Source organism: Duganella sp. Root336D2 (genome assembly GCF_001425005.1).
GTDB lineage: Bacteria > Pseudomonadota > Gammaproteobacteria > Burkholderiales > Burkholderiaceae_D > Rugamonas.
Genome location: NZ_LMDB01000036.1, coordinates 222,523 through 278,940, shown reverse-complemented (window position 1 = coordinate 278,940; position 56,418 = coordinate 222,523). Strand labels below are relative to the sequence as shown.

Here is a 56,418-nt window from a genome sequence, read left to right as displayed (position 1 = left end):
GCCCAGCTTGAATTTGATGCGCATGTCCACCACCGGGATGATGATGCCGCGCAGGTTGATCACGCCTTTGATGAATTCCGGCGCATTGGCGATGCGGGTCACCGCTTCGTAACCGCGGATTTCCTGCACTTTCAGGATATCGATGCCGTATTCTTCGGCGCCCAGCTTGAAAGCCAGGAATTCCTGGACGGCTGTTCCGGCGCTTGCCGCGTCGCTCATGGTTCTTCCTTCACAAAGTTTGATTCGTCAACCAGCTGGCGCGACGAGCGCACCAGCGCCGTCACGTCCAGGATCAGCGACACGCCGCCGTCGCCGAGGATGGTGGCACCGGAAATGCCGGTCACCTTGCGGTAATTCGATTCCAGGTTCTTGACCACGACCTGCTGCTGGCCCACCAGTTCGTCCACGAACAGGCAGGCCTTCTTGCCCTCGGTTTCCACGATCACCAGGATGCCCTGGCATGGATCGGTGAAGCGCGGTGTGATATCGAAAATCTGGTACAGCGGGATCAGCGGCAGGTATTCGCCACGGACCTTGATGACGCGGCCCTTGCCGCTGATTTCCTTGACGTCTTCCGGCGCCGGCTGCAGCGATTCGAGCACGAAGCCAAGCGGCAGGATGTAGACCTCTTCGCCGGTCTGGATCAGCATGCCGTCCAGGATGGCCAGCGTCAGCGGCAGGGAAATCGAGATGGTGGTGCCAAAGCCTTTGGCGGAGCGGATGTCGACGGTGCCGCCCATGGCGGTGATATTGCGTTTGACCACGTCCATGCCGACGCCGCGGCCCGACACATCGGTCACCTGTTCGGCGGTCGAGAAGCCCGGCGCGAAGATCAGCTGCCAGACATCGGCGTCCGTCATATTGTCGGACAGCGGCAAGCCGTTCTGGCGCGCCTTTGCCAAAATCCTGTCGCGGTTCAAGCCGCCGCCGTCGTCCGAGACTTCGATGATGATGCTGCCGCCCTGGTGCGAGGCGGACAGGAACAGGCGCCCCGTTTCCGACTTGCCGGCCGCCTTGCGCACGTCCGGCATTTCAATGCCGTGGTCGATCGAGTTGCGCACCAGGTGGGTCAGCGGGTCGACGATGCGTTCGATCAGGCCCTTGTCCAGTTCCGTGGCGGCGCCGCTGGTGACGAATTCGACCTTCTTGCCAAGCTTGGTGGCCAGGTCGCGCACCATGCGCGGGAAGCGCGAGAACACGAAGTCCATCGGCATCATGCGGATCGACATCACCGATTCCTGCAAGTCGCGCGTGTTGCGGGTCAGCTGGGAAATTCCGCTCAGCAGCTTTTCGTGCAGCACCGGGTCGATGGTGCTGGCGCGCTGTTCGATCATCGCTTGCGTGATCACCAGTTCGCCCACCAGGTTGATCAGCTGGTCGACCTTCTCCACCGAGACGCGGATCGAGGACGATTCGCCGCCGGCCGGCGCGTGGGCCTGTTTTTCCGCTTCCTTGCGGGCAGCCTTCTTTTCCAGCTCTTCGCTCGGCTTGGCTGCTTCCACCGGCGCATCCTGGACGCCGGCCTGGGCACGGATCACTTCCAGCGGCTGGAAGAAGCCGTAACCGCGCGCATCTTCGGCGGCAGCGCCGGCATTGCCGCGGATTTCGTCGAGCGGCTGGAAGAAGCCGTAGCCTTCGCCGTCGGCCGCGGGGGCTGCGGCAGCGGCAGCGGCGCCTGCGCCTGGCAGGGGATCGAAGAAGCCATAACCGAGCTCCGCTTCCTTGCGTTCACGCTCGGCGTTCTCGCGCGCGGCCTGGGTCGGGCTCAGCGCAGGCAGCTCGCTGACCTTCATCTGCTCGGCATCGATCACGAAGGAACAGATGGCCACGATATCGTCCAGCGATTCGTGGGTGGTGACGATCATGGCGTGGCGCTCGGCGTCCAGCGGCACCAGTTCCACGTGGCCCATCAGGCCAAGTTCCGCTGCCAGCGCCTCGACCTCGCGGTGCACCATGGGCGGCAACTCCAGCCGGTAGCGCTTGCCGCCGCTGTGGTCGACCGACTGCGCTTCCGGCGTACTGAAGCCCGACGCCACCGGCGCCATCGCTTCGATGTGCACGTCCTGCGCCAGCTCCTGCAGCATCATGCGCACGTCGCCCACGGCTTCCTGGTCAACCGCGCTGCCCAGGCGGTGCCCGTCCAGCTGCATCTTCAGGATGTCCTTGGCCGCCAGGAAGGCGTCGACATGGGTCGACGTCAAGGCCATCTCGCCCTTGCGGATGCGGTCCAGCAGCGTCTCCAGCACGTGCGTCACTTCGGTCATGTCGGTCACGCCGAACGTCGACGCCCCGCCCTTCACCGAGTGCGCGGTACGGAAAATCGCGTTCAAGTCTTCTTCGCTGGGCGACTCGACGTCCACGCCCAGCAGCAGACGCTCCATTTCAGCCAGCAGTTCTTCCGCTTCATCGAAGAAGACCTGGTAGAACTGGCTAATGTCGATGGTCATGCCACACCCCTTAATTAGCCAATGACCTTCTTCACTACCTCAATCAAGCGTTGCGGGTCGAAAGGCTTGACCAGCCAGCCATTCGCGCCGGCGGCGCGGCCCTTGGCCTTCATCTCGTCGGACGATTCGGTGGTCAGCATCAAGATGGGAACCTTGGCGTACGACGGCTGCTCGCGCAGCAGCTTGATCAGTTGCAGGCCGTCCATGCGCGGCATGTTCTGGTCGGTCAGCACCAGGTCCACGGTTTGCAGCTTGGCCTTTTCCAGGCCATCCTGTCCGTCGACTGCTTCCACCACCTGGTAGCCGGCTGCCTTCAGGCTGAATGCCACCATCTGGCGCAGCGAGGAGGAGTCGTCGACTGCAAGAATTGTTTTAGCCATCTTTTTTTCTCACTTAGTAAAATTTTTGTGTGTATTCAGAACAGTTCGATGTCGCCGCTTTCCAGGTGCTTCTGGCTGACCGCCTTGCGCAGCACGCTGCGCAGTTCAAGGCTCTGGATCGCCAGCGCCATGCTGACCTTGCTCAGCAGGTCCACGATCTCGTCGCTGCCCGATTCCGGCACCACTTCGGCGCCGTGCGCCCCCAGCGTGCCGAGGAATTCCCGCAAGCCGGTGACGCGCTTCAGGGTACGGTCGATCAGCTGGCTGGTCATGTCTTGGAACTGCATGCTGGTAATGGCGGCGTTGACGTAGCCGCTTACCTGTTCGTTCATTTCCTTCAGGCGCGCCTTGTCTTCGGCCGACGGATTGCCGCCTTGCAGCAGCAGCTCGATGGTCGCTTGCTGCGCGCTGACCGCTTCATGGATCGCCATGAAGTTGCGCGTCAGCTTGTCGATCGCTTCCTCCAGCAGCAGGTTGGTCTGCAGCAGGTCGGTCTCGACTTCCGTCAGGTGGCGCCGGCCATGGTCCGACACGCCTGACAGCAGGCGTTTCACATGCGAGCCAAGGATCTTCTTTCTTGTCATAAAGTCTCTATTTCTTCCCTGCCGGCGCAGCCGGTGCCGCTGCCGCCGCGGCTTGCGTAGCTTCCGTATCGAGGCCGACTTGCAATTTGCCGCCGTCACGCAGCACATTCTCCTCGGTCCTCTTGTTCATCACAATGATGCTGATGCGGCGATTGATCGGGTTGAAAGGATCCGCGCGGTCCAGGTGGGCAGCGCTGGCCAGGCCCACCACGCGCAGGATCTTATTGTCGGCCAGGCCGCCATGCAGCAGCGCGCGGCGCGAGGCATTGGCGCGGTCGGCCGACAGTTCCCAGTTACTGTACCCCGTTTCGGTGAAATACGGCGTGGAGTCGGTGTGGCCGGACAGGCCGATCTTGTTCGGCACGTCGTTCAGGGCCGGCGCAATGGCTTCCAGGATTTCGCCGGCATACGGTTGCAAGTCGGCTTTGCCGGCATTGAACATGGGGCGGTTTTGCAAGTCGACGATCTGGATGCGCAAGCCTTCGCTGGTAAAGTCCAGCAGCAATTGCTCTTTGAACTTCTTGAGTTCGGCATTGGTATCGATGGTCATTTCGATCCGGGCACGCAGCGCCTGCAGGCGTGATTTCTCTTCCGCTTCGAGCGCCTTCTTGGCGGCATCGAGGTTATAGGATTTCGACTGCGCCGGATCGTCCGTCATCTTGACCTGGCCGGTACGGCGCGACAGGTCCGAGCCCCCGCCCTGGATCACCGAAGAACTGTCGCCGCTGCCGGAGCCGCCTTGCATGGCGACTTTGAGCGGCGTCTTGAAGTATTCGGAAATACCGTTCAGGTCGCCCTTGGTAGTCGAACCGAGCAGCCACATCAGCAGGAAGAACGCCATCATCGCCGTCACGAAGTCGGCGTAAGCGATCTTCCAGGCGCCGCCGTGGTGGCCGCCCCCGCCCTTCTTGATCTTCTTGACGACAATGGGCCGCAGGCCTTCTTCAGCCATGGCAGGTCCTCGCTTCCATTACTTCGACTTCGATTTCTTGATATGTTCTTCCAGCTCGGAGAAGCTGGGGCGCTCGGTAGAGTACAGTACCTTGCGGCCAAATTCCACAGCCAGTGCCGGGGCATAACCATTCAGGCTGGCCAGCAGCGTGACTTTCACGCACTGGAACATCTTGGTCGACTCTTCCAGCTTCTGCTCCAGCAGGCTGGCCAGCGGGCCGACGAAACCGTAGGCCAGCAAGATGCCGAGGAAGGTACCGACCAGCGCGTGCGCGATCAGCATGCCCAGCTCGGACGGCGGGATGCCCACCGATTCCATGGTGTGCACCACGCCCATCACCGCCGCCACGATACCGAAGGCCGGCAAGCCATCGCCCAGCTTGGCGATGCAGTGGGCCGGCACATGGCCTTCCTGGTGATGGGTGTCGATCTCGTTGTCCATCAGGTTCTCGATCTGGAAAGCATCCATATTCCCCGACACCATCAGGCGCAGGTAATCGGTCATGAACTCGATGATATGGTGATCCTCCAGCACCGCCGGATATTTGCTGAACAGCGGACTGTCTTCCGGCTTGTCGATGTCGCCTTCGATCGACATCAGGCCTTCCTTGCGCACTTTGGACAGCACGTCGAACAGGAGCGACATCAGCTCCATGTACAAATCCTTGGTATAGCGTGAACCTTTGAACAAGGTTGGCAGCGCGGCCAGCGTGGCCTTGATCGACTTGCCGTTATTGCCAACAAAGAAAGCGCCGGCAGCAGCGCCGCCAATCATCAGCAGCTCCAGTGGCTGGAACAGGGCCGCCAAATGGCCGCCGGACAGCGCGAAACCACCAAAAACGGAGCCGAGGACGATGAGGTAACCGACAATGACTAACAAGCGCGCGATCTCCCCGAAAGCTAGTTAAAAGCAATAATATTCCACAGTGGAACTACAATAACGTGAAGACGCCTCTGCGGCAAGGAAAACTGCCTTTAAAACGCTCTTATATAAAGGAGCGGACCACCCTCTGTGGTGCGAATGGTCTTGATGCCGTTTGCAGCAGGAATCTCAAATTCATAACTGGCAAGCAAACTACCGCTCCGCATTTCGCGCTGGGCCTTGTTCCACAAGGCCGGCATGGCAGCCGGCGACAAATAGGCAAACACCAGGTCATATTCTGCAAAATTTAACTGCTCATAGTCGCCGCGTACGAAACGGGCACGGCTGCCGCAGAATGCGGCCCGCAAGCGCGACACCAGCCACGGCACCGGCGCCAGTTCAATTCCAACAACTTCCGACTCGGGCCGCGCGCGCGCCAGGTGCAAGGCGAAGCCACCGAGGCCGCTGCCGATATCGATCATGCGCAGCGCCCTGCCCTGCGGCAGCTCGGCCAGTACGGCGCGCCACACGGCGCGGCTGGAAGGATAGTAGGGAACCTGGGTGCGGTAGGTGGACCAGTACCAGCCCAGCAAGACCAGGAAGACCGCGGCGGCCAGCCATGGCGGCAGATGCAGGGCCAGGCCGGCCAGTAATGCGATGGGGAACAGCAGCAGGATCGGCAGCCACCAGCGCGCCAGGCCGATCTTCCAGCCGATAGCGGCAGCGAGCAAGCCTTGCAGCAGCACGGCTTGCAGCATGGTCAAGCCATGACCGAACGATTCAAGCGCAACTGCCAGCGCGGCGCATGGCAGCACCGCGCCGGCCTGGGCCAGCAGCGCCTGGAAGGCGGGGATTCTAAGCAGCGAGCGCTTCGGCGGCATCCTTGGCCTTGCGGGTCTTGCCGGCACGCGAAGGCATATGGCACAAGCCGCACTTGTAGTCGCGGTTCAAGTCCATGGCGTCGACTACGAACTTACCCTTGCAGCAAGTGCAAGGCTTAAGCTGCAGCATATTGTTGCTGGCGAATTTGACCAGCGTCCAGGCACGGGTCAGCGACAGCAGCGGCTCTTCGCCGGCGGCCGGCGGCATTTGTTCCAGGTAGAGCTGGTATGCCTTCATCACGGCGTGGATGCCGCTGGCGCCTGCGTGCTCGAGCAGGAAATTATGGATGTTCATGAACAGCGACGAGTGGATGTTCGGCTGCCAGGTCAGGAACCAGTCGGTCGAGAAAGGCAGCATGCCTTTCGGCGGCGACATGCCTTTCAGTTCCTTGTACAGCTTGAGCAGGCGTTCGCGCGACAGCGACACTTCAGTTTCCAGCAGCTGCAGGCGGGCGCCCAGGTTGATCAGCTCGATAGCCAGCTGGATTTCCTGCGCCTCGGTCACCACACTCTTCTTGCTCATGGCGTCGCTCCTTAAGCGATTTCTTCAACTGCCTGGCCAGCCATCAGGATGGCGGCGTGGGACTGGGCCAGGGAACGGTCCTTATTGTAGTTGGTCAGCATGCCGAGGATGGCGCTGTCGTCGAAGCGGAAGCGGGCCAGCATCATGTTGCCGCCTGCCAGTTTCAGGATCTGGGCATTGCTCATGCCTTCGATCAGGTCGGCGATGTCGGCCGAAATGCCGAGACGGAAGATCGCGGTGACTTTGTCGGCACGGATCATCTGCTGCGCCAGCATCAGGTAGCTCAGGTTCGCATCGCGGATTTCAGCCATCATGTCGTTTGCAGTCATGTCCATCTCCAGTCAGTTTCAGCTTGCAACGCAATTTTCGTTGCTGTTGAGATACATTCTGCTGGAGACGCGCCAAAGCGCATAGAGGCGGCGCGCTGTATTTTGGGTCGGGAATAGGCGAAGTGACCCCGTAGGATTTTGTCCTACAGAGGGCTGCCCATAGAGGGGCAACGCCAGTAACGGCGCGGTTTTGCGGGGTGCCCGGTCTCGCTAAAAACACAGGAGCCGAGGGTAAAAATAGATATCGCCGAGATGCTTTTTTGCGACATCTGAACTGGTAACGGCGGGGTTTGGAGGAACTTTAGGGTCCTGAGCAAAAAATTTTAAATTTTTTTCACTCATTCCAAACTGCCGAACAGCAAGCCTTTACCGGGCTTCTAAAATCGGTAACGGCAAGGAGTCGGGAAACTTTAGGGTTTTTTGAAAAAATATTTGAAAATTTTTTAGTTCTTTTAAAATCAATAGCTTAGCAATAAAACCGGTAGTTCGGTGCCTGACCCGCAGGGTCGGGCACCGGTCCGCAACGGTCGCAGGTTGGTGTCAGACCCTGCGGGTCTGACACCGGTTTACCGGTTTTGGGCGCGCAAAAGGTTGCTACAATCTCACTTTGTTTAAGTCTCAAGGAAAGCACCTGCATGATTTCCCGTTCCGACTGCCTGGCCCGCGACGCCGCGGACGCCCTGGCCCCGCTGCGCGAGCAGTTCGACCTGCCTGCCGGCGTTATTTACCTCGATGGCAACTCCCTGGGCGCCCGCCCTAAAGCCGCCCTCACCCGCGCCACCGAAGTGATCGCCAGGGAATGGGGCAAGGACCTGATCACCAGCTGGAACAGCGCCGGCTGGTTCGAGATGCCGAAACGCCTGGGCGACAAACTGGCCCCGCTGGTCGGTGCCAGGCAAGGCGAAGTCGTCGTCACCGATACCACCTCGATCAACCTGTTCAAGGCCCTGGCCGCCGCCCTGCACGCGCAGGCGCACACCGGGCGCAAGGTGATCATCACCGAGCGTTCGAACTTCCCCACCGATATCTATATGGCCCAGGGCCTGACCTCGTGGCTCGACCGCGGCTATGAAGTACGGCTGGTCGACAGCCCCGACCAGCTGCCGGCCGCCATCACGGCCGAAACGGCCGTGGTCATGCTGACCCACGTGAACTACCGCACCGGCTACCAGCACGACATGGCAGCCGCCAGCGCCCTCGCCCACCAGCACGGCGCGCTGATCGTGTGGGACCTGTGCCACTCGGTCGGCGCCGTGCCGCTCGACCTGCACGCCGACGGCGCCGACTTCGCCGTCGGCTGCACTTATAAATACCTGAACGGCGGCCCCGGCTCGCCGGCCTTCATCTGGGTCCCGCAGCGCAACCAGGACAAATTCAGCCATCCGCTGTCCGGCTGGTGGGGCCATGCCAATCCCTTCGCCATGGCGCCCGACTTCGCGCCCGCCAAAGGTATCGGCCGCGCGCTGTGCGGCACCCAGCCAGTCACTTCGCTGGCCATGGTGGAATGCGGCCTCGACGTCTTCGCGCAAACGAGCATGGATGCGGTGCGCGCCAAATCGCTGGCCCTGACCGACCTGTTCATCGCCCTGGTCGAGCAGCGCTGCCCGAACCATCCACTGGGCCTGGTCACCCCGCGCGATCACGCACGCCGCGGCTCGCAAGTGAGCTTTACCCACCTTTACGGCTACGCGGTAATGCAAGCCCTGATCGCACGCGGCGTGATCGGCGACTACCGCGAGCCCGAAATCATGCGCTTCGGCTTCACGCCGCTGTACACCAGCTTTGCCGACGTATGGGATGCGGTGGAAATCCTGAAGCAGATCCTGGACGACAAGGCCTACGACATCACTGCCGCCCGCGGCGCTGTAACCTGAGACCCGACATGACCGAAGAAAAGAAAGACGCCGCCTGGCATGGGGCACAAATGGACTTCTCCAAGTCCATGAGCTATGGCGATTACCTGGGCCTGGAAAAAATCCTGAGCGCGCAGCACCCGCTGTCGCCCAACCATAATGAGATGCTGTTCATCGTGCAGCACCAGACCAGCGAATTGTGGATGAAGCTCATGCTGCACGAGCTGCACGCCGTGGTCGGCCATCTGCGCCGCGACGACCTGCCGCCGGCCTTCAAGATGCTGGCCCGCGTGGCGCGCATCATGGACCAGCTGGTGCATGCCTGGGACGTGCTGGCCACCATGACGCCGCCTGAATACACGGCGATCCGCCCTTACCTGGCCTCGTCGTCCGGCTTCCAGTCGCACCAGTACCGCGAAATCGAATTCATCCTCGGCAACAAGAATGCCAATATGCTGGCCGTGCACCAGCAGGCGCCGGCAGCGCATGCCCTGCTCGACGCGGCGCTGCATGCGCCATCGCTGTACGACGAAGCGATCCGCCTGCTGGCACGCAACGGCCTGCACATCGATGCGGCGCGCCTGGACGGCGACTGGACCCTGCCGACCGTGGCCAACGAGTCGGTCAAGGATGCCTGGCTCGAGGTGTACCGCGACACCACGCGCTACTGGGCGCTGTACGAACTGGCGGAAAAGCTGGTGGACCTGGAAACCGCTTTCCGCTTCTGGCGCTTCCGCCATGTCACCACGGTGGAACGTGTGATCGGCTTCAAGACCGGCACCGGCGGCACCGCCGGCGTTTCCTATCTGCGCAAGATGCTGGATGTGGTACTGTTCCCCGAATTATTCGCTTTAAGGACCGCTTTGTGAAACGCTTGTTCGCTGCCTTGCTGGCCGCGGCGTGTGCACTGCCAGCCATGGCACGCGACGACCGCCCCGGTGTTTTCGATTATTACGTGATGTCGCTGTCCTGGTCGCCGGAATACTGTGCCGGCCGTGGCGGCGGCGACCCGGCGCAATGCGCCACCGGCCGCCAGCTTGGCTTCGTGCTGCACGGCCTGTGGCCGCAGTACGAGCGCGGCTACCCGGAAAGCTGCGGCCGCAGCAGGATTTCGAACGGCCTGCGCGACCAGTACGAATCGCTCTACCCTTCGCCAAAGCTCCTGTTCCATGAGTGGAACAAGCATGGCTCCTGCTCCGGCCTGCAGCCGCAGGACTACCTGGCGCTGAGCGCCAGGCTGCGCGACAGCCTGAAGCTCCCGGCCGCCTTCGCGCGCCCGCAGCAGCCGGTGCGCGTCACGCCAGGCCAGTTCGAGGATGCCTTCCACAAGGCCAATCCGTGGCTGGCCAGGGACTCGGTGCTGCCGGTATGCGGCTCCGGCGGCCGCTTCCTGCGCGAGGCGCGCGTCTGCTTCAGCAAGGACGGCAAATCCCGCAGCTGTTCGCAGGAAGCCATCGCCTACTCGCAGAAGAGCTGCGGGCAAGCGGACTTTCTCATGAAGAACGTCAGATGAGCGTCAGCATTCGTGCGCCGCACCGGGTGCGCTTGCGGCGACAATAAGCGCGCTGTACTGCGCGCCTGCTTGCCATACCACGGGGGGAACCGTTACCGCGGGCTCGCGAACATTGAGGAGCCACTGAATGGGAACTCATCTGAAAAAGGGGCTGGCGACGCTGGCCTTGATTGGCGCTTGCGGAGCAGCGCAAGCTGATCCGCTTGTCTTCAACGCCGCACTCAGCGGCGCCGCGGAATCCCCGCCCAACGCTTCGGCAGCCACGGGCGACGTGACCGTGCTGTTCGATATCGACAACCATTACATGACCATTGCAGCCAGCTTTACCGACCTGGAAGGCTTGAGCGGTGCTGCCCACATCCATTGCTGCACCGCCGTTCCGGGCGACGGCAATGCCGGTGTTGCGACCATGCTGCCAACGTTCACCGGCTTCCCGGCCAATGAAACCAGCGGCAGTTACGCTTCCTTCTTCAGCACCTCGCAGGAATCGTTCTGGAACCCGGCCTTCCTGGCCAATAACGGCGGCACCACGGCCGGCGCCGAAGCTGCATTGTTGGCCGGACTCAATGCCGGCGCCGCGTATTTCAACATCCACTCGAGCGTCTACCCGAGCGGTGAAATCCGCGGCTTCCTGGCCGCGCCGATTCCCGAGCCGGCACAGTTCCTCATGCTGCTGGCCGGCCTGCCCTTGCTGTTACTGCGCAAGAGGGAAAATTAACGAGGGATCGGGTTGCGCGACGCGACGTTCAGCATATTCCAGGAACGGATGACCGCAACCACGAAACCCAGTTCCGCGATCTCTTCGCCGGAGAAATGCTCTTGGACACGGGCGAAAGCTGCGTCGTCGGGATCGCGGACTGGAATCGCATTAATCAACTCCGACCATTCCAGCGCAGCGCGTTCGCGCTCGCTGAAGAATGGCGCCTCGCGCCAGCCGGCCACCGCGTTCACGTGGCGCGGATCGACATCCATCTTCAACAGGTCCTGGTAATGCATGTCGATGCAAAAGCCGCAGCCATTGATCTGCGACACGCGCAGCAGCACCAGGTCCACCAGTTTCTTGCCCAGCAGTTCGCGGTTCAGGCCATTCGACAGCGCCAGCAGGTTCTGGAACGATTTCTGGGACAGTTGGAAGTAGTTGTAACGCAGGGTGCTCATGGAAAATCCTTTCGGTCTGATGGTAAAGACCGCACTGTGCGGCCTTCTTATCCATTAGACGGAGCAGCCCGCCGCTTTGTGACTGCCGGGCTAAAGATTTTTTCCCGCCTGGGCGGGAAAGCTGCAAACCCGGTCGCGCCCGGCCCGCTTGGCGGCGTACAGGGCGGCATCGGCCCGCTGCAGCAGGTCGCCCAGCGGCTCGCCCGGCTGGTGCTCGGCCACGCCGGCACTGATCGACAGTTCGATCGCGGCCAGGCTGCCCTCGAAACGCAGGGCGCGCACCTCGCTGCTGAGCCGCTCGGCAAATTGCAGGCAATGCTGGAGGTCGAGCTTGGGCAGGAAGACGGCAAACTCGTCGCCGCCGTTGCGCACGGCGATGTCGATGCGGCGCGTGTGGCTGTTCAACAGATTGCCTATGCGCTGCAACACCAGGTCGCCGGCCAGGTGGCCATGGTTGTCGTTGACCAGCTTGAAACGATCGACATCGAACACCAGCAAACCCACGCGCTCGGCCGCGTCGCGCTCATGCTGCTGCAGCAGGCGGGCGGCGGCATCTTCCATATAGTGGCGCGTGTACAGGCCGGTCACCGCGTCGCGCACCGCCAGCTGGTAGTATTTGGAACGGTCTTTTTCCAGTTCGCTATTGTCCAGCTGGGCGCGCCGCAAGTCCTCATAGGCCGACAGCAGCTTCTGGTGCGCCTGCTCCAGTTCCTGCTGCTGGCGCGCCTCGGTCGTGACGTCTTCATAGATCGTGACAAAGCCCACCACCCGGCCCTGCTCGTCGCTCATGGGCCGGCCCGTCACTTGCAGCACCGTGCCGTTGGCGCGCGTGCGGCGGAAACGGTGCGGCACGAACTGGCGCGCCAGCTCGATGCGCTCGCGCACCTGGGTGTCCGCATCGCCTGGCCCGAATTCGCCGCGCAGCGCATTGAAACGGAACAGGTCTTCCAGCAGCACGCCCGGCTGCATCAGGCTGTTCGGAAAATCCAGGCATTGGCAAAAGCTGTCGTTCCAGAACCTGAATTGCAGGTCGCGGTCGATGATGGACAGGCCGACCGGCAGGTATTGTATGGCGCGCAGCAAGTCCGCCACCCCAACCTGCATGCCACGCTCGCGAATTTCGCTCAACATGTCGGGATCCTCCGCGGCCTTCCTGCCTGCAAACGTCAGTTGATAATATGCGCCAGCTTGTCCGGGTTGCGCACCACGTAGATGCCGGTGATGCGCTGGCCGTCGGTGGCAAAGCCTTGCGCCGACTCCAGCTTGCCGTCCACGAAACGCAGCAGGCCTGGCTCGCCGTTGACCAGGGCGGCACGGTATTCGATGGCGCCCAGCTTGTGCATGCCGGCGTACAGCGCCGCAATCTTGTCCGGATCGGTAATGACGATGCCGAAGGATTTGACCTTGCCGCCGCCGTCGCCAACCAGCTCCAGGTCTTGCGCCAGCAAAGCGCGCACCGCTTCCTTGTCGCCGCTGGCCGAGGCCGCCACGAAACGCTGCAGCAGCTGGCGGTGGGTGTCGGCCGGGATGTCGAAGCGCGACTGGCCCTGCTGTACACGTTCGCCGGCCCGGCTCACCATCTGGCGGCAGGCCGCCTCGGATTTGCCAAGCTGCTCGGCCACCTCGTGATAGTCATAGTCGAACACCTGGCGCAGCAGGAAGGCGGCGCGCTCCTCCGGGCCAAGGCGCTGCAGCAGCCACATATAGGCCAGCGACAGGTCGCTGGCCCGTTCAGCCTGGGCTTCCGGCGTTTCCTCATCGATGGCAACCAGCGGTTCCGGCAGCCACAGTCCCTCGTAGGCTGCGCGCTCGGCGATGGCCGTGCGCAGGCGGTCGATGGCAAGCCGCGTGACCGCCGTCACCAGCCAGGCCTCGGCCGACTGCACCGCGCTGGTATCGGCGCCCTGCCAGCGGATCCAGGCATCCTGCACCACGTCCTCGGCATCGGCGCGCACGCCCAGCATGCGATAGGCGATGGCAAACAACCGCGCCCGGTGCGCGGCAAATACGGTTGGATTATTCATGACGCAGGACTATACCCGACCTTGTGCACTTTCAGCAGGACCTCGCGCAGTTCGCGCACGCGCGGCGGTTTGCTCAGCACCTCGTCGACGCTGGCGGGTTTGGCATCCACGTCGCCTTCGGGGATCAGGCGCTGGCCCCAGCCGGTAACCAGGATCACCGGCGTACTGGGCGACAGCTCCTTGATGCAGCCGGCCACCTTGCGGCCATCGACGTGCGGCATGCCCAGGTCACTGAACACCGCGTCGAACGGCAGGCTCGATTCCATCGAAGCGCGGAATTGCTCGATGCCGGCGGCACCGCCATTGGCCGCCACCACGCTGTGGCCATCGCGCTGCAGGATGGTGGTCATGGAGGCCAGTACGGCCGGATCGTCGTCGATCACCAGCAGGCGCATGGGCTCGGCCACCGGCACCGCAGTGGCCGGGGCTTCCAGCGGCGGGATGGCGGGATGCGCCAGCGGCAGCGGGAAGGCCAGCGACACCGTGGTGCCCTGCCCGATCGTCGACTCCACCTGCACCACGGCGCTGTGGCGTTCGGCCATCGAATTGACGGTGGCCAGCCCCAGGCCGCTGCCGCGCTCGCCCTTGGTGGTGAAGAACGGATCCAGGCAATGGCGGCGCGTCGATTCGTCCATGCCGACGCCGCTGTCGGCCACGTCGACGATGGCATGTTCGCCGGTGCTGCGGGTGCGCAGGACCAGCGCGCCGCCTTCGGGCATGGCATCGACGGCATTGAACACCAGGTTGGTCAGCGCCTCGCGGATTTCCGGCTCGGAGCCCATCACGGCCGGCAAGCCCGGCGCCAGTTCCAGCTTCATCGAGATCACCACGCCGCGCTGCTGCGGCATATCGCTCCAGCGCGCCCGCGTCAGGTCGGCCACCTGCTGCGCCAGCACATTCAGGCTGACGCTGGCGAGTTCCATCTGCGGCTCGCGGCGGCGGTACAGTTCGCGCATGCGCGCCACCGTTGCGGCCACGTCGTCGATGGCGCGGGCGATCACCTGCAGGTGGTTGCGGCCGCTGGCGCTCAAGCCTTCCTCGGTTTCCAGCAAGGTCTCGGTGTACAGGGCCACCGGCGAGATGGCGTTGTTGATGTCGTGCGCAATGCCGCTGGCCATCTGGCCCAGGGCGCGCAGGCGCTCTTCGCGCGTGACCGACTGCTGCGTCGCATGCAGGGTATGGTAAGCCTGCTGCAGCGCGCCGTACAACTGGGCCTGGCGCGCCGCCAGGGCCGCATGTTCGCTCAGCTGGCGCAGGAATTCGCATTCGCCGCTGGAGAAGGCATTCGGGATGTTGCGCGCCACGGCCAGCACGCCGAACACCACGCTCTCCGCTTGCAGCGGCGCCAGCACCAGCGAATTCAGGCCGCCGCGCGCCAGCCGGTGCGGGAACGGGAACTCGCTGCCGCCGATGTCCGGCTCGTACACCAGTTGCCCCTTGACGCAGCGTGCCAGGCCGTTGTTGTCGATCGACACCTGGGCGCCCTCCTTCAGCGCCGCATCGCCCGGCAGCAAGGCATTGCCGAGGCCGACGCAGCTCGCTTCCAGCACGCCTTCCTGCAGCAGGAAGACGCAGGCAAAATCCACCGGCAACTGGTCTTCCAGGCTGCGCACCAGCACCTGCAGGATGCTGCGCAAGTCCTGCCGCTCGCCGATCGAGCGCGTCATCTGGTGCAGCAGGCTGAGCCGCCCGAGCTGCGCCTGCACTTTCAGCTCGGCGCCATGGCGCACCTCCATCTCGTCATGCAGGGCGGAATTGGCGCTGACCAGTTCATCGCGCGATACCGTGGTCGCACGCAGGCGTTCGGTCATGGCATCGAAGGCACGCGCCAAATCGCCCACCTCGTCGACCGCCTTCATATTCATGCGGAAATCCAGCTTGCCCGACCCCACCAGCTCGGCGCCCCGGCGCAGCCGTTCCAGCGGGTGCGCCACGCTGCGGATGGTCAGGGCCAGTGCGCCCAGCACCGTCATCGCCAGCAGCAGGCCAAGCGCCGCCGCCACGCCCGTGGCATTCTGCTGCGCGCTCAGCACGCCCTCGCGGCTGCGGCGCGCCAGCTCTTCCGCATCGCGGATCATGTCCTGGGTGCGCGACATCAGCTGGCCGAACAGGCGCGCTTCCAGCAGGTGCAGCACTTCGGCCCGTTCCGGCGTCGCGTGCAGCTCCTGCCGCACCAGCAGCAACTCGGAAAAATGGCGCGCCAGCAGTGGCAGGCTTTCCTGCAGCTCGTGCAGCAGCCGCGCTTCATCGGCTTCCCTGAACAAGTCGTCGCGCAGCAGCAAGCCTTGCAGCGATTCTTTGCGCAACTGCCATTGCACGTACGAGCGCCGCTCCTGGGTTTGCGCATACTCCAGCGACAGGTAGCGCAGCGCCACCACCCCGCTGACGATTGCCCCGGCCCGTTCGTTGCGCTGCAATTCCTGCCTGACCTGGCGCGTGGCGCCCAGCATCAGGATCACGGCCAGCGCCACGCCGCCCAGGCACAGCCACTGGGCCCACTTCAGTCGAGTGATGATTTTCATGGCGGCTTAGTGGATGACGGTAACGGCAGTCGGCCGCACCTCGCCCAATCCTTCCAGGTACACATTGTCGAGGAAATTCGGCACTTCCCGTGAATTGGCCAGGCGGTTGCGGATGGCCCAGCGGGCCCGGTCTTCGAAGGCCAGCAACAGCGACTGGTCCAGTTCCAGGCCGAAGTGGTATGTGGGCCAGGCGGCCAGCACTTCGTCGCGACTCAGCTTGGCGGTGGCCGGCAGCAGCGGCTGCGCCTCCCCCGGCGACTTTTCGCACCAGGCCGAGCCCAGTTCGATGGCGTGCAGCAGGCGCGGGATGACGCCTGCCCGTTCGCCGGTAAAGCGCTGCAGCGAGACCAGGTTGTAGATGCTTTCATACGCCTGTTCGCCGGAAAAGCTGACCGCCGTATCGCCCAGCTGCTTGCGCATGGCGCCCAGGAAGGGCTCCCAGCCCGCCACCGCGTCGACGTCGCCGCGCTGTAGCGCCTGGCCCAGCTCTTCCGGCTTGTAATTGACCATGGTGACTTCGCTGCCGTCCATGCGCTGCCAGTTCAGGAACACGTCCAGCGTGAACTGGCCCGAGGTACCCTGCGTGACGCCGATGCGCTTGCCTTTCAGGCTGGCCGGCGTCAGCACGCCATGGTCGCGGCGGCCGATGATGCCGTGGTCCTTGCCGGTGCGGAAAAAGGTCGCCAGTACCTTGACCGGCACCCCGTCCATGGCGGCAAACACGATCGGGATATCGGCCACGGTGCCGACATCGGCCTTGCCGTCGAGCACCGCCTGCATCGACGCCTTGCCGCTCGAGAAAGGCAGCACCTTGACCTGCAGGCCCTGCTCGGCGAAGTAGCCGCGCCGCTCCGCCGCCACCACCGCGCAGGTGCCGACGTAGGCGGTGTTGGCGGCGATCACCAGCGACTGCGCCGGCAGTGCCGGCCGCCGCTGCTGCTGCCACAGCCAGGCCACGCCCAGCGCCAGCACGATGAACAACACGGCAAGGACCTGCATGGTTCGGCTACGCATGTTGCACCTGTTGGGTAGTTTCCGGCGCCAGCGGCAGTTCCACCCAGAAGGTGCTGCCCTGGCCCGGCTGGCTCTCGACGCCGATGGCGCCTTGCATTGCCTCGACCACGCGCCGGGTGAGGGCAAGGCCAAGGCCGCTGCCCTCCTCTTCTTCGTCGCGCCCGAGGCGGTGGAATGGCTGGAAGATGTGCTGGACCTGGTCCGGTTCCAGCCCCGGCCCGGTGTCGCTGACGGAAATGCGCAGGCGGCTGCCTTCCGCCGCCGCGCAGGCCACGGCGACGCGGCCCTGGTCGTGGTTGTACTTGATGGCGTTGGACAGCAGGTTGATCAGCACCTGCACCAGGCGCGTGCGGTCGGCGCGCAGGCGCCGCTGCGGCACCTCGTCGAAACCGAGGCTGATATCGCGCTTGGCGGCCAGCGGCGTGACCATCATGCGGCATTCCTGCAACACGGTCGGCAAATCGACCGCCTCCATTGCCAGCGGCACCTTGCCCGCTTCGATGCGCGCCAGGTCGAGGATTTCGTTGACCAGCTTGAGCAGGTGCTGGCCGGACTGCACGATATTGCGCGCGAAGCGCTGCTTTTCGAGCTGGGTGGCCGGCAGCTTGTCGGCTGCCAGGATTTGCGCGAAGCCGAGGATGCCGTTGAGCGGCGTGCGCAGCTCATGGCTCATATTCGACAGGAAGCGCGACTTCTCGGAGTTGGCATGTTCGGCCGCGGTGCGCGCCTGCTCCAGCCGGTGGTTGGCTTCCGCCAGCTCCATCACGTTTTGCCGCAGTTGGCGTTCCAGCTCGGCATTGGCCAGGCGCAGGGCACGCGTGGCCTGCGCCCGCGCCAGCACCGGCAGCAGGGATGACGCCTTGAAGGGTTTGACGATGTAATCGAGGGCGCCACCCTGCATGGCGCGCACGGCGGTGGCGATGCTGCCCTCGCCGGTCATGATGATGCAGGCCAGGTCCGGGTCGTGCTGCAGGGCCTCCCTGACCAGGCCGATGCCGTCCATGCCAGGCATGTTCAGGTCGGACAGCATCAGGTCAAAGGACTGGCTGCGCAGCAGCTCCAGCGCTGACTCGGCACTGGAGCAACCTTCGGCATCAAACTGATATTGGCGCAGCACGTCGCACAACGCCACAGTGTGGACGCTCTGGTCGTCAACGATGAGAATACGCTGCTTGCGAACTTCCGTCATGCAATCCTCGCGAAGGCGGGCTTGCTTTGATTATGCCGCTTGACAACTGGCTAAAGTCTCACCAAATCTAACTAGCATTTAAATGCTTGCGGCTTGGACGCCACAGTTTCAGAATGGACGGAGCTATGCGCCCCATCTTCCGCCAACGAAGCACGCCCCTGATGCTGACGAGCTTGTTGGCACTCTGGCTGTTTACCCATCCCTGGCGCGGCATCTGGCACGACGGCATGCTGTATGCAGTACAGGCAATGCGCCGCCTGTATCCAGCCAATTTCCAGGGCGACCTGTTCTTCCTGCACGGCTCGCAGGATGCCTTTACCCTGTTCAGTCCGCTATATGCCGCTGCCATTGCAGAATTTGGCCTGCAGCCGGCCACGTTCACCCTGCAGCTAGGCGGCTACCTGTTATGGATCGGCGCCGCGTCCTTCCTGGCCGTTGCGGTGCTGCGCGGCTTTTATCTCTGGCTCGGCCTGGCGATGCTGTTTGCCTGGCCCGCCGATTACGGGCCGAGCCCGGACGTGTTCCACCTCGCCGAATCCCTGCTGACGCCGCGCCTGTTCGCCGAAGGCCTCGGCATCCTGGCGCTGGGCTGCTTCGTACGGCAGCGCTGGGGCTGGGGCCTGCTGCCGGCTTGCCTGGCCCTGGCCTTGCATCCGCTGATCGCCTGCGCCCCGCTGCTGGCCGGCGCCTTGCTCTTCGCCTGGGGCAGCTGGCGCGCGCTGGCCGCGGCGCTGCTGGCCGGCCTTGCGCTGACGGCGGCCCTGGTTGGCGCCGGCGTTCCCCCGTTCGGGCGCCTGTTGCTCGGCATGGACGCCGAATGGCTGGCCTTGGTCAACAGCCGCGCGCCGATGATGGCCTGGACCGCCTGGCAGGCACAGGACTGGGTCAGCCGGACCGGCCTGGCGTTTTGCCTGGTGCTGACGGCAGGCTGGCTGGCCGAGGGCATGACGGCGCGCCTGTTCCGCTGTGCAGCGGCGCTGGGAGCGCTTGGCTTGCTGGCCAGTTGGGCGGGCACCGGGCTCGCCAGCAACCTGCTGCTGTTGCAAGCCCAGCCGTGGCGCCTGCTGTGGATGACGCACCTGTGCTCCTGGCTGGCCCTGGCCTGGCTGCTGGCCGCCTACTGGCGCCGCGAACGCCTGGTCCGCGTGTTGCTGTTGGCACTGTGCCTGGCTGCCCTCACCCGCGATACGGTGGGCGGCGGCGTCGCCTTGCTGGCAGGGGCAATGCTGTGCTGTTTCGCGCCGCGTCCCCCGCTGCGCTGGCCGGCATGGGGCAACGCGGCCGCGCTGCTTGGCCTGGCTGCCATGATCCTGGCCTGGGGATGGCAGGTGACGTTCCTGGCCTTGAAAACAGCCGCCGTCGAGCCGGCCCCGCAGCCGGGTTGGCTGGTCCTGCTGTGGGCCTCGGCCGCCTTCAAGCTGGGTGCCGGCGCACTGCTTGGGACCGGGCTGCTGTTGCTCATCCGGCGCTGCAGCGGCAGCCGGCGCAAGGCGCCGCAATTGCTGGCCTTTGGCCTGGCCTTCAGCATGCTTTGCCTGTCCGTGCTGTACGCCGCCATTCCGGTGCATCGCCAGCACGAACTGTCGGCCAGCGGCGCCCGCGCGGTCCAGTCGGCTTTCGCGCCGCTGATCGCGCAGGATGCCGTACTGTATTGGCAAAACAATGTCATGGTCAGCTGGTTCCTGCTGCACCGCTCGAACTATGCTTCCAATGCCCAGATCACAGGCCTGGCCTTCAACCGCGGCACCGCCGTGGAAGGCATGCGACGCATGGAGCGTTTAAGGCAGTTGGGAGGAGAAGACGCGGTGGTTGCGCTGGACATCCTGCAGACCAGGCTGGGCGCACTGCAGTTGCCGCCGCCCAGCCGCGCCGGATTGCAGTTTGCCTGCGCCGATCCGGTGCTGGATTATGTCGTACTCGCCACGCCGCTGGGCGTCGCGGCGATCGCCCAGGCCAGCGACAGCGAGTACGGCAAGACCTACTACCTGTATGACTGCGCCCGCTTGCGCGGGCACTAGCTTACTTGGTTACTTGGACAACAGCATGTCGTTCATGCGTTTGACGAAGGAGGCCGGGTCGGCCAATGTGCCGCCTTCGGCCAGCAGGGCCTGGTCGAACAGGATGTGGGCCCAGTCCCTGAACTTGGCGCCGGCCGCGTCTTCGTACTTCAGGCGCGTGACCAGCGGGTGCTGCGGGTTGATTTCCAGGATGGGCCTGGATTCCGGCGCGGCCTGGCCGGCTGCCTTCAGCATGCGCAGCAGGTTACCCGACAGTTCGTGCTCGTCGGCGACCAGGCAGGCTGGCGAATCGGTCAGGCGGAAGGTGACGCGCACTTCCTTGGCCTTGTCGGCCAGCGCTTCCTTCATCTTGCCGACCAGTTCCTGGTACTGGGTCTCGGTCTCGGCGTGCTCTTTCTTCTCCGCCTCGTCTTCCATTGCGCCCAGGTCCAGGCCGCCCTTGGCGACCGAATGCAGTTCCTTGCCCTCGAAATCGTTCAGGAAGGACAGCATCCATTCGTCGACACGGTCGGTCAGCAGCAGCACTTCGACGCCCTTCTTGCGGAAGATCTCCAGGTGCGGCGAATTCCTGGCGGCGGCGAAGCTGTCGGCGGTGACGTAGAAGATCTTGTCCTGGCCTTCCTTCATGCGCCCGACATACGCTTCCAGCGACACGCTCTGCTCCTCGCCTTCATTGGCGGTCGAGGCAAAGCGCAGCAGCTTGGCCAAGCGTTCCTTGTTGGCGAAGTCTTCGCCGACACCCTCTTTCAGCACCTGGCCGAATTCAGTCCAGAAGCTCGCGTACTTGTCCTTCTTTTCCTGTTCGTCGGCATTGGCCAGTTCTTCCAGCATGCCCAGCACGCGCTTGGTCGAACCTTCGCGGATCGCCTTCACATCGCGCGACTCCTGCAGGATTTCGCGCGACACGTTCAGCGGCAGGTCGGCCGAGTCGATCACGCCCTTGACGAAGCGCAGGTAAGCCGGCATCAGCTGTTCTGCATCGTCCATGATGAACACGCGCTTGACGTACAGCTTGATGCCGCCGCGCTTGTTGCGGTCCCACAGGTCGAACGGCGCCTTGGCCGGGATGTACAGCAGCTGGGTGTATTCGCTGCGGCCTTCCACCCGGTTGTGGGTGTAGGCCAGCGGCGCGCCGAAATCGTGCGACACGTGCTTGTAGAATTCCTCGTACTGTTCCTGCGTGATGTCGCTCTTGGAGCGGGCCCACAGGGCGCTGGCCTGGTTGATGGTTTCCAGCTCGTCCTTCAGTACGGTTTCCTTCTTCTCTTCATCCCACTCTTCCTTCTGCATCTGGATCGGCAGCGAGATGTGGTCGGAGTACTTGCGGATGATGGACTTGAGTTTCCAGCTCGACAACAATTCTTCCTCGCCTTCGCGCAGGTGCAGGATGATATCGGTGCCGCGGCCGGCCTTTTCGATCTGCTCGATCGAGTAATCGCCCTCGCCCGCCGATTCCCAGCGCACGCCTTGCGCCGCATCCAGGCCGGCACGGCGCGATTCGACCGTGATCCTGTCGGCCACGATGAAGCCGGAGTAGAAGCCGACGCCGAACTGGCCGATCAGGGCCGCATCCTTTTGCTGGTCGCCGGACAGCTTGCCGAAGAATTCCCTGGTGCCCGACTTGGCGATGGTGCCGAGGTGGGAAATCGCCTCGTCGCGGCTCATGCCGATGCCATTGTCGGAAATCGTGATGGTGCGCGCTTCCTTATCGAAACTGACGCCGATTTTCAGTTCGTGGTCGTTGCCGTACAGGGCATCATTGTTGATCGCCTCAAAACGCAGCTTGTCGGCCGCATCGGAAGCATTCGAGACCAGCTCGCGCAGGAAGATTTCCTTGTTGGAGTACAGCGAGTGGATCATCAGTTGCAGAAGCTGTTTTACTTCTGCCTGGAAGCCCATGGTTTGCTTGTTTTCTGCCATTTTTACCTCAATAGTCTTGTAGGGAACTGCGGAATTGCTCACTTGGGGCCGTTTCGCCCGATTTCAAGCCCCGGCAACGTTTCAAAAATACAACCTTGTTGTGGACAAGGACTAATGGTTCTCTTAGCATGGTAACAACGACGCGCCGGAGAAACCGTGATCAACGAAGGCTTGCTGCACGCCACCCTGCCGAAGGATACTTCGGACGCCTCCATGGTGCGCTGGATGCGCCTGGTACTGGCGGTAGCGTGCCTGTTTACCCTCGTGGTGGAGCCGGCCGGCCGCGCCGACGTGGTGTCGCTGGGCGTGTTCCTGGCCTACCTGCTGCAAAGCGTGACCCTGCTCTTGCTGGCCAACCGCGCCCTGCTGGTGCGCAGCAAGCTGGTGCACTGGCTCGACGTCGGCTGGTTCACGCTGATGGTGTATGTCACCGGCGGCGATTCCAGCTTCTATTTCCTGCTGTTTTTCTTCGCCATCCTGACCGCGGCCTTCAGCCACGGCTTCGAGGACGGCGCCCGCATCACCATTGCCGCCTCAATGGCCTTCGCCCTCACATCGCTGTACACGCATAGCGAAGCCGAGATGGCGGTCACGATGCTGCGCGCCACCTTCCTGCTGGCGCTCGGCTACATGATCGCGCACTGGGGCGGCATGGCCATGATCCAGCGCCAGCGCATGGCCCTGCTGCACGCGGTGAGCCAGATGTCCAATCCGCGCTTCGGGGTCGACCGCACCATCAGCTCCGTGCTGGAGCAGACGCGCCAGTTCTACCACGCCCACAGCTGCATCCTGCTGATGCACGATAACGGCGCCGCCAGCTGGACCCTGCGCGCGGCCAGTTCGGCCAATGCCGGGCGGCCGATCCACGCCAGCAACCTGGCGCCGGATGCTGCCGCGCCGCTGCTGGTGTGCGGCGAGGACGCCATTTTGCTGATGCGCCAGCCGCGCGGCGCCTGGCTGCGCCGCGTGCTGCAGATCAAAAGCTACGACAGTGAACTGCTGTGCTGGACGGAAGAAGATGCCGAGGCCGGCGAAACCCTGGCCGAACTGCTCGATGCGCTGTCGCTGATCGCGGTGCCGCTGCCGCTGCGGCGCGGCTCGGGACGCCTGATCGTGGTATCGCAGCGCCACCACTTCCACAAGTCGGACGCCCTGTTCCTGCTGCAGATCGCGGCCCAGGCCTTCCCGGTGATCGAGAATATCGAATTGCTGGACCGCATGGCATCGGAAGCGGTGTTGCGCGAGCGCGAGCGTATCGCCCGCGACTTGCATGACACCACGATCCAACCCTATATCGGCCTGCGCCACGGCGTCTCGGGCATCCGCCTGAAAGCCGATCCCGGCAACCCGCTGGTGCCGGACCTGGACAACCTGCTCGACGTCACCTCGCAGGTGGTGCGCGACTTGCGCAACTACGCCAAGAGCCTGCGCGGCGGGCTGGAAATGAAGGAGCCGGAATTGCTGATTGCGCTGCGCCGGCAGGCGGCGCAGCTGCGCCAGTTCTATGACGTGCACATCAATGTCGACACCAAGGGCGAGTTGCATATGAGCGACCGGCTGGCGGCCGAAGTGTTCCAGATCGTCAACGAGGGCATGAGCAATATCTGCAAACATACAACAGCGCGCAACGGCTATATCGAGCTGGCCTGCACTGCCGGCCAGTTGAGCGTGCGAATTGAGAATGAATGTTCGGGTCAGCCGGTGCTAGACTTTACACCGAGCTCTATCGCTGAACGCGCTGCTGCGCTGGGCGGCGAAGCGCGCGTGCTGCGCGGTCGCCAGAACAACACTGCGGTACAGATCGTGATTCCGGTGTGAGGGGCATATGGGGCAAGCCGATAAACGTATCCGCATCATGCTGGTTGATGACCACAAGACCCTGCTATGGGGCTTGGGCAAGCTGATCGAAAGCGAAGCGCTGAACATGCTGGTGGTCGGCACCGCGCGCGACTGCGACAGCGCGCTGTCCATGGCGCCCGAGGTGCTGCCTGACGTCATCCTGCTGGACATCGACCTGGGCGGCACCTGTTCGCTCGACATCATGCCGCGCCTGCTGGCCGGCTGTAACGGCGCGCGCGTGCTGGTGCTGTCCGGCACGCGCGACCGCGAACTGCTGGACCGTGCGGTAATGCTGGGCGCACGCGGCGTGGTCAGCAAGGATGAACCGGCCGAGAATGTCCTGAAAGCCATCGAAAAAGTGCATGGCGGCGAGCTGTGGCTCGATGGCATCATGCTGAGCCGCGTGTTCGAAGCCATGCGCAATCCGCAAGGGACGCGGCGGCAGGACCCCGAACTGGACAAGATTTCCCAGCTGACCGCCAAGGAAAGGCGCATCTGCAGCTTAATCGCAACAGGCGGCGGTGCGGTTAACAAGGCGTTGGCGCAACAGTTGTTTATTTCCGAGCACACTTTACGCAATCATTTGACCACCATCTACCACAAGCTCGGCGTATCAAACCGCCTCGACCTTTACGTGTTCGCCACCAAGCACAGGCTCGACCAGGCCGACCTGTAGCGTCATCCTCGCCCCTTGCCCACTACCGGCAGGGGTGCCGAAAATATTTCCTCCAATATATCTTCATTGAACCGGGACAAATGTCCCGATTCCTGCTGGAAAAAGAGGAGTTCTGTCATGGCCCAAACAGGACAGATGTTTGATGGAACTCAAACCGCACAAGCCTAAAGTGGACTCATCAGCACGGCAGACATGTCGGCTGAGACTAGAACCAGGCAAGGCCAACACAACCATGTCCGGAGTACAGAATGCGTAACAGATTCACGCCGCCCCGAATCGCAAGCTTCATCGCCGAGGAAGACGGCCGGGCCTTTTACGAATATGTGCTTGTAGCCTCACTGACAGTTGTCGTCGGCATCATTGTGCTTCTAGCGCTTGGAAAAGGCAGGTGAAGCGGGCTTGTTCCGTGAAGCTGCAAACACTTTGGTGCAGTTAATTAAACGTCCTGAAAGGAATCATCATGAAAGCCATCCAAAAATTCATCCGCGACGAACAAGGCGTAACCGCAATCGAATACGGCCTGATCGCTGCCCTGATCGCTGTGGTGATCATCGCCGCCGTGAAACTGATCGGTACCCAGCTGGATAAGACCTTCGACAAGATCGGCACGGCGCTCACCTCGGCCAACAGCTAAATCTTGCAACTTCGTCCGGCGAGGCAACATCGCCTCCCCGGACGAACTTTTACCTGGAGGTCGATCGTGAAAGACCAATTCTTACGCTTCCTCCGCAAAGACACTGGCGTCTCGGCAATCGAGTACGCGTTGCTGGCAGGCCTGATCGCCGTGGTCATCGTTGTCAGCGTCGGCACCGCCGGCACCCAGCTCCTTGCGCTGTTCACCTTCGTCAAATCCCAAGTCATGTTGGCCACATCATGAGCGCCGTCCTGATCCAACGCATCGCGACCCGCCCCAGCCTGCCCCGCGCCCTGCTGCGCGAACATGGGCTGCTGCTGGCCATCGTCGGCCTGGAACTGGCCGCCGCGCTCGTGCTGTGCGCCGCCTACCCGGAAAAATACCGCCACAACCTGCAACTGGAAGGCTACCTTGCCACGCTTGCCATGGGCCTGGTCTTTGCACTGTGCGGCTACACAATTTACGTCATGATCTTCAAGCGCCCCGACCAGCTGGTGCGCTACCTGAAACAACACCTGGCGGCTTACCTGACGCGCGAACGCCTGCTGTTTGCCGCACCGGTGCTGGGCATGATGCCGCTGTTCGCCGCCAGCTTCACCGTGCTCAAGGCCGCCGTGCCGATGGTACAGCCCTATGCCTGGGACGCCCGCATGGCTGCTGCCGACGCCTGGCTGCATGGCGGCGTGCAGCCTTGGCATCTGCTGCAGCCCGTATTCGGCAGCCCCCTGATGACGGCCATCCTGAATTTCAATTACCACCTGTGGTTCTTCATCGTGCTGGCCACCGTCTACTGGCTGGCCTTCAACCTGGAACGCCGCCAGCTGCGCATGCAGTTCATGCTGAGCTTCGTGCTGAGCTGGAGCCTGCTCGGCAATGCCCTGGCCATGGCCTTCTCTTCCGTCGGGCCTTGCTACTACGGCTTCATGGTTGGCGGCGCCGATCCTTTTGCCGGCTTGATGCACTACCTGCGCGATGCCGACAAGGTGATCCCGGTCATGGCGCTGCAAGTGCAGGACACGCTGTGGCACGACTACTCGCTGCATAGCGGCACCAATGCCCTCAGCATTTCCGCCATGCCCAGCATGCACGTAGCCAGCTCGGTGCTGCTGGCACTGCTCGGCTGGCGCCTGCACCGCGCCGCCGGCATTGCGCTCACCATGTTTGCCGTGCTGATCCAGGTCGGCTCGGTGCACCTGGGCTGGCATTACGCCATTGACGGCTATGCCGGCGCCTTGGGCGCCATCCTGATCTGGACCCTGTGCGGCAAGCTGCTGCAGCGGAGCGAACAATGAGCTTCGATAGCCGCGCCCTGCTGCCGATCGCGCTGCTGGCCTGCCTGCTGGCATGGGCCGTGGCCAGCGACGTACGCAGCCGCCGCATCCCCAACCAGCTGGTGGTGCTGGGCCTGCTCGCCGGCCTGGCGCTGCAGAGCACCGTAACACCGGGCGCCGGCCTGTTCAGCGAACCGTTCGGCGCGCTGGGCTTGCTGAAGGCGGCAGCGGGCATGGTGCTGGGCCTGGTCCTGCTGCTCCCAATGTATGCACTGGGTGCAATGGGCGCCGGCGACGTCAAGCTGATGGCGATGCTGGGAACCTTCCTCGGCCCACTGGATATCCTGGGCGCCGGTTTGGCCAGCGTGCTGGCCGGCGGCATGCTGGCCCTGCTGGTGGCCCTGTGCCAGGGCAGTCTGCGCAAGGTGAGCGGCAACGTCAAGGAAATGGTGCTGGGCAGCGTGTTGCGCGGCATGACTGGCGGCAGCGCCCGCATCGATGCCCCGGTCGCTGCCACCGGCCAGTTGCCCTACGCCGTAGCGATTGCCAGCGGCACGGTGTGCTACCTCTTATTGACCCGTTACTTCGGCTGGAGCCTGCTATGAATGCCAACCACATCCTCGGTTCGCGCGCTGTCAACGTGCTTGCCGCCGCTGCGCTGGCCAGCGTCTGGCTGCTGTTCTCGGTAGCCCATGCGCGTGCCTTCAACACGAGCGGCGACTGGACCTACCTGCTGTTCGTGGCTTCCGAAACCCTGGTGGCGGCACTGTTCATGCTGCGCTCGGAACCAGCTGCGGTATCGCACTCGCCGCTGGACTGGGCGCTGGCCATCGCCTCCACCGGCGCCCCTTTCTTCTTCGCCCCCAACGGTGAAGGCATGCTGCCTGCTGCACGCGCCCTGATCGTGCTTGGCGTGCTGCTGCAGATCGGCGGGCTGCTGTCGCTCAACCGCAGCTTCGGCCTGGTGGCCGCCCGGCGCCAGATCAAGACCAGCGGCCTGTACCGCTGCATCCGCCATCCCCTGTACGCCAGCTACCTGCTCAGCTACGTGGGCTATGTGCTGTCCAACACGAGTTTCGACAATGCCGCCACCTGCCTGGTTGCTTCCCTGTTGCTGCTGGCCCGCCTGCAGCGCGAAGAACGGTTCCTGTCGCGCGACAGCGAATATTTGCTGTATATGCGCCGCGTGAAATACCGCGTCCTGCCACTGGTGTTTTAAGAGAGGTCCGCCATGCCTGCCGATTTTGAAGAACCAAGCAAGCGCCCCTGGGCTGACGACCCGCTGCGCGTTCCCGCACCGCGCACGGTGGAAGAAACCGGGCTGCCCTTCCTGCTGCTGGTGGAACTGGCCAGCAAGGTGCTGTACCAGCGCGGCCAGATCAAGCTCAACGACCTGGCCGGCCACCTGAAGCTGCCGCCCTCGGTGCTGGACCCGGTGCTGTCGTTCATGCGCACCGAAAAACTGATGGAGATGATGCGCCGCGGCAGCAGCAACACCGACGCCGACATCGTCTACAACCTGTCCGATACGGGCCGCGCCCGCGCCGCCGAATTCGTGCGCCGCGACGCTTATGCCGGCGCGGCCCCGGTCACCTTTAGCGATTATGCCGAACGCGTGCGCGCCCATAGCGTGGCGCATATGCACGTCAAGCGCGAACACATCCGCAAAACGTTCGATGGCATCGTCGCCAGCCCTGCAGTGCTTGACCAGTTGGGCGCGGCCATGAACAGTGGCCGCGCCATCTTTATCCACGGTCCGGCCGGCAGCGGAAAAACCTACCTGGCAGAGCGCCTGAACGGCCTGCTGCAGGGACAGATCGCCGTGCCCCATGCGCTGCTGGTCGATGGCGACATCATCCCGGTCTACGACCCGGTGCTGCATACCGCCATCGAAGACACGGCGCCGGCGGGCATGCTGTTCGACCGCCGCACCCCGCGCGACCAGCGCTGGGTGCGCAGCCAGCGACCTGCCGTGATCACCGGCGGCGAGCTGACCCTGGAAGCGCTCGACCTGCGCTTCGACCCTACGACCCGCCTGTACCAGGCGCCGCCGCACCTGAAGGCCAACGGCGGCATCTTCATCATCGACGACCTGGGGCGCCAGCGCTGCTCGCCGGTCGAACTGATGAACCGCTGGATCGTACCGATGGACCGCCAGCTCGACTACCTGTCGCTGCAGAACGGCTACAAGTTCCCGGTGCCGTTCGACGTGGTGGTGATCTTCTCCTCCAACCTGCCGCCCGATTCGCTGGCCGACGGCTCCTTCCTGCGCCGCCTGGGCTACAAGATCCATGTCGGCCCGCTGCAGCCGGAACAGTACGAAACGGTGTTCCGCCAGGTCTGCCAGCGCTTCTCGGTGCCGTTCGAGGCCGAGACCTTCGCCTGGCTGATGCGCCAGCACCATACGCAAGAACGGCCGCTGATGGCCTGCTATCCGCGCGACCTGGTATCGCAATTGCGCGACCTGGCCGCCTATGAAGGACGCCTGCCCACGCTCGACACCGCATCGCTTGAATGGGCATGGAATAACTATTTTGCTGCGATTTAACGCCAAGGACGCAAGGGGATAATCATGAGGAACACACGAGCAATGATCATGATGGTGGTAGCCATCGCCCTGGCCTTCGTGGCCGTTGTGGTGGCGGCGCGCTGGATCAGCGCGCAAGCCAGCGGTACCACCGCCAAGGTGGCCGTAGCGCAAGTGGACATCAGCCTGGGCGCGCGCATCACGCCCGACATGGTGCGGCTGGTCGACTGGCCCGCTTCGGTGCAGCCACCGGGCGCAATCAAGGACGACAAGGCACTGGAGTCGCGCGTCACCCGCACCAGCATTACACGCGGCGAGCCGATCCTGGAAGGCAAGCTGGCGCCACCGGGCACCCTGGGCGGGCTGTCGGCGGTGGTGGCCGAAGGCAAGCGCGCCATGACGGTGCGGGTCAACGACGTGGTGGGCGTGGCCGGCTTTGCCCTGCCCGGCAACTACGTCGACATCCTGGTCAACACCCAGGAAGAAGGCCAGCGCACCCAGACCAAGGACCCGACCATCTCCAAGATCGTGCTGGAACGCATCCTGGTGCTGGCCGTGGCGCAGGAATCTTCACGCGACGAAACGAAGCCGAAAGTGGTCAATGCGGTGACGCTGGAGCTGACCCCGGAGCAAGTGGAAAAGCTGGACCTGGCGCGCAGCGTCGGCAGCCTGTCGCTGGTGCTGCGCAACCAGGTCGACCCGAATCCCGCCCTGACCACCGGCGCCACCAAGACCACACTGCTGGGCGCCGCCGCGCCGGAGCCGGCAGCAAAGGTGGCAGCCGCAGCCCCGGCACCGAAGCCCCTGCCAATCCGCAAAGTGGCCACCGTACCGCCACCGGGCGTGAAAGTGGAAATGATCAAAGGTCTGGACCGCAGCAGCCAACAATTCTGATACGGAGCTACTCATGAAAAGGTTAAGCACCGCTGTACCGAGCATCCTGGGCGCCCTGCTGGTCTTGCCCTCCCTGCTCACGCCGGCCGCCGCCCAGGTGGGTGCCGAAGCAGCCGTCGTGGCACAACAGCCGAAGATGAAGGCCAAGGGCAGCAGCGCGCCCGGCAAGAAAGCGGACGCGGCGCTGCCGCCTGCGCTGCCGGAAGGCCGCACCGAGCTGGCGCCGGCCATGCAGCTGGCCGAAGGCAAATCCAGCATCGTGCGCCTGCAGCACCCGGCGGCACGGGTGGCGGTGGGCGATGCGCGCATTGCCGACGTGATCCTGCTCAACCAGCGCGAAGTGTATATGCTGGGGCGCACCGTCGGCACCACCAACCTGATCGTGTGGCAAAAGACCGGTGACACCGTGATTGCCGACCTCACCGTCAGCGCCGACACGGCCACCCTGCAGGCCGGCATCGACAAGCTGACCGGCCAGGCCGGCATGGTCAAGGTGAGCGCAGCAGCCGACTCCATCATGCTGAGCGGCACCGTACCGGACGTAGTGATGGCCGAACACGTGCTGCAGATGGCCAATGCTTTCGTCACACGCCAGCGCCCCACCGGCGGCGGCCCTGGCAGCGGCTCTTCCGCGCCGGCCGGCTCCAGCTCGCAGCCGGCGGCCAGCGGCGAAGGCGGCATATCGCTCAAGGTCATCAATATGCTGAGCGTTGCAGCGCCACAGCAGGTCATGCTGGAAGTAAAAGTCGCGGAAGTCTCGAAAAGCCTGGTCGACCAGCTCGGCGCGAGCATCGGCCTCAACCACACTATTGGCAACTGGACCTATACCCTGCTGTCGAACCTGTTGACCGGCAATCCGTCGCTGGCCAGTGCCTTCAAAAGCACCAACGGCAATTCCTTCACCATCGATGCCCAGAAGCGCGATGGCCTGGTGAAGATGCTGGCTGAACCTAATCTGATGGCCATCAGTGGCCAGGAGGCAAGTTTCCTCGCCGGCGGCAAGATCTTCATCCCGGTCGCCTCTACCCCCGATGGCGGCGGCTTTACCCGCATCACGCTGGAGGAGAAGGAATTCGGCGTCGCTGTGCGCTTCACGCCGACCGTGCTGGGCGACGGCCGCATCAACCTGAAAGTGGCACCGGAAGTGTCTGAACTGAACAAGGAAGGCGTCGGCATCTCGGCCTCCGGTGTCAACGGCACGGCCATCCTGCCTTCGTTCACCACACGCCGCGCCGCGACCACGGTGCAGCTGTTCGACGGCCAGAGCTTCGCCATCGGTGGCCTGATCAAGAATAATACCAGCACCAATATCAAGGCCGTGCCGGGGCTGGGGGAAATCCCGGTGCTGGGCGCCTTGTTCCGCTCCAACGACTTCCAGACCGACCGCACCGAACTTGTGTTCGTGATTACGCCACACCTGGTCAAACCGCTGCCGCCCGACTTCGCCAACAACCTGCCGACGTCGAACGTGACGGACCCTGGCCGCGCGGAACGCATCTTCAACGGCAAAATGGAAGGCGAGCCGCCGCAGAACAAAAACCAGAAACAACCTGCCCAGAAGTCGGGCGGATTCGACTTGAACTAGGAGGCCATCATGAACCATCATTTCCTGCGCGCTGCCGGCACCGCCCTGCTGCCGCTCACCCTGGCCGCCTGCGTGGCGCCAGCGCCCAACGTCGACCGCAATCTCGGCATGGCCACTACCGATATGCGCAATGCGCAAATCATGAACCCCGGCGCCGATCGCAATATGGCGGCGCCCATGGGGCTGGACGGGCCGGCCTCCAAGGCCGCTTACGACCAGTACGTGAAGTCCTTCAAAGCACCTGAAAAGAACACCAACACCTTCCTGATCGGCGTCGGCCGCTAGGAGACTGCCATGGCCCAGCACACCCTCAAGCATCACCAGCAAAGCGGCGCAGTCGCCGTAATGTCTGGCCTGCTGCTCATGCTCGTCCTGATCCCGGTCAGCGGCCTGGTGCTGGACCTTGGCCACCTGTACATCGTCAAGACCGAGCTGCAGAACCTGGCCGACGCCGCAGCCCTGGCCGGCGGCAAGGACCTGGACAACACCGACGCGGGCCTGAACAAGGCCGTGGCGTCGGGCAAAGCGCTGGCGCTGAAGAACCGCTACGACTTCGGCGGCACGCTGACGCTGGAAGATGCCAACTTCCGCTTTGCCGCCAGCCCGGACGGCCCCTGGTACACGCTGGCGCAAAGCCTGGGCAACGCCACCGGCCGCACCTTCGTCGAAGTCGATACGCGGGTCGGTGGTACGGGCGGCGCCGCGCAATCGATCAATACCTGGCTGATGCGCATCGCCGGCGACAACAGCACCTCCACTTACGGCTGGGCGGTGGCCGGGCGCTTCGTCAACACGGTGACGCCGGTCGGCATCTGCGCCATCGACCCGAGCCGCCGCACCGACAACTATGACTACGGCAGCTTTACCGAAGTGGTCGAATTCGGCTTCCGCCGCGGCGTGTCGTACAACGTGTTCGACCTGGGATCACTGGGCGGCGCCACTTCCGACCCGTACCAGATCAATCCAGTGAACTCGCCGCCAAACGGCTGCGTCCCGGCCAATTCGTCGACCAATGTCGTCGAGCCATTTATCTGCGTCGGCAACAGCGCGGTACTGCCGACGGGCATCGGCCAGGTGTACACCAATACCGGCGTCTCGGCCACGCTGGAAAACGCGTTCAACTCGCGCTTCAATGATTACTCGGGCGGCTCCAAGTGCGATCCGGCCACGGCGCCGCCCGACATCAACGTGAAAGAGTACATCTCAGGCAGCGGCGAAGCGCCGGCCGCCTGGCAGGATACCGGCGGCACCGCCCTGCCCAGCCAGCAGTCGATCAGCACCAGCGGCAGCCCGAAATTGCCGCAATACTCGCTGCCCTCGGAAGCCAGGGCCAGCGCCACCCCGGCCAATGTCTGGCCGAGCACGGTCTCGACGCGCGTGGCAACGCCAACCCCGTATAGCGAACACGGGGTGCTGTGGTCTTACACGCCAGCCATCCAGGCCAACGGCAGCACCGAGGTCACGCCGGCCCAGGCCAACGGCACCATCGGCAGCAATGTCATCGGCACCGACAAGCTGATGTACGGATTGAAAGGCAGCGCCACCGACTACATCAGCGCCGCCACCTACCCCACCAGTGTCGGTGCCGGGTTCACCTCGCAGCACGCAGCGCCTTACAACCAGGCCAGCGGCCCGACTTTCCTGGCGCCGGCCGGCCGCCCCGGGGTCGAGGATCGCCGCATCCTGAACATCGTCCTGATCGACTGCCGCACCCCACCTGTGGGCAGCGCGTCCTGCGGCGTCATGAACGTGGTCGGCATCGGCAAGTTCTTCATGCAGCGCAAGGCCGACCTCGGCGGCTCGCCGAAGAAGCTGTGGGTCGAATTCACCGGCCTGGTGGAACCAGTGCCGTCGTCCGAAGTCAAACTGTACAAGTGAGCGCCATGCGAACCTGCCCTTCAACCAAGCAATCCGGCGCCGCCCTGGTCGAATTTGCGCTGGTGGTGACCATCCTGTTCCTGCTGCTGGCGGGAACCTATGAATTCGGCCGTGCCTTCGCCTACTACGACGCCCTGAGCAAGGCCACGCGCGACGGCGCCCGCTATATGAGCGTGGCGAAAAAAGCCGGCATCAGCTCCAGCTCGGTCAGCAACGCCAAGGATATCGTGGTCGCCGCTGCCAACGCCGCCAAGGTGCCGGGTTTCGCACGCAGCAACGTAGTGGTCACCTGCCTGGATGCCTCGTACAACGACAGCTCCTGCATCGACGGCACCGCCCCGGGCGGGGTACGGGTCGAGATCAGCGGCTACGCCATCAACATCGGCCAGACCATACCGCTCGTCGGCAACTCGGTGCGGCTGATCAACCTGACCCCGCGCACCACCATGCGCTATATGCTGTGAGGATGCCATGCGAACCCCAGCCCGCCCCAGCCTGAAGCGCCAGACCGGCGCCGCGATCGTGGAGTTTGCCATCATCGGCGCGCTGCTGCTGGCCTTCATCTACGCCATTTTCGAGTTCGGGCGCATGATGTTCGTGTATAACTCGATGCAGGAAATCAGCCGCCGCGGCGCGCGCGAAGCGACCGTACGCTGGGTTTCCGACAGCGCCACCATCAAGAGCCTCGCGCTGTTCGGCGCCAGCACCTTGCCGGGCGGTCCGGAAATCACCAATGCCAACATTTTTATCCGCTACCTGCGCTCGAATGGCGTGGATACGGTCAGCACCGTCCCGCTCGACGCCGGCGACAACCTGGCCGCCTGCAACGACATCACCCGCGCCACGGAATGCATTGTGTACGTCGAAGTATCGGTCAAGAATGTCGAATACCGGCCGCTGATCTTCAAAGCCGGCGCCGTCACCGCGTCGCGCCCGCTGAACGCCATGCCGGAAGCCACCACCGTCGTCTACGCCGAAAGCCTCGGCTTTACCAATTGAGTGATGCCATGAAGATCACAGCCATCTCCAGCAACGATAAGCAACTATTCGAAATCGCCCGTATCCTGCGCGAACGCAGCCAGACCGACCAGGTCGACGTGCTGCCGGGCCTGCTGGACAAGCTGCCGCGCTTCGACGGCATGGGTCCGGACCTGCTGCTGGTAGCCCAGCCGCTGCTCAATGGCGACGACCTCGATCGCCTGGAAACGCTCAGCGTGCAGCACCCGGACATGGCGATCATCGTCGCCTGCACCCAGCAGACGCCCGACTTCCTGATGCAGGCGATGCGCGCCGGCGTGCGCGAGGTGATGCCGCTCCCGCTCGACGGCGCCGCGCTGCAGGCGGCGGTGCGCCGCCTCGACGAAAAGCGCAACTTCAGCGCCCGCTCGCTGGGCAAGGTGCTGGCCTTCATTTCCTGCAAGGGCGGCAGCGGCGCCACCTTCCTGGCCGCCAACCTGGGCTATGCGCTGGCCGCGGCCGAAGGCAAGAAAGTGGCGCTGTTCGACTTCAACCTGCAGTTCGGCGACGCTTCCCTGTTCGTCTCCGACCAGCGTCCTGCCGCCAGCGTGGCCAGCGTGGCGCAGCAGATGCACCGCCTCGACGCTTCGCTGCTGTTTTCCAGTATGGTACAGGTGACCCCGAATTTCCACGTACTGGCAGCGCCGGACGACCCGACCCAGGCCAACGACGTGCATCCCGAGCACGTCGACGCCCTGCTGCGCCTGGCGCGCCAGCACTATGACTTCGTACTGCTTGATATCGGACGCAGCCTGGATGCCGTCTCGGTGCGCGCCCTCGACCAGGCCGATATGATTTTCCCCATCCTGCAAGCCACGCTGCCGTATATCCGCGACGGCAAGCGGCTGCTGCAGGTGTTCCGTTCGCTGGACTATCGGAAGGACAAGATCCACCTGATCGTCAATCGCCATTCGAACAGCGGCGACATCCGCCTGCGCGACTGCGAGCAAGCCTACGGCATGGAAATGTTCCGCACCATCCCGAACCACTACGAAGCAGCCGCCGCCTCGGTCAACCAGGGCGTGCCGATCCTGCAGCTGCAGCGCGCCAGCCCGATTTCCAAGGCATTGCAGGACCTGGCGCGTACCCTGGCCGGCGACAGCAGTAGCGAGTCGCGCGGCTGGTTGTCACGCATCCTCCAGCGCGCATAGCCCCGCGCCCCCAGCCCAGCCCATGGAGCCGATCATGCAGATCCCTACCCCGAACCTCCGCAACCGCCTTGGCACGACGCCGCCCCTCAACGGCAACATCGCCGCCCTGCGCACTTCCGAAGCGATCGACAACCGCGCCTACCAGCAGCTCAAGCACCGTATCCACCAGACGCTGCTGGACCGGGTCGACCTGGAGAGCATGCAGCGCCTGACCCAGGACCAGATCCGCGACGAGCTGAAGATCCTGGTCGAGCGCCTGCTCGAAGAGAACATGGTGGTGATCAACGACAGCGAGCGGCGCAACCTGACACGCGACATCCAGTATGAAGTGCTGGGCTTCGGCCCGCTGGAACCGCTGCTGGCCGACCCCAATGTGTCGGACATCCTGGTGAACGGGGCGCGCCAGGTATACGTCGAGCGCAAAGGCTGCCTGGAGCTGACGTCCATTACCTTCAATGACGACTCGCACCTGATGAAGATCATCGACAAGATCGTGTCGCGTGTGGGCCGCCGCATCGACGAATCGAGCCCGATGGTCGATGCGCGCCTGCCGGACGGATCGCGCGTCAATGCCATCATCCCGCCGCTGGCCATCGACGGCCCGGTGCTGTCGATCCGCCGTTTTTCGGCCGACCCGCTGGGCATGACGGAACTGGTCAGCTTCAACTCGATGACCGAAGCCATGGCCACCATCCTGCAGGCGCTGGGCAAGAGCAAGGTCAACATCCTGATCTCGGGCGGCACCGGCTCCGGCAAGACCACCATGCTGAACGCGATCTCCGGCTACATCAACCACAGCGAGCGCATCGTCACCATTGAAGACGCCGCTGAACTGCAGCTGCAGCAACCGCATATCGTGCGCCTGGAAACGCGCCCGCCGAATATCGAAAACAAGGGCGAGGTGACGCAGCGCGCCCTGGTGCGCAACGCCCTGCGCATGCGCCCCGACCGCATCATCCTGGGCGAGGTGCGCGGCGCCGAAGCGCTGGACATGCTGCAGGCCATGAACACAGGCCACGAAGGATCGATGGCCACCATCCACGCCAACACCCCGCGCGATGCGCTGACCCGGCTGGAAAACATGATCAGCATGGGCGCCGCCGGCCTGCCGGTGAAAGCGATGCGCCAGCAGATCTCTTCCGCCATCGGCGTGGTGGTACAGGTGGCGCGCCTGACCGACGGCAAGCGCAAGCTGATGTCGATCCAGGAAATCACCGGCATGGAAGGTGAAATGATCACCATGCAGGAAATCTTCTGCTTCAAGCAGACCAGCGTCGGCACGGACGGTTCGGTGCAGGGCTTCTTCAGTGCCACCGGCGTGCGGCCGCGCTTCAGCGAACGCCTGCGCACCTTCGGCGTTACCCTGGCCGACGACATGTTCGACCCAACCGTACAAAAGAGGATGTAAGCCATGGACTACCTCTATTACGTAACCGGCATCCTGGTCTTCCTGGCCGTGGTGCTGCTGATCGAAGGCATGTACCTGACCTGGAATTCGGCCAAGGGGCCGGAAGCGGAACGGGTGGCGCGGCGGCTGCGCATGATGTCGGCCGGCACTCATGCCGGCGGCGAAAGCGCTTCGATGATCAAGAAGCGCCTGCTCAGCGAAACCCCGGCCTTCCAGCGCCTGCTGCTGCAGATGCCGCGTGTCAGCCAGCTTGACCGGCTGCTGGAGCAATCCGGCATCACCTGGACAGTGTCGGACATGATCGTGCTGTCGCTGATCTGCCCGGTTCTGGTGGGCGGCCTGGGCCTGTTCCTGCGCCTGCCGCTGTACCTGGTGCTGCCTTTGATGGCGCTCTCGATCTTCATCCCGCTGCTGCTGGTGCTGAGCGCCAAAAGCAAGCGCCTGGCCAAGGTCGACCACCAGTTGCCGGACGCGCTGGACCTGATCGGGCGCGCACTGCGCGCCGGCCACGCCTTCCCGACGGCGATGAAGATGGTGGGCGACGAAATGAACGCACCGATCGCCGATGAATTCAAGGCCACTTTCGACGAGGTCAATTTCGGCATCTCGATGAACGACGCGCTGATGAACCTGGCCACCCGCGTGCCAAGCACCGACCTGCGCTACTTCGTGATCGCGGTCATGATCCAGCGCGAGACTGGCGGCAACCTGGCCGAACTGCTGGACAACATCAGCAAGATCGTGCGCGAGCGCATCAAGCTGCTGGGGCAGATCCGCGTGCTGTCGGCCGAAGGCCGCATGTCGGCCTGGGTGCTTGGCCTGCTGCCGTTTGCCGCGGCGCTGATGATCCAGATCACCAACCCCAGCTTCCTGGCCGTACTGTACACCGACCCGGCCGGGCAGAAAATGGTCGCAGGGGCACTGACCATGATGTTCCTCGGGGTGCTGGCAATGCGCAAGATCATCCGGATTCGCGTCTAGCGGGAGACTGACATGAGCATCCTTCAAATGGCTTTCCTGGCCCTGGTATTCCTGCTGGTGTTCGGCACCGCCTACGTCGTCATGCTGCGCTTCAGCGGCAATCCGGTGCAGGGCCGGCTGCAGCAGGTTACCGACCTGCCCAGCGCCTCGCGCCGGCGCGAGCGCATCAGCCCCACCCTGCTGTCGCGCATCGCAGCCTGGCTGGCGCCGGTCGCCAAGCTGTCCGGCGGCGAAAGCGAGGAATGGGAGAAATCGGCGCTGCGCACGCGCTTCATGAATGCGGGCTTGCGCCATGCGTCCATGGGCCCCTTGTACTTTGCCGCCAAGACGGCGCTGGCCATCATCCTGCCGCTGGCGCTGTATGCCTCGCTGGTGCTGGCGAACTCCCGCATGTCCGGCAATGGCTTGATGTTCTGGCTGCTGCTGGCGGCGGCACTGGGCTACTACCTGCCGAACTTCGTGCTGCGCTGGGCGGTCAACCGCCGCCAGCTGGAGGTTTTCGAATCCTTCCCTGACGCGCTGGACCTGATGACCGTCTGCGTCGAGGCAGGCCTGGCGATGGATGCCGCCCTGCTGCGCGTGGCCGACGAAATCGGCATCAAGAGCCCGATCCTGGCCGATGAACTGAACCTGGTGACGCTCGAACTGCGTGCCGGCCTGTCCAAGGAACGCGCCCTGCGCAACCTGGCGCTGCGTACCGGCGTGGAAGACGTGGATGCACTGGTGGCGATGCTGATCCAGGCCGAACGCTTCGGCACCAGCATCGCCGATTCGCTGCGCGTGCAGTCCGAACAGTTGCGCACGCGGCGCCGCCAACGCGCCGAAGAAGCTGCCGCAAAGATTTCGCTGAAACTGCTGTTCCCGTTGATCTTCTTCATCTTCCCATCGCTGCTGGTGGTGTTGATGGGGCCTGCCTTTATCTCGATTTACCGCGTCCTGCTGCCAACCATGGGCGGCACCGACGCTGGCTAGAAAGGAATTGCCATGATCAAGCTCAAGCCAATCGCCTTGGCCGCAGTCGGCTGCGGCCTACTCTCGGCATGCAGCGCTCCGCCTCAATCGCGTCCGCTGGCCCTGCAGCCTGTGGTGCGCGGCGACATGCCGGGCAACCAGGCCGCCAGCTGGAACCGGCTGGCGCGCTTCCACCACGAGCGCGGCCAACTTGCCCTGGCGCTTGGCGCTTATGCGCAATCGCTGGCCCTCGACGCCAACCAGCTCGAGGCGCGCAATGCGGTAGCGGTGATCGAAGCGCAGCGCGGCGACCTGGAATCGGCACGCACAGCCCTGTTAAAGGTGGTCAATGACTATCCCGGTGAAGCCCAGCCTCACACCAATCTTGGTTATGTGCAGTATCTCATGGGCGACAATGCCGGTGCCGCGCAGACCCTGCGCCGCGCCATGGCACTGGGGGCCGGTGCGAAAGCGTTCCAGAACCTGCAGCTGGCGGAAGCAGCAATGGGGAAGGCGCCTGATCCCGGTGCGCCGCAGCTGTCGGCAGCACCAGCCGCCGCACCAACAGTTGCGCCAGCCGCGCCCGCGCCTTCGGTCCTGGCACCATCCGTTGTAGCCGCGCCCGCGGTGGCGCAGTCCGTCGTAGTGCCAACAAAAGATGCTCCGCCAATGCCCGCCCCGATTCTTGCCGCTTCGGCAGCAGCCGTGCGATCTGTCGAAGCGCCACCGGTGGTAGTGGCAGATGCTGCCAGCCCGAACCTGGCCCTCCTGGCTGAGGCCAACGCGGCACCGGCACCGGCGCGCGCGCCCCGCAAAGAACCGCAACAGCTGACCATCCTGCCGTCCAGCGCTGCGCGCGATGGCGCCAGCCGTATGGAATTGATCCAATTCGCCGGCAACGTATACGAGCTCCGAGCCCGTGTTGCCGACGAGCCGGCAGCCGCGCCGGCCGAATCCGCGGCACCAATCGTCGCCGCCGCCGAAGTGAAACCCGCGGTGCAGGCTGCCGTGCCGGCCGCAACGGCCAGCCAGGTGCGCATGGCGCGCCTTGAGGTGTCGAACGGCAACGGCGTCACCGGCATGGCGCGCCGCTTCCGCAGTGTGCTGGGCCAGATGGGGGTTCCAGTTGACCGCCTGAGCAACGCCAAGCCTTACCGGCAGGTGGTGACCATCATCCAGTACAGCCCCGGCTTTGAAAAACAGGCCGCCAGCCTGCAAAAAGCCCTGCAAGGCAAGGTGCAGCTCTCCAGCCAGCAATTGGCAGCCAGCGATCTGCGGCTGGTGCTCGGCAAGGACGCCCGCGCCAGCCTGGCCGCCGCCACCGAAGCGGCGGCGATGTCGATGGTCGCCATGCAGCACAAGGACTAAGCTCCCAGTTCGCGCTGCAGGAAGCGCCAGATCTCCGGCGCCTGCAGCGCAGCTATATTCAGGCGCATGAACTGGGACGGCAGCTGGCTTGGCGAGAACAGGCTGCCCGGCGCCAGCAGCAGGCCCTGCCCCATGGCCTTCTCGGTCAGCACATTGGTGTCGCGCCCCGCATCCACCCACACGAACATGCCCGCAGGCGGCGCGCTGGCGATGCGCATTCCCGTTTTCTCCAGCTGGCGTACGGTGCGCGCGCGCAGGCCGTCAAGGCGCGCACGGATGCGCTCCGTATGCTTGCGGTAGCTGCCTTCGGACAGCACCTTGTGCACCACCCGTTCGCCGATATCGCTGGTGGTCAGCGTCTGCAGCATCTTGCGGTCGGCCAGGCGCAGCGCCATTTCTTCCGAGGTGGCGATAAAGCCGACGCGCAGGTTGGCGGCCATGGTCTTGGAAAAGCCGCCAAGGTAGATCACGCGCTTCAACTGGTCGAGCGCCGCCATGCGGGTCGCGGGCTGCACGCTGCTGCCGGGGTGCAGCTCGCAGTAGATATCGTCTTCCACGATGGTGATGCCGTGTTCCTCCGCGATGCGCAGGATCTGGAAGGCCTTGGCGGCCGACAGCGAAGTTGAACTGGGGTTGTGCAGCACGGAGTTGATCACGTACAGCTTGGGCTTGTGGATCGCGGCCAGTTCGGCCAGTTGCGCAATATCGGGGCCGTCAGCCAGGCGCGGGATGCCGACCACGCGCGCACCCAGTGCGGCGAAAGAGCCGAACATCAGGAACCAGGCGGGATCGTCGACAAACACCGTATCGCCGGGGCGGGTGAATTCACGCGCCACCATGTCCAGCGCCTGCGTCACGCCGGCGGTAGTGACGATCTGCTCCGGCGTGGCGCCGATTTCGAGCTCGGCCAGCTTGTGCTGCAAATGCTGGCGCAGTGGCAGGTAGCCTTGCGGCACGCCGTAATTCAAGAGGATGCTGCTGTGCTGGCGGCTGATGGCGCGCAGCGCATTGCCGATCGCCACCCCATCGAGCCAGTCGGCCGGCAGCACGCCGGTGCCCGGCATGTGCTGGTGCGGCACGGTGCGGAACATATTCCGCACCAGCCATACCACGTCAAGCCCCTGCGTGCCTTCCGGCTGCGCCAGGCCGGGCTCGCGCGTGGCCGGCTGCGGCGCCTGCAGCGGCGCACGGTCGCGGATATAGAAGCCGGCGCCGCGCCGCGATTCCAGGTAGCCGCGCGCAACCAGTTTGTCGTAGGCGCCGACCACCGTGAACGGCGACACGCCGTGCGAGGCGGCGAATTGGCGGATCGATGGCATGCGAGCGCCGGCGCGCAGTACGCGGTCGTCGATGCGGGCGGCAACGCTGCGCACGATCTGGTCGCTGAGCGACTCCCCGCCTTCGCGGCTTAGCAAGATTGTATTGGTCATATCACCATCACAGTGCGTGAAATTATCCGTGCAAGTGTATTGGTACTGTACTGGTTACTTATTCTACGATACACCCATCCCCTTCCAATATCCAGTGCTTAAAGTAAAGGAGCCCGTGCCATGAACCTGCTGCCAACCCGTGCTGAACTCGACGCCGCTGCCACCATCGTCTACGGCGCCATGCCTGCCACGCCGCAGTTTTCGTGGCCGCTGCTGAACGAGGCGCTGGGCACCGAGGCCTGGGTCAAGCACGAGAACCACACGCCGATCGGCGCCTTCAAGGTGCGTGGCGGCCTGGCCTATATGCACCAGCTGATGCAGCGCGAGCCTGGCTTGCAAGGCGTGATCGCCGCCACGCGCGGCAACCATGGCCAGTCAGTGGCATTCGCCGCGCGCCGCCACGGAGTACGCGCCGTGATTGTTGTGCCGCATGGGAACAGCGTGGAAAAGAATGCCGCCGTGCGTGCCCTCGGCGGGGAACTGATCGAGCATGGCGAGGACTTCCAGGCCAGCCATGAATATGCCCAGGCGCTGGCGCGGCGTGAAGGACTGCACATGGTGCCGTCCTGCCACCCGGACGGCGTGGCCGGCGTCGCCAGCTACTGGCTGGAGCTGTTCCATGCGCAGCCGGCGCTCGACACGGTATTCGTGCCGATCGGCCAGGGCTCAGGCTTTTGCGCGGCGATTGCAGCGCGTGAGGCGCTGGGCTTGCGCACCCGCGTGATCGGCGTGGTGTCGGGACATGCAACCGCCTATCTCGATTCCTACCGTGGCGGCGAGTTGCGCGAGGCGCCTTCCACCACCGAACTGGCCGACGGCATGGCCTGCCGACGCCCGCATGCCGGTTCGCTGGAAGTCGTGCAGCGTTACGCGGACGACGTGGTGGCCGTCAGCGATGAAGAGGTGGCGCGCGCGATCCGCCTGTATTACCGGGCTACGCACAACCTGGCCGAAGGCGCGGGAGCGGCGGCGCTGGCGGCGGCCATGCGCCTCAAGCACGATCCGCGCGTGGCGGGCCGCAAGGTGGGTTTGCCGCTGACCGGGGCCAATGTCGATGCGGAGAAGATCATGCGCGTGCTGTCAGAGGTGCTGCCATGACGCCTTATTCACATGATGGCCCGGGTTGGCAGGAGCGCTCCGTGGCGCCCGCCAGCCCGGAAACGCAAGGCACGCTGCTCGGTTTCATCGGCGTCGCCATATTCAGCCTGACGCTGCCCTTCACGCGCCTGGCGGTGGCGGGCCTCGATCCGGTCTTCGTTGCGATGGGGCGCGCCGTGGCAGCTGCTGTACTGGCCCTGTGCTGGCTGCGCTGGAAGCGGGCGCCGTTGCCGACGCGCGCGCAATTGCCAACGCTGTTGGCAGTTACCGTCGGCTGCGTGATCGGGTTTCCGCTATTGACCTCGATCGCCATGCGCACGCTGCCCGCCTCGCACGGCGCAGTGCTGGTCGGCATCCTGCCGCTGGCAACCGCCCTGTTTGCGGCCTTGCGCGGCCACGAACGGCCTTCGCTGGGTTTCTGGTGCATGGCGGCGGCAGGCAGCGCCCTGGTGGTTGGCTTTGCGCTGCACCAGTCCGGCGGCGGACTGCACGCGGCCGACCCGGCAGTTTTCGCGGCCGTGGCGCTGGCCGCCATGGGTTATGCCGAAGGCGGCCGCCTGTCGCAGACCATGGGCGGCGAACAGGTGATCGGCTGGGCGCTCGTGCTGTCATTGCCGCTGGCCGCGCCGGCCACTGCCTGGCTGCTGCGGCGCGACTGGCAAAGCATTGCCGCCACACCAGCCAGCGCCTGGCTGGGCTTCAGCTACGTCTCCGTATTTTCCATGTTCATCGGCTTCTTTTTCTGGTACCGCGGCATGGCGCTGGGGGGCGTGGCAAGGGTCGGACAGGTGCAGCTGGCACAGCCCGGATTATCGTTGGTGGCCGCTACCGTGATCCTGAACGAAACTTTGCATATTGAGCATATTCTGTTCACTTTTGCCGTAATTGCCGTTGTCGGCGCAGGAAAACGCATGAAAGTGGACCGTTGACCGTGACGAATTCGGCAACGCGCAGAGTACAATAACGACTTCACGGAACCATTTTTCTTGGAAATCACATGTCTGTCTACGAAAAACTGAAGTCGCTCGATATCACCCTGGCCGCGCCAGCCGCACCGGTAGCCGCCTACGTCATGCACGTACAATCCGGTAACCAGGTGTTCCTGTCGGGCCACATCGCCAAGAAAGCCGACGGTACCCCATGGGTTGGCCAGCTGGGCAAGAATATCTCGACCGAAGAAGGCAAACAGGCAGCACGCTCGATCGCCATCGCCATGATGGGCACCCTGCAGGAAGCCTGCGGCGGCGACCTGACCCGCGTCAAGCGCATCGTCAAGGTCATGAGCCTGGTGAATTCCACCCCCGACTACACCGAACAGCACCTGGTCACCAACGGTTGCTCCGAGCTGCTGGGCGAAGTGTTCGGCGACGCCGGCAAGCACGCCCGTTCCGCTTTTGGCGTGGCGCAGATCCCGCTTGGCTCCTGCGTTGAAATTGAACTGATCGCCGAAATCGCTTAACCCCCGCTAGAGATTGAATATGAAAATCGAGAACCAGAACCCATTGCAGTGGAACTTCTCCGAGCGTGCCAAAGGCATGCAGGCGTCCTTCATCCGTGAAATCCTGAAGGTCACCCAGCAGCCGGAGATCACTTCCTTCGCCGGCGGCCTGCCATCGCCAGCCACTTTCCCGGTGGAGATCATGAAGGCAGCCTACGACAAAGTACTGTCGACCAATGGCAAAGTCGCCCTGCAATACGGTCCGACCGACGGCTACATGCCGCTGCGCCAGTGGATCGCCGATTCGCTGTCCCAGAACGGCGCCAAGATCTCGCCGGAACAGGTGCTGATGGTGTCCGGTTCGCAGCAGGCGCTGGACCTGATCGGCAAGGTGCTGATCGACGAAGGCAGCAAAGTGCTGGTCGAGACCCCGTCCTACCTGGGCGCGCTGCAGGCATTCTCGGTGTACCGTCCTGAATTCCATTCGGTTCCGTCCGACGAACAAGGCCTGATCCCGTCCTCGCTGGACGCCATCGCGGATGGCGCGCGCCTGCTGTACGCGCTGCCTAACTTCCAGAACCCGACCGGCCGTTCGCTGTCCGTGGCACGCCGCCAGGAGCTGGTGGAAACCTGCGCCCGCCTGAACCTGCCGCTGATCGAAGATGATCCATACGGCGCGCTGTCCTATACCGGCCAGCCGAGCCCGAAAATGATCGCCATGAATCCGGAAGGCGTGATCTACATGGGTTCCTTCTCCAAGGTGCTGACCCCCGGCATCCGCCTGGGCTATGTCGTGGCTCCGCTGCCGATGGTGCGCCGCCTGGAACTGGCCAAGCAGGCAGCCGACCTGCACACCGCGCAACTGACCCAGATGGTGGTGCACGAAGTGGTGAAGGACGGCTTCCTGGACAAGCACATCCCGACCATCCGCGAACTGTACGGCAACCAGTGCAAGGCCATGCTGGACGCCATGGACCAGCACTTCCCGAAGGAAGCCACCTGGACCAAGCCGGACGGCGGCATGTTCATCTGGGTCGAGCTGCCAAAGCACATCAACGCGATGGAGCTGCTGGACGAAGCGATCAAGAACAAGATCGCTTTCGTGCCGGGCGCACCGTTCTACGCCAACGAGCCGGCCACCAACACCCTGCGCCTGTCCTTCGTGACCGTGCCGCCGGAGCGCATCCACGCCGGCATTGAAGTGCTGGGCAAGCTGATCAAAGCCCGCATGTAAGCCAAGCCTGCGCAGGATGAAATTCATTTCGAGGATCATCCTCGCAGCATGCCTTGCCGCCGGCGGCGCACACGCCGCCGATGCCAAGCCTCCCGTCGTGCTGGTGCACGGCTTCCTTGGCTTCGACAACACCACCCTGGGCGGCACTTTCCGCTACTGGGGCGGTTTCAACGATATCGCACAGCACATCAAGGCCGGCAGCGGCCGCGAAGTATTCACCGCTGGCGTAGGACCGGTCAGTTCGAACTGGGACCGCGCCATCGAACTGTATTACCAGATCAAGGGCGGATGTGCCGACTACGGCGCAGGCCACACGGCGCAGCATGCGGCCGCCGGCCATATCCAGAAGCCGGCCGGCAAATGCTGGGCAGCCGATCCCGCCAATAACCCCGACAAATATCCGCCCGCACTGTATCCGCAGTGGGATGCCGCGCACCCTGTCCACCTGGTCGGGCATAGCCAGGGCGGCCAGACTGTCCGTACCCTGATCCAGCTGATGGAACAAGGCAGCGTGGGCAGCGGCGCGGTACGCGGCTGGGTGACCAGCGCCACCTCCATCGCAACGCCGCATAACGGCACTACGCTGCGCGATATCGTGGTCGGCTGGCTGCCGGACGCGTCGACCCTGGCCGGCCTGGCAGTGCAGGCGGCAGGCGCCGGCGGTTCCAGCGGCGCCGGCTTCAAATTCCGTCTCGAGCAGTTCAACATGAAGGCCAGTGCGGCGGAATCGATCGACGACTTCTTCGAGCGCACCCGCAGCCATCCGTTCTGGAGCCTGGACAACCACGATTCGGCGCAGTGGGAACTGTCGCCGGACGGCGCCAGCGCATTGAATAGCTGGGTAAAGACTTCGCCCGACGTCTACTACTTTTCCTTCAGCGCCCAGGCTACCGAATCGCTAAGCCTGTTTGGCAAGGAATTCCAGTACCCGCGTCCCGACATGCTCTTCTTCCTGCAGGGCATGGCGGGCGAATGGGTCGTGCCGTCCTTCGGCCAGCCGGGCATGGGTTCGTTCCAGCAAACCGCCGCCGGGCGCGTGCGCACCGACCAGCGCTGGTTCGCCAACGACGGCGTCGTCAACACCGTCAGCATGGCCGGGCCGGAAGGCAGCACCATCCAGCCGCTTGCCGGGCAAGCGCTCAAAGGCGCCTGGAATCATGTCGACACCATGCGCGGCATGGATCACTTCGACGTGATCGGCTGGGATGGCAAGCCTTCCGCCTCGCTGAAGATGTACGTCAAGCTGCTGGCGATCCTGTCCAAACTCGATTAAGCGGGCCGCCTGGCTCGCCGTGCATTGCGATTGGCTCCGCAGGCACGGTTGTGCGCCAACCGTGCGCAATCCCCCCGTGGTGAAATGAATCACACAAAAAACCACGGGAGACAACCGCATGAAAGTGCTATCGAGCCTCACCCTTGCCGCCTGCCTGGCCGCCTCCTCGGCCCACGCTGCCAATAGCGATCCGGTCGTGCTGGTGCATGGCTTCCTCGGTTTCGGGCCGGAGACCTTTGCTGCCACCGGCTTCAAGTACTGGGGCGGCTTCAACGACATTGCCGCGCATATCCGCGGCACGCAGCGCCCCGTGTTCACCGCCGGCGTTGGGCCGGTCAGCTCCAACTGGGACCGTGCGGTCGAACTGTATTACCAGGTCAAGGGCGGTTGCGCCGACTACGGCGCGCGCCATACGGCAGACAATGCCGCTGCCGGCCATGTCCAGAAGCCGGCCGGCAAATGCTGGGCCACCGATCCCGCCAACAACCCGAATAACTATCCTGTTGCGCTGTATCCGCAATGGGATGCCCAGCACCCGGTGCATTTCGTGTCGCACAGCCAGGGCGGCCAGACCATCCGCACCTTGATCCAGCTGCTGGAAAAAGGCGCGCCGAACGGCGCCGGCACGGAAGGCAGCGGCGCCCTGTACGCGGGCGGCAAGGCGGGCTGGGTGAAAAGCGCAACGTCAATCTCGTCGCCGCACAACGGCACCACGCTGCGCGACGTGGTGGTCGAGTTCGTGCCGAAGGTTTCAGAACTGGCAGGCAGCATGGTCGAGATGGCGGGACTGGGCGGATCCGGCGGCAGCGGCTACAAGTTCCGGCTCGAGCAATACGGCCTGGCGCAGGGGCCGGCCGAGTCGATCGGGGACTTTATCGACCGCACGCGCGGCGCGCCGTTCTGGCAGCTTTCCAACCATGATGCGGCGCAGTGGGACCTGGGGCCGGACGGTGCCGCGCAATTGAACGGCTGGGTGAAGACTTCACCCAACGTCTACTACTTTTCCATCGGCTCGCGCGCCACCGAACAGGGCCACTGGTGCTGCAACAACACCGACCGCGTGATCGCTCCGTTCCAGAACAGCGATTACCAGTACGCCCGCAACGACATGATCTTCTTCCTGAAGAACACCGCCGGCGAATGGGTGGTGCCGTCGATCCTGCAGCACGGCATGGGCTCCTACCGCGCGCCCGAGTGGTACCCGAATGACGGCGTGGTCAATACCGTCTCGATGCGCGGCCCTTCCGGCCAGCCGCAGCGCAACTTCGACGGCGCGCCGGTCAAGGGAAGCTGGAACTATATCGGCTACTACGACCAGTACGATCACTTCGACGTGATCGGATGGGATTCTCCGACATGGGCGGTGTACCCGATCTACGACAACCTCCTCAGCATCATTGGCGGCCTGTGATGGTGCGCGCGACGTTAGCAATTGCATCGGTCGCGCTGGCGGCCGTACTGTGGCGGGCCGGCGCACCGGCGCCTTCGCCTGCCGTCCCGCTCACGCCGCCCGCGCCGGCAGCCGGCGGCGGCACGGCGGCATCCGCGCCACCGGCCTTGCCTGCGCCGGTTCCGCCGCGCAGCGCGGCCCCGACGGCCAGTACCACGCCCGCCGTCGCAAGCGTCGAAGCCGCGGTGCGCAATGCACGCCGCCATGGCAAAGGGGAACAGGAAGTCCATCGCCTGCGCAGTGCGCGGCTGCCGGCCGAACAAGTGGAGGCGCTGGCGCGGATGGAGGCGGCCGAAGCGAACTGGCAGCAACGCCTGGAAGCACTGCAGGCAGCATGTGCCGCCAACATCGGCTGCGACGACGCGCGCGCAAGCTTCACGCGGGAAGAACTGGCGCGCACCACGGCCTATGCCGCGCCGACGCTAAGGCAGTAAGGCAGTAAGGGCTAAGGCGCCGGCGCCAGCATCCTGCTCGCCTCATCCTGTCCCATATATTGGGTGACCAGGCGCAGCAGCGTGCCATCGGCGCGCATGTCTTTCATCAGGTTCGCCCGGCGCCGTGAGTCCTCGGCGCTGAACAGCTTCTTGCCCATCAGGAGGTTGGCCGGCCCGCGCGGCGTGCTGCCACTCCAATCCTCAATACGCACCCTGCCCGCAATGATTTCATCTTTCAGGTAAGCGCCGTAGGCCAACTGCGGAGCAAGCAGCGCCTGGAAGCGGCCGACCCTGAACATGGCGTACAAACGATCGCCATCATCCATCCTCAACGCGGCCGATATTACGCAACTGGGTTACGCAATCTTCGTACGCCGGTCCGGCAGCATAGCCGCGCCCGAAACCAAGCCGCAAATTGGGATCAGCAATGAAGGCCGCCATGGAATGCACGCTGCCGCCGGCATCCCCGCAGGATGATCATATTCTTCAGCCACATATACGGCTCGGCCCAGGCAAACACCATGCGCTCCGGCGTAGCGGCAGCGGAAAGGGTCATATCGACGCCGCCGCTTGCCCTCCCGATGTCACCAATCGCTTTTCGATTATGACACGCGAGAACAGCCGCGCCCATTTATTTGCTGGCGACGTTGACCATGCCCTTGAAGTCATACGGAATCACCACGGTCTGCACCTTGCCCGCAGCGATACCTTCTGCGATCTTCATCTGGGCCTGCGCCTGCATGTAGGAGATGGCGCCGGCATTGGAATTCAGGGCAGCGATACGTTCGGCTTCCTTCTTCGCGATCTGCACCTCGACTTCCTTGGTCTTCTCCTCGTTTTTCGCGCGCACCAGGTTGTCGGCGCTGGCCTTGACCGCATCGCTAGGCACCATGCCGCCTACGCGCACCTGCGAAACCGTGATGCCGCTCAGCTTTTCATCGTTCAGCGTCGCGATCATGGTGGCCTGGATCTCCTCCTCGATCTGCGAACGGTTGTCGTTCATGTTCAGCGCCTCGTACTTGCGCGCCACCTTGTACACCGCGTTGCGCGCGGTCTGGTATATGTAGGCGTGCATCAGGTAGATATCGCCGCTGGCATCCTGCGTGTGGAAGGAGCGGCTCTTGTTGACCCACAGGTCCGACACCGCCGACGGCGTGATGTTGTAGATCACCGCCAGGTCGAAGTCCTTCATGGTCGAATTGTCCGCCGCCAGCGGCATCAGGTCGCGCACATCGACGCTGACGTCCTTGATCGGGAAGGTCAGGATGGAACCGACGATGGTCTGGTTGAAACTGCCGGCCACACGCTCCTCGGCTTCCACAGTCTTGTCGAAGTTGACGCGCAGGCCCACCTCGCCGGTGTCGATCACCTTGCAGCCGGACAGGGCGACAGCGGCAAACAGGATGGGGACCAGCAGGAGCTTTGGTTTTTTCATGGCTATCTTAATGAGTTGGACGAAGCGCCATTCTATTGCTTTCTGGATAGATAAAAATCATGCAAAGATGATTAAGATTACCGTTGCCGAATAGTTAGCGAAAATGTTCAGATATACACGGAATGTCACAACTTCCCTTACTTCGACGGAAACTTTCACCAACTATCACCAACCCAACGTCTTTTTTAGGCAAAACCTTCCTTGAATTTCTACAATTCCAATTGGCAACACGGTATCATCAGGGCCATATCCTACTCACCCCTAGTCAGCATGAATCAAGGCGGTACCAGCTTTTCGCCACGGCGTGATGCCGTGATTTTGATTGTTGATGATGCGCCGGACAACCTCTCGGTCCTGCGCAAGTTGATGGTCGAGCAGGGTTACCAGACATACGTCGCCAACTCCGGCGAGCGCGGGCTGGAAATCGCGCGCCGCGTGCACCCTCACCTGATCCTGCTCGATGTCATCATGCCCGGCATGGACGGCTTCGAGACTTGCCGCCACCTGAAATCGCACCCGGCCACGGAAGACATCCCGGTGCTGTTCATGAGCGCGCGCAACGAACAGGAAGACGTCGTGGCCGGCTTCGAACTGGGCGCGGTCGACTACATCGGCAAGCCGCTGCGCATGGCCGAAGTATGCGCGCGCGTCCGCACGCAGCTGCAGATCCGCTTTGCCACGGAAACGCAGCAGGAACAGTCGGAGCGCCTGCGCACCATCGTCAACAATATGGCGGAAGGCTTGCTGATCATCGAAGCCGATGGCCGCATCCAGTTCACCAACCCCGCCTGCGACCAGTACCTGGGATACATGTCGCACGAGCTGGCCGGCAAGTCGATTTCCGACTTGCTCAATCCACTGGTGGCCGACGAATACCTCGAGTACTTTGCGCGCTACGCGGCCAATCCTGAAGCGGCGCACAGCCACGGCACGCGCGAAGTGATCATCCGCCACCGCACCGGCAAATCGGTGTGCATGGACTTGACGCTGACGCCGATGTTCCTGCGCCAGCCCTTGTTCATCGGCCTGCTGCATGACATCACCCACCACAAGCTGTCGGAAGATGCGCTGCAGCGCGCAGCCATGATCGACCCGCTGACCAAGATTGCCAACCGGCGCCACTTCGACTCCTTCCTCGAGAAGGAATGGCAGCGCGCCATGCGCACCGGCGCCCCGCTGTCGCTGGTGGTGCTGGATGTCGACCATTTCAAGCTGTACAACGACACGCTGGGCCACGCGCAGGGCGACGTCTGCCTGCAGCAGGTAGCGCAGGCAATCAGCGCGCATGCGCTGCGCGTGACCGACCTGGCAGCGCGCTACGGCGGCGAGGAATTCGTGCTGCTGTTTGCCGAAACCGACGCCGACGCCGCCTTCCAGATGGCCGAGTCGATCCGCACGCACGTGGAATCGCTGCACATCCCGCATCCGCGCTCCGTGACTTCACCCCACATCACCGTCAGCATCGGCGCAGCAACGCTGTGCCCGACGCCGACCGACAACATCGAATCCCTGTTCGTCGCCGCCGACCGCGCCATGTACGCCGCCAAAGAAGACGGCCGCAACCAGGTACGCGCCACCCGCCCGCCCACCACCGCCATCGAAGCCGCCCGCGCCGCCCTCGCCAAACGCTAATTTGAAAGTCGGGGTCAGGCCTGGCAATCCGCCATTTTGGCGGATTGCCAGGCCTGACCCCGACTTTTTCCTTTATAGCTTCTCGGGGTAGCCGGTGATTGCGGCGATTTCTGCGTACATGGGCTGCAGGCGTTTGTACATCTTCAGGTAGACGCGGTGGTAGAGCTGGTCGTAGGTTTTGCGGTGGGCGGGGTCGGGCTGGAAGACGCGGCCTTTGCGCGTCATGGCGTTGATGGCGCTGTGGAAGTCCTGGTGCAACCCGAGGCCCGCTGCGATGGCAATGGCGGCGCCAAGGCCGCTGGTCTCGTAGACGTGGGCACGCGCTGCGGGCAGGCCGAAAATGTCTGCGGTGAGCTGCATGGCGGCGTCGCTTTGCGAGCCGCCGCCGGCTACGCGCAATTCCGTGATCCTGGTGCCGCTGCGCTTTTCTATGCGCTCGCGGCCTTCGCGCAGGGCGTACGCCAGGCCTTCGAGGATGGCGCGGTACATGTGGGCGCGAGTGTGCACGTCGCCGAAACCGATCATCGCGCCTTTCGCTTCCGGTCCGGGCACCTTGATGCCGGGGCTCCAGTACGGTTGCAGCATCAATCCCATCGAGCCGGGCGGCACTTCGTTCACCAGGCGGTCGAACAGCGCTTCCGGCGGCATGCCCTGCTCCACCGCGGCCGATTGCTCGAGATGGCCGAACTGCTCCTTGAACCAGTTGACCATCCAGTAGCCGCGGAAGATCTGCACTTCGGTGCTGTAGGCGCCGGGAATCGCTGCCGGGTATGGCGGGATGAAGGGCGTGACTTCGAGGTACTTGCTGGTGGTGGTGTTGATGGTGGCGGTGGTGCCGTAACTGAGGCATCCGATATGCGGTTCCAACCCGCCGGCGCCGATCACTTCGCAGGCTTTGTCGGCGGCGGCGGCGACCAGCGGCACGCCTTGCGGAATGCCGGTGGCGGCGCAAGCCGATGCGCTGATTGCCCCGATCACTTCGCCCGGCTGCAGCAGCTCGGGCAGTTGGTCCGGGCGCACGGCCAGCGCCTGCCATTTCCAGTCGCGCGCGCCGGCCCAGGCGTGGCGCTTGTAGTCGAACGGCATGTAGGCGACCTGCGAGCCGATGGAGTCGGCGAAGCGGCCGCTCAGGCAGTGATTCAGGTAGCCCGAAAGGAGCAGGAATTTGTGTGTGCGCTCCCACAGGCCGGGCTGGTGGGCCTTGATCCAGTTGACCTCCGCTTCGCGGCGGAAGTAGTCGATGGTGCCGTCCACGCCGGCCAGCTTGAAGGCAGCCGTCCACAATGGGCCGATTGGCGGCACTTGCTCGGTGCGTCGCTGGTCCAGCCAGGTGATTGCCGCGCGCAGCGGTTTGCCGTCGCTGTCGACGGCGACCACGGTGCCGCGCTGGGTGGTGACGGCGACGCCGGCGATGGCGCTGCGCGGGATGTCGGTCACGGTCCACAGCCGCTGGCAAGCGGCGCACACGGCGTCCCAGTAGCTTTCGGCCTTGTGCTCGGCCCAGCCGGGTTGTTCGGAGTAGTAGGCCGGCTGCAGGTGCACCTGCGTCTTGGCGACCAGGTTGCCCTGCAGGTCGAACAGCAGCGCGCGCACGCTTTGCGTGCCATTGTCGATGGAAAGGAGGTATTTGCTCATTCGCGTGCTTTCGGCAGGCTGTAGTTCGATCGGCATAATGCCAGATATGCCGCTTCTTCGGCAGCCCAGCGCTGGTCGTCCCAGCCCAATTCCGGCTGGCAGATGGCGCGCACGCGACCCAGCACCGCCGCTGCCCCGTTGCAGAGCTGGATGCCGAGGCGGCTGCGGCGCAGCATCAGGTCTTCCAGGTGCTGTACGGACTCGTGGCGCGCGGCCCAGCGCAGCTGGGCCCAGAGCGTTTCGGTGCCGGGGATTTCTTCGAGTTCGCCTTCCCGGGCGGCGGCGACCAGTGCGTCGGCTTGCGCACCGTAGCGGCCCTGCAGGCGCCGGCATTGGCCCGGCGACAAATGCCGCGGCCTGGCGGCGCTGGCCGCGGCCGGAAAAATGGCCTGCGGCGCGAGGTCCGGCTGCCAGTGCGGCAGCTGCGGCACCGCGTGGCGCAGCACGTCGAGCGCGATGGCGCGGAAGGTGGTCAGTTTGCCGCCGGTAACGGTCAGCAGCCCGTCCTGCTGCCACAGCACGTGGTCGCGGGCTTCCTTCGAGGGATCGGCCTTGCCGGTGTCGATCACCGGGCGCACCCCGGCGTAAGTGGCCAGCACGTCGGCTTCGCTGATTGCCAACCGTGGGAACTGGTCGTGCAGGGCGGCCATCAGGTAATCGGTTTCTTCCTGCGTGATGGCAGCTTCGCGCTGCAGGTCGGTGCGGTGGTCGACGTCGGTGGTGCCGACAATCGTGACGCCTTCCCATGGGAAAGCGAATACCGGGCGGCCGTCGTGCGGGTGCATCAGGCTGATCGCCTGCGCCAGCGGAAGGCGCCAGGCCGGCAGCACCAGGTGGCTGCCGCGCAATGGGCGCAGGCGCGCTGCGGGTTTGTCGTGCAGGCGGTCGGCCCAGGCGCCGGTGGCGTTCACCACCAGCCTGGCGCTGACCTCGTGGGTTTCGCCGCTCACTGCGCAGCGCACCAACGCACCGCGCACGCGCCCTGCATCCGCCCCTGCCAACGATTGCACGGCGCAGTAGTTGACGGCAACGCCGCCATGCGCTTGCGCTTCCTGCAGCACGCGCATGACCAGGCGCGCGTCGTCGGTCCTGGCGTCCTGGTAGCAGATGCCGCCTTGCAGGCCCTCGGTGCGGATATGCGGCGCCATTGCCAGGAACTCCTGCGCGCCGAAATAATGGCGCGCGCGCTGCCCGGCCATGCGGTCGTAGATTGCCAGTCCAAGCAGGAAGGCGCGGCGGCCCGGCTTGCGCCCGGCATAATCGCCAAAGGCAAAGCCCAGCGGCTCGACCAGTCCCGGCGCATCGCGCAGCAGCGCATCGCGTTCATGGACCGATTCACGGGTCAGCGCGAACTGCCCTTCCTTCAGGTAGCGCAAGCCGCCGTGAACCAGCTTGGAGGAGCGGCTCGACGTGCCCCAGGCGAAGTCGCGCTGCTCCACCAGCATGGCGCGCAGGCCGCGCCGCGCCGCTTCGAGCAGGATGCCGGCGCCGGTGATGCCGCCGCCGATTACCAGCAAGTCCCACTCCTGCGCCAGCAAGCCGGCCACCTGCGCGCGGCCGCCCGGCATCCAGTGCTGCGCGCCGCCTGCGTCGGCGTAGCCGGCAGCCGGCTTCATGCTGCCTGCCCCGCCGGCAGCAGCTTGCCGGGATTCATGATGCCTTGCGGGTCGAAGTGCGAGAACAGCGCCTGCATGGCTGCGATGCCGGCGGCGCCCTTTTCCGCCGTCAGGTATGGCGCGTGGTCGCTGCCCACGCCGTGCTGGTGGCTGATGGTGCCGCCATTGTCGACAATGGCCATGCTGACCGCATGCTTGAGCGCACGCCAGCGCGCCATGTCCGTTTCAAAGTCGCCGCCCAGGCGGTAGACGAAGGTCGTATAAACGCTGGCGCCCTGGGCATACAGGTGCGACAAGTGGGTGTAGGTATGGACCTTCTCGCCCATGCCGCCCAGCGCACCGGTCGCTGCCGCTTCAACCGCCCGCATCATCGCCGCCACGCGCGGCCAGTCGACCGCCGTCTCCACCGTGTCGATCACATAGCCCTGCTTCCAGGCGGCGTTGCGCAGGTAGACGTTGCGGAAGCGGCCTTCCTTCCATTTGTCGCCCATGCGGCGCCCAACGTGCACACCGCCGAAGCCGCGGCAGGTCGAGATGGCGCCGCGCAGGGCGGCGCGGGCCTGGGCCCGCGGGCCGCTGGCGCCGATCATCAGCATGCATTTGCCATCGCTGCAGCCGCGCAGCTTCAGCCAGCCTTCCAGCAGGCCAATCAGGCGCTTGTGGCCGGCCAGCGCCAGCATGGTCACCGTTTCCAGGGGATTCGACAGGCGCAGCATCGACAGGCCGCCGCGCGCCTGTGCCAGCGCTCGCACGGCTGTTTCGGCGCGCTCCCAGTCCGGGAAGAAAACGGCGTGGAAGGCTTCATATTCCGGCACCGCGCTGACGCGCACGGTGGCCTCGGTCAGGATGCCCATGCGGCCTTCGGAACCGAGTACGAGTTCGCGCAGGTCGGTGCCGGCCGCCGAAGCCGGGAACGTCTGGATGTCCAGCCGCCCTTGCGGCGTCTCCACCACGCCACCGGCGAACATCTGCTCGATGCGCCCATAGCGCAGGGATTGCTGGCCGGAAGAGCGGGTAACGACCCAGCCGCCCAGCGTGGAGTATTCGAACGATTGCGGGAAATGGCCCAGCATGTAGCCGTGCGCCCGCAACTGCGCTTCCAGGTCCGGCCCCAGCACGCCGGCGCCGAAAGTGGCGAGCTGCGACTGCTTGTCCAAATGGTGCAGGCGGCCCATGCGCGTCATGTTCACGGCCAGTACAGGCTTGTCGCCGGCCGGCGCGGTCAGGTGGCCTGCCACGCTGGTACCGCCGCCCTGCGGGATCAGCGACACGCCGTGCTGCTGCGCGTACTCGATCAGCTCGCGCACCTGCTGCGAGCTTTCCGGATACGCCACGCCATCCGGCGCGCTGCCAATGCGGCCGTAGCGCAACTTGAGCCAGTCCGGCAGGCTTTGG

Annotated in this window: 55 protein-coding genes (2 of these 55 cut by a window edge); 32 read left to right on the top strand and 23 right to left on the bottom strand. The window is 64.2% G+C overall.

Features of this window, described 5'->3' with window-relative positions; genetic code table 11:
- The 9 genes from ASD07_RS23825 to flhD form a co-directional block, all read right to left on the bottom strand.
- A protein-coding gene (locus ASD07_RS23825) for a chemotaxis protein CheW (RefSeq protein ID WP_055936085.1) crosses the window boundary here: on the bottom strand, window positions 1-219 show its 5' end (the start). The gene continues 261 nt to the left of window position 1, outside the view; only the first 219 of its 480 coding nucleotides appear in the window; it begins with the start codon at window positions 217-219; the stop codon falls past the left edge of the window.
- On the bottom strand, window positions 216-2,447 hold the full coding sequence (cheA, locus tag ASD07_RS23820; RefSeq protein ID WP_055936082.1) for a chemotaxis protein CheA: 2,232 nt from the start codon (window positions 2,445-2,447) through the stop codon (window positions 216-218). The genes ASD07_RS23825 and cheA overlap by 4 nt, the downstream gene beginning before the upstream one ends.
- A 14-nt stretch (window positions 2,448-2,461) precedes the next feature.
- A complete protein-coding gene (locus ASD07_RS23815) occupies window positions 2,462-2,827 on the bottom strand; it encodes a response regulator (RefSeq protein ID WP_055936079.1) in 366 nt (121 codons plus the stop codon).
- Between the two features lie 35 nt (window positions 2,828-2,862).
- Window positions 2,863-3,411, bottom strand: a complete 549-nt coding sequence (locus ASD07_RS23810) for a hypothetical protein (protein WP_055936076.1) — start codon at window positions 3,409-3,411, stop codon at window positions 2,863-2,865.
- Window positions 3,412-3,418: 7 nt separating this feature from the next.
- A complete protein-coding gene (gene motB, locus ASD07_RS23805; protein WP_055936073.1) occupies window positions 3,419-4,363 on the bottom strand; it encodes a flagellar motor protein MotB in 945 nt (314 codons plus the stop codon).
- Between the two features lie 18 nt (window positions 4,364-4,381).
- Entirely contained in the window at window positions 4,382-5,242 is an 861-nt protein-coding gene (motA, locus tag ASD07_RS23800) for a flagellar motor stator protein MotA (RefSeq protein WP_055936071.1), read from the bottom strand.
- 95 nt (window positions 5,243-5,337) lie between these two features.
- On the bottom strand, window positions 5,338-6,105 hold the full coding sequence (locus tag ASD07_RS23795; protein WP_055936068.1) for a class I SAM-dependent methyltransferase: 768 nt from the start codon (window positions 6,103-6,105) through the stop codon (window positions 5,338-5,340).
- On the bottom strand, window positions 6,080-6,628 hold the full coding sequence (gene flhC, locus ASD07_RS23790; protein WP_055936066.1) for a flagellar transcriptional regulator FlhC: 549 nt from the start codon (window positions 6,626-6,628) through the stop codon (window positions 6,080-6,082). The genes ASD07_RS23795 and flhC overlap by 26 nt, the downstream gene beginning before the upstream one ends.
- An 11-nt stretch (window positions 6,629-6,639) precedes the next feature.
- The gene (gene flhD, locus ASD07_RS23785; protein ID WP_055936061.1) at window positions 6,640-6,957 is read right to left on the bottom strand and encodes a flagellar transcriptional regulator FlhD; all 318 of its coding nucleotides are present in this window, start codon (window positions 6,955-6,957) and stop codon (window positions 6,640-6,642) included.
- A gap of 635 nt (window positions 6,958-7,592) precedes the next feature.
- Here flhD and kynU point away from each other — a divergent pair.
- The 4 genes from kynU (at window position 7,593) to ASD07_RS23765 (ending at window position 11,041) form a co-directional block, all read left to right on the top strand.
- Entirely contained in the window at window positions 7,593-8,831 is a 1,239-nt protein-coding gene (gene kynU / locus ASD07_RS23780) for a kynureninase (RefSeq protein ID WP_055936058.1), read from the top strand.
- An 8-nt stretch (window positions 8,832-8,839) separates the two neighbouring features.
- Window positions 8,840-9,679, top strand: coding sequence for a tryptophan 2,3-dioxygenase (gene kynA, locus ASD07_RS23775; RefSeq protein WP_055936056.1), 840 nt, complete (start codon window positions 8,840-8,842; stop codon window positions 9,677-9,679).
- Window positions 9,676-10,323: a ribonuclease T2 gene (locus ASD07_RS23770; protein WP_055936053.1), complete on the top strand. Its 648-nt coding sequence runs from the start codon at window positions 9,676-9,678 to the stop codon at window positions 10,321-10,323. The genes kynA and ASD07_RS23770 overlap by 4 nt, the downstream gene beginning before the upstream one ends.
- Before the next feature lie 127 nt (window positions 10,324-10,450).
- Entirely contained in the window at window positions 10,451-11,041 is a 591-nt protein-coding gene (locus ASD07_RS23765; RefSeq protein ID WP_055936050.1) for a CHRD domain-containing protein, read from the top strand.
- Here the strand turns inward: ASD07_RS23765 and ASD07_RS23760 are convergent.
- The 6 genes from ASD07_RS23760 to ASD07_RS23735 all read right to left on the bottom strand — a co-directional run bounded on the left by ASD07_RS23760 (window position 11,038) and on the right by ASD07_RS23735 (window position 18,230).
- Entirely contained in the window at window positions 11,038-11,481 is a 444-nt protein-coding gene (locus ASD07_RS23760) for a carboxymuconolactone decarboxylase family protein (RefSeq protein WP_055936047.1), read from the bottom strand. The genes ASD07_RS23765 and ASD07_RS23760 overlap by 4 nt on opposite strands.
- Before the next feature lie 90 nt (window positions 11,482-11,571).
- A complete protein-coding gene (locus tag ASD07_RS23755; protein WP_229207270.1) occupies window positions 11,572-12,612 on the bottom strand; it encodes a diguanylate cyclase domain-containing protein in 1,041 nt (346 codons plus the stop codon).
- Between the two features lie 35 nt (window positions 12,613-12,647).
- Entirely contained in the window at window positions 12,648-13,505 is an 858-nt protein-coding gene (locus tag ASD07_RS23750) for an RNA polymerase sigma-70 factor (protein ID WP_055936044.1), read from the bottom strand.
- Entirely contained in the window at window positions 13,502-16,027 is a 2,526-nt protein-coding gene (locus ASD07_RS23745; protein WP_055936041.1) for an ATP-binding protein, read from the bottom strand. The genes ASD07_RS23750 and ASD07_RS23745 overlap by 4 nt, the downstream gene beginning before the upstream one ends.
- Window positions 16,028-16,033: 6 nt before the next feature.
- On the bottom strand, window positions 16,034-17,041 hold the full coding sequence (locus ASD07_RS23740; RefSeq protein ID WP_055936038.1) for an ABC transporter substrate-binding protein: 1,008 nt from the start codon (window positions 17,039-17,041) through the stop codon (window positions 16,034-16,036).
- The gene (locus tag ASD07_RS23735) at window positions 17,034-18,230 is read right to left on the bottom strand and encodes a hybrid sensor histidine kinase/response regulator (RefSeq protein WP_055936035.1); all 1,197 of its coding nucleotides are present in this window, start codon (window positions 18,228-18,230) and stop codon (window positions 17,034-17,036) included. The genes ASD07_RS23740 and ASD07_RS23735 overlap by 8 nt, the downstream gene beginning before the upstream one ends.
- Window positions 18,231-18,355: 125 nt before the next feature.
- Between ASD07_RS23735 and ASD07_RS23730 the strand changes: the two genes are divergently transcribed.
- Window positions 18,356-20,248: a hypothetical protein gene (locus ASD07_RS23730; protein WP_057247382.1), complete on the top strand. Its 1,893-nt coding sequence runs from the start codon at window positions 18,356-18,358 to the stop codon at window positions 20,246-20,248.
- A gap of 9 nt (window positions 20,249-20,257) precedes the next feature.
- Here the strand turns inward: ASD07_RS23730 and htpG are convergent, their stop codons facing one another.
- Entirely contained in the window at window positions 20,258-22,168 is a 1,911-nt protein-coding gene (gene htpG, locus ASD07_RS23725) for a molecular chaperone HtpG (RefSeq protein WP_055936021.1), read from the bottom strand.
- Window positions 22,169-22,324: 156 nt separating this feature from the next.
- On the opposite strand from htpG, the gene ASD07_RS23720 reads away from it, so the two are divergent.
- The 19 genes from ASD07_RS23720 (at window position 22,325) to ASD07_RS23640 (ending at window position 40,348) form a co-directional block, all read left to right on the top strand.
- On the top strand, window positions 22,325-23,986 hold the full coding sequence (locus ASD07_RS23720) for a sensor histidine kinase (RefSeq protein ID WP_055936019.1): 1,662 nt from the start codon (window positions 22,325-22,327) through the stop codon (window positions 23,984-23,986).
- A 7-nt stretch (window positions 23,987-23,993) separates the two neighbouring features.
- On the top strand, window positions 23,994-24,683 hold the full coding sequence (locus ASD07_RS23715) for a response regulator transcription factor (protein WP_055936016.1): 690 nt from the start codon (window positions 23,994-23,996) through the stop codon (window positions 24,681-24,683).
- Window positions 24,684-25,143: 460 nt separating this feature from the next.
- Window positions 25,144-25,317 carry a Flp family type IVb pilin gene (locus tag ASD07_RS30420; protein WP_082507538.1) on the top strand — a complete coding sequence of 58 codons (174 nt, stop codon included), beginning with the start codon at window positions 25,144-25,146 and terminating at the stop codon, window positions 25,315-25,317.
- A gap of 66 nt (window positions 25,318-25,383) precedes the next feature.
- Window positions 25,384-25,560 (top strand): Flp family type IVb pilin, encoded by a 177-nt coding sequence (locus ASD07_RS30415; RefSeq protein ID WP_082507537.1) that lies wholly within the window; start codon window positions 25,384-25,386, stop codon window positions 25,558-25,560.
- Window positions 25,557-26,609: a phosphatase PAP2 family protein gene (locus ASD07_RS23710; protein ID WP_055936013.1), complete on the top strand. Its 1,053-nt coding sequence runs from the start codon at window positions 25,557-25,559 to the stop codon at window positions 26,607-26,609. The genes ASD07_RS30415 and ASD07_RS23710 overlap by 4 nt, the downstream gene beginning before the upstream one ends.
- Complete coding sequence (locus ASD07_RS23705; RefSeq protein WP_055936012.1) at window positions 26,606-27,193, top strand: prepilin peptidase; 588 nt, start codon at window positions 26,606-26,608, stop codon at window positions 27,191-27,193. The genes ASD07_RS23710 and ASD07_RS23705 overlap by 4 nt, the downstream gene beginning before the upstream one ends.
- Window positions 27,190-27,807 carry an isoprenylcysteine carboxylmethyltransferase family protein gene (locus tag ASD07_RS23700; protein ID WP_055936009.1) on the top strand — a complete coding sequence of 206 codons (618 nt, stop codon included), beginning with the start codon at window positions 27,190-27,192 and terminating at the stop codon, window positions 27,805-27,807. Before ASD07_RS23705 ends, ASD07_RS23700 begins: the two co-directional genes overlap by 4 nt.
- Window positions 27,808-27,819: 12 nt before the next feature.
- Window positions 27,820-29,136, top strand: coding sequence for an ATP-binding protein (locus ASD07_RS23695; protein ID WP_200953848.1), 1,317 nt, complete (start codon window positions 27,820-27,822; stop codon window positions 29,134-29,136).
- 24 nt (window positions 29,137-29,160) lie between these two features.
- On the top strand, window positions 29,161-30,009 hold the full coding sequence (cpaB, locus tag ASD07_RS23690) for a Flp pilus assembly protein CpaB (RefSeq protein ID WP_055936006.1): 849 nt from the start codon (window positions 29,161-29,163) through the stop codon (window positions 30,007-30,009).
- Window positions 30,010-30,022: 13 nt separating this feature from the next.
- The gene (locus ASD07_RS23685) at window positions 30,023-31,594 is read left to right on the top strand and encodes a type II and III secretion system protein family protein (RefSeq protein WP_055936003.1); all 1,572 of its coding nucleotides are present in this window, start codon (window positions 30,023-30,025) and stop codon (window positions 31,592-31,594) included.
- A 9-nt stretch (window positions 31,595-31,603) separates the two neighbouring features.
- Window positions 31,604-31,879 carry a hypothetical protein gene (locus ASD07_RS23680; protein WP_055936000.1) on the top strand — a complete coding sequence of 92 codons (276 nt, stop codon included), beginning with the start codon at window positions 31,604-31,606 and terminating at the stop codon, window positions 31,877-31,879.
- A gap of 9 nt (window positions 31,880-31,888) precedes the next feature.
- Window positions 31,889-33,472, top strand: coding sequence for a pilus assembly protein TadG-related protein (locus ASD07_RS23675; RefSeq protein ID WP_055935997.1), 1,584 nt, complete (start codon window positions 31,889-31,891; stop codon window positions 33,470-33,472).
- A gap of 5 nt (window positions 33,473-33,477) precedes the next feature.
- Window positions 33,478-33,936: a TadE/TadG family type IV pilus assembly protein gene (locus ASD07_RS23670; protein ID WP_055936433.1), complete on the top strand. Its 459-nt coding sequence runs from the start codon at window positions 33,478-33,480 to the stop codon at window positions 33,934-33,936.
- Window positions 33,937-33,943: 7 nt separating this feature from the next.
- The gene (locus ASD07_RS23665) at window positions 33,944-34,471 is read left to right on the top strand and encodes a TadE/TadG family type IV pilus assembly protein (RefSeq protein ID WP_055935994.1); all 528 of its coding nucleotides are present in this window, start codon (window positions 33,944-33,946) and stop codon (window positions 34,469-34,471) included.
- 8 nt (window positions 34,472-34,479) lie between these two features.
- Window positions 34,480-35,640, top strand: a complete 1,161-nt coding sequence (locus ASD07_RS23660) for an AAA family ATPase (protein ID WP_055935990.1) — start codon at window positions 34,480-34,482, stop codon at window positions 35,638-35,640.
- Between the two features lie 34 nt (window positions 35,641-35,674).
- Complete coding sequence (locus ASD07_RS23655) at window positions 35,675-37,048, top strand: CpaF family protein (RefSeq protein WP_082507536.1); 1,374 nt, start codon at window positions 35,675-35,677, stop codon at window positions 37,046-37,048.
- 3 nt (window positions 37,049-37,051) lie between these two features.
- Entirely contained in the window at window positions 37,052-38,029 is a 978-nt protein-coding gene (locus tag ASD07_RS23650) for a type II secretion system F family protein (protein WP_055935986.1), read from the top strand.
- A 12-nt stretch (window positions 38,030-38,041) separates the two neighbouring features.
- Window positions 38,042-39,001, top strand: coding sequence for a type II secretion system F family protein (locus tag ASD07_RS23645; RefSeq protein WP_055935983.1), 960 nt, complete (start codon window positions 38,042-38,044; stop codon window positions 38,999-39,001).
- A 12-nt stretch (window positions 39,002-39,013) separates the two neighbouring features.
- Complete coding sequence (locus ASD07_RS23640) at window positions 39,014-40,348, top strand: LytR C-terminal domain-containing protein (RefSeq protein WP_055935981.1); 1,335 nt, start codon at window positions 39,014-39,016, stop codon at window positions 40,346-40,348.
- On the opposite strand, the gene ASD07_RS23635 is transcribed toward ASD07_RS23640, so the two are convergent.
- Window positions 40,345-41,778 carry a PLP-dependent aminotransferase family protein gene (locus ASD07_RS23635; protein WP_055935978.1) on the bottom strand — a complete coding sequence of 478 codons (1,434 nt, stop codon included), beginning with the start codon at window positions 41,776-41,778 and terminating at the stop codon, window positions 40,345-40,347. The two genes, ASD07_RS23640 and ASD07_RS23635, sit on opposite strands and share 4 nt — an antisense overlap.
- A 120-nt stretch (window positions 41,779-41,898) precedes the next feature.
- On the opposite strand from ASD07_RS23635, the gene ASD07_RS23630 reads away from it, so the two are divergent.
- From ASD07_RS23630 to ASD07_RS23600, 7 genes are all read left to right on the top strand, one after another.
- Entirely contained in the window at window positions 41,899-42,876 is a 978-nt protein-coding gene (locus ASD07_RS23630; protein WP_055935976.1) for a threonine dehydratase, read from the top strand.
- A complete protein-coding gene (locus ASD07_RS23625; protein ID WP_082507535.1) occupies window positions 42,873-43,805 on the top strand; it encodes a DMT family transporter in 933 nt (310 codons plus the stop codon). The genes ASD07_RS23630 and ASD07_RS23625 overlap by 4 nt, the downstream gene beginning before the upstream one ends.
- Before the next feature lie 68 nt (window positions 43,806-43,873).
- Window positions 43,874-44,335 (top strand): RidA family protein, encoded by a 462-nt coding sequence (locus ASD07_RS23620; protein WP_055935973.1) that lies wholly within the window; start codon window positions 43,874-43,876, stop codon window positions 44,333-44,335.
- A 19-nt stretch (window positions 44,336-44,354) separates the two neighbouring features.
- A complete protein-coding gene (locus ASD07_RS23615; protein WP_055935969.1) occupies window positions 44,355-45,548 on the top strand; it encodes a PLP-dependent aminotransferase family protein in 1,194 nt (397 codons plus the stop codon).
- Between the two features lie 16 nt (window positions 45,549-45,564).
- Entirely contained in the window at window positions 45,565-46,821 is a 1,257-nt protein-coding gene (locus ASD07_RS23610; protein WP_055935967.1) for a triacylglycerol lipase, read from the top strand.
- Window positions 46,822-46,939: 118 nt separating this feature from the next.
- Window positions 46,940-48,232: a triacylglycerol lipase gene (locus ASD07_RS23605; RefSeq protein WP_055935964.1), complete on the top strand. Its 1,293-nt coding sequence runs from the start codon at window positions 46,940-46,942 to the stop codon at window positions 48,230-48,232.
- A complete protein-coding gene (locus ASD07_RS23600) occupies window positions 48,232-48,705 on the top strand; it encodes a lipase secretion chaperone (protein WP_055935961.1) in 474 nt (157 codons plus the stop codon). Before ASD07_RS23605 ends, ASD07_RS23600 begins: the two co-directional genes overlap by 1 nt.
- 11 nt (window positions 48,706-48,716) lie before the next feature.
- Here the strand turns inward: ASD07_RS23600 and ASD07_RS23595 are convergent, their stop codons facing one another.
- From ASD07_RS23595 to ASD07_RS23585, 3 genes are all read right to left on the bottom strand, one after another.
- Window positions 48,717-49,031: a hypothetical protein gene (locus ASD07_RS23595; protein WP_055935958.1), complete on the bottom strand. Its 315-nt coding sequence runs from the start codon at window positions 49,029-49,031 to the stop codon at window positions 48,717-48,719.
- A 95-nt stretch (window positions 49,032-49,126) separates the two neighbouring features.
- Window positions 49,127-49,261: a hypothetical protein gene (locus ASD07_RS32115; protein ID WP_255357028.1), complete on the bottom strand. Its 135-nt coding sequence runs from the start codon at window positions 49,259-49,261 to the stop codon at window positions 49,127-49,129.
- A 75-nt stretch (window positions 49,262-49,336) separates the two neighbouring features.
- The gene (locus ASD07_RS23585) at window positions 49,337-50,140 is read right to left on the bottom strand and encodes an SPFH domain-containing protein (RefSeq protein WP_055935952.1); all 804 of its coding nucleotides are present in this window, start codon (window positions 50,138-50,140) and stop codon (window positions 49,337-49,339) included.
- Window positions 50,141-50,410: 270 nt separating this feature from the next.
- Here ASD07_RS23585 and ASD07_RS23580 point away from each other — a divergent pair, with 270 nt between their 5' ends.
- Window positions 50,411-51,772, top strand: a complete 1,362-nt coding sequence (locus ASD07_RS23580) for a diguanylate cyclase domain-containing protein (protein WP_055935949.1) — start codon at window positions 50,411-50,413, stop codon at window positions 51,770-51,772.
- A 72-nt stretch (window positions 51,773-51,844) separates the two neighbouring features.
- Here ASD07_RS23580 and ASD07_RS23575 read toward each other — a convergent pair whose 3' ends face one another.
- The 3 genes in view from ASD07_RS23575 to ASD07_RS23565 are tightly spaced (each overlapping or abutting the next) and all read right to left on the bottom strand, a layout consistent with a single transcriptional unit that may run on beyond the window.
- Complete coding sequence (locus ASD07_RS23575; RefSeq protein ID WP_055935946.1) at window positions 51,845-53,407, bottom strand: FGGY-family carbohydrate kinase; 1,563 nt, start codon at window positions 53,405-53,407, stop codon at window positions 51,845-51,847.
- Window positions 53,404-55,023: a glycerol-3-phosphate dehydrogenase/oxidase gene (locus tag ASD07_RS23570; protein WP_082507534.1), complete on the bottom strand. Its 1,620-nt coding sequence runs from the start codon at window positions 55,021-55,023 to the stop codon at window positions 53,404-53,406. The genes ASD07_RS23575 and ASD07_RS23570 overlap by 4 nt, the downstream gene beginning before the upstream one ends.
- Window positions 55,020-56,418: the 3' portion of an FAD-binding oxidoreductase gene (locus ASD07_RS23565; RefSeq protein WP_055935943.1), read on the bottom strand. The gene runs 209 nt beyond the window's last position; only the last 1,399 of its 1,608 coding nucleotides appear in the window; its start codon lies off the right edge, out of view — the gene reads right to left on this strand; its stop codon occupies window positions 55,020-55,022. Before ASD07_RS23565 ends, ASD07_RS23570 begins: the two co-directional genes overlap by 4 nt.

Coding starts and splice junctions, on each gene's coding strand:
- ASD07_RS23675 (WP_055935997.1), top strand. CDS start 31,889: ATGGCCCAGCACACCCTCAAGCATCACCAGCAAAGCGGCGCAGTCGCC.
- flhD (WP_055936061.1), bottom strand. CDS start 6,957: ATGACTGCAAACGACATGATGGCTGAAATCCGCGATGCGAACCTGAGC.
- ASD07_RS32115 (WP_255357028.1), bottom strand. CDS start 49,261: ATGACCCTTTCCGCTGCCGCTACGCCGGAGCGCATGGTGTTTGCCTGG.
- kynU (WP_055936058.1), top strand. CDS start 7,593: ATGATTTCCCGTTCCGACTGCCTGGCCCGCGACGCCGCGGACGCCCTG.
- ASD07_RS23670 (WP_055936433.1), top strand. CDS start 33,478: ATGCGAACCTGCCCTTCAACCAAGCAATCCGGCGCCGCCCTGGTCGAA.
- ASD07_RS23810 (WP_055936076.1), bottom strand. CDS start 3,411: ATGACAAGAAAGAAGATCCTTGGCTCGCATGTGAAACGCCTGCTGTCA.
- ASD07_RS23610 (WP_055935967.1), top strand. CDS start 45,565: ATGAAATTCATTTCGAGGATCATCCTCGCAGCATGCCTTGCCGCCGGC.
- ASD07_RS23760 (WP_055936047.1), bottom strand. CDS start 11,481: ATGAGCACCCTGCGTTACAACTACTTCCAACTGTCCCAGAAATCGTTC.
- ASD07_RS23615 (WP_055935969.1), top strand. CDS start 44,355: ATGAAAATCGAGAACCAGAACCCATTGCAGTGGAACTTCTCCGAGCGT.
- ASD07_RS23755 (WP_229207270.1), bottom strand. CDS start 12,612: ATGTTGAGCGAAATTCGCGAGCGTGGCATGCAGGTTGGGGTGGCGGAC.
- kynA (WP_055936056.1), top strand. CDS start 8,840: ATGACCGAAGAAAAGAAAGACGCCGCCTGGCATGGGGCACAAATGGAC.
- ASD07_RS23650 (WP_055935986.1), top strand. CDS start 37,052: ATGGACTACCTCTATTACGTAACCGGCATCCTGGTCTTCCTGGCCGTG.
- ASD07_RS23740 (WP_055936038.1), bottom strand. CDS start 17,041: ATGCGTAGCCGAACCATGCAGGTCCTTGCCGTGTTGTTCATCGTGCTG.
- ASD07_RS23630 (WP_055935976.1), top strand. CDS start 41,899: ATGAACCTGCTGCCAACCCGTGCTGAACTCGACGCCGCTGCCACCATC.
- ASD07_RS23585 (WP_055935952.1), bottom strand. CDS start 50,140: ATGAAAAAACCAAAGCTCCTGCTGGTCCCCATCCTGTTTGCCGCTGTC.
- ASD07_RS23625 (WP_082507535.1), top strand. CDS start 42,873: ATGACGCCTTATTCACATGATGGCCCGGGTTGGCAGGAGCGCTCCGTG.
- ASD07_RS23620 (WP_055935973.1), top strand. CDS start 43,874: ATGTCTGTCTACGAAAAACTGAAGTCGCTCGATATCACCCTGGCCGCG.
- ASD07_RS23570 (WP_082507534.1), bottom strand. CDS start 55,023: ATGAAGCCGGCTGCCGGCTACGCCGACGCAGGCGGCGCGCAGCACTGG.
- cpaB (WP_055936006.1), top strand. CDS start 29,161: ATGAGGAACACACGAGCAATGATCATGATGGTGGTAGCCATCGCCCTG.
- ASD07_RS30420 (WP_082507538.1), top strand. CDS start 25,144: ATGAAAGCCATCCAAAAATTCATCCGCGACGAACAAGGCGTAACCGCA.
- ASD07_RS23685 (WP_055936003.1), top strand. CDS start 30,023: ATGAAAAGGTTAAGCACCGCTGTACCGAGCATCCTGGGCGCCCTGCTG.
- ASD07_RS23745 (WP_055936041.1), bottom strand. CDS start 16,027: ATGAAAATCATCACTCGACTGAAGTGGGCCCAGTGGCTGTGCCTGGGC.
- ASD07_RS23660 (WP_055935990.1), top strand. CDS start 34,480: ATGAAGATCACAGCCATCTCCAGCAACGATAAGCAACTATTCGAAATC.
- ASD07_RS23735 (WP_055936035.1), bottom strand. CDS start 18,230: ATGACGGAAGTTCGCAAGCAGCGTATTCTCATCGTTGACGACCAGAGC.
- ASD07_RS23580 (WP_055935949.1), top strand. CDS start 50,411: ATGAATCAAGGCGGTACCAGCTTTTCGCCACGGCGTGATGCCGTGATT.
- ASD07_RS23600 (WP_055935961.1), top strand. CDS start 48,232: ATGGTGCGCGCGACGTTAGCAATTGCATCGGTCGCGCTGGCGGCCGTA.
- htpG (WP_055936021.1), bottom strand. CDS start 22,168: ATGGCAGAAAACAAGCAAACCATGGGCTTCCAGGCAGAAGTAAAACAG.
- ASD07_RS23575 (WP_055935946.1), bottom strand. CDS start 53,407: ATGAGCAAATACCTCCTTTCCATCGACAATGGCACGCAAAGCGTGCGC.
- ASD07_RS23680 (WP_055936000.1), top strand. CDS start 31,604: ATGAACCATCATTTCCTGCGCGCTGCCGGCACCGCCCTGCTGCCGCTC.
- ASD07_RS23595 (WP_055935958.1), bottom strand. CDS start 49,031: ATGGATGATGGCGATCGTTTGTACGCCATGTTCAGGGTCGGCCGCTTC.
- ASD07_RS23710 (WP_055936013.1), top strand. CDS start 25,557: ATGAGCGCCGTCCTGATCCAACGCATCGCGACCCGCCCCAGCCTGCCC.
- ASD07_RS23815 (WP_055936079.1), bottom strand. CDS start 2,827: ATGGCTAAAACAATTCTTGCAGTCGACGACTCCTCCTCGCTGCGCCAG.
- motB (WP_055936073.1), bottom strand. CDS start 4,363: ATGGCTGAAGAAGGCCTGCGGCCCATTGTCGTCAAGAAGATCAAGAAG.
- ASD07_RS23795 (WP_055936068.1), bottom strand. CDS start 6,105: ATGCCGCCGAAGCGCTCGCTGCTTAGAATCCCCGCCTTCCAGGCGCTG.
- ASD07_RS23655 (WP_082507536.1), top strand. CDS start 35,675: ATGCAGATCCCTACCCCGAACCTCCGCAACCGCCTTGGCACGACGCCG.
- ASD07_RS23750 (WP_055936044.1), bottom strand. CDS start 13,505: ATGAATAATCCAACCGTATTTGCCGCGCACCGGGCGCGGTTGTTTGCC.
- ASD07_RS23635 (WP_055935978.1), bottom strand. CDS start 41,778: ATGACCAATACAATCTTGCTAAGCCGCGAAGGCGGGGAGTCGCTCAGC.
- ASD07_RS23700 (WP_055936009.1), top strand. CDS start 27,190: ATGAATGCCAACCACATCCTCGGTTCGCGCGCTGTCAACGTGCTTGCC.
- cheA (WP_055936082.1), bottom strand. CDS start 2,447: ATGACCATCGACATTAGCCAGTTCTACCAGGTCTTCTTCGATGAAGCG.
- ASD07_RS23605 (WP_055935964.1), top strand. CDS start 46,940: ATGAAAGTGCTATCGAGCCTCACCCTTGCCGCCTGCCTGGCCGCCTCC.
- ASD07_RS23665 (WP_055935994.1), top strand. CDS start 33,944: ATGCGAACCCCAGCCCGCCCCAGCCTGAAGCGCCAGACCGGCGCCGCG.
- flhC (WP_055936066.1), bottom strand. CDS start 6,628: ATGAGCAAGAAGAGTGTGGTGACCGAGGCGCAGGAAATCCAGCTGGCT.
- ASD07_RS23730 (WP_057247382.1), top strand. CDS start 18,356: ATGCGCCCCATCTTCCGCCAACGAAGCACGCCCCTGATGCTGACGAGC.
- ASD07_RS23705 (WP_055936012.1), top strand. CDS start 26,606: ATGAGCTTCGATAGCCGCGCCCTGCTGCCGATCGCGCTGCTGGCCTGC.
- ASD07_RS23695 (WP_200953848.1), top strand. CDS start 27,820: ATGCCTGCCGATTTTGAAGAACCAAGCAAGCGCCCCTGGGCTGACGAC.
- ASD07_RS23715 (WP_055936016.1), top strand. CDS start 23,994: ATGGGGCAAGCCGATAAACGTATCCGCATCATGCTGGTTGATGACCAC.
- ASD07_RS23645 (WP_055935983.1), top strand. CDS start 38,042: ATGAGCATCCTTCAAATGGCTTTCCTGGCCCTGGTATTCCTGCTGGTG.
- ASD07_RS23640 (WP_055935981.1), top strand. CDS start 39,014: ATGATCAAGCTCAAGCCAATCGCCTTGGCCGCAGTCGGCTGCGGCCTA.
- ASD07_RS23765 (WP_055936050.1), top strand. CDS start 10,451: ATGGGAACTCATCTGAAAAAGGGGCTGGCGACGCTGGCCTTGATTGGC.